Consider the following 55,796-nt stretch of genomic DNA (forward strand, 5'->3'; position numbering starts at 1 on the left):
TCGATGACGGTTCGCGCGATGCAACCCGCGCGATCGCGCTGCATTATGCCGCCAGTGATTCCCGCATCCGCGTGATCGCGCGCGAAAATCGGGGGCTTGTCGCCAGCCTCAACGAACTGTTGGCCGCCGCCCGCGCGCCCTTGATCGCGCGGATGGATGCAGACGACGTATCCCTGCCCGAACGGTTCGCGCGCCAGGTCGCCTTCATGACCACCTATCCCGCAATCGGCGTGCTGGGCTGCTGGACACACGATATCGACGAAAACGATGCGCCCTACCCGCTCAATGCCATCGACCATCCGGTCGACCATCGCGGGTTCCTGTTTGCAATCGACGCCGGCCTGCCGTTGCTATGCCACCCGGCGGTCATGTTCCGGCGTGATCTTGTGCGCTCGGTCGGCGGATACCATCCCGCGTTCAGCCATTCGGAAGATCTTGACCTGTGGTTGCGCCTGGCCACGATCACGCAAGTCGCCAATCTGCCCGAACGCCTGTTGCGCTATCGCCATTACAACCAGCAGGTGTCGAGCCGCCACGCCACCGAACAACAGACCAATGCCGCGATCTCGCGCATTGCCTATGCCGAGCGTGCCGCCGGACGCCCGGATCCAACTGTCGCGCTGACCAGGATGCCCCCGCTAAAGGACATCGACGCGCTATTCGGCCGGCCCGGTGTGGCCCGCGCGGTGCGCGCGCTGGTCGCGCCGGGCCTGCTGTATTCGCGTGCCGGCCTCGGAGATAACGGCTTTGCCATCTTGTGCCAGTTCATCCGCGAAGGCGGAAACTGCCGCGGCCTGTGGCGGACGGTCGTCCGGCTGGTGTTGTTCGGCTACCCGTTGCGCGCGGCAAAGCTCGCGCTGGTGCTGGCCGTCCATCGCCCTGTGGCGGCACCATGAGCGACATACCGAGCCAACACCCTGGCCGCGAGGCTGCGGTCATGTCCGTGCGCGGTGCGGCCGTATGGGCGATGGCGGGCCAATACCTGGCCTTTGCGATACAGTTCGTCGCCTCGGTCGTCATCTCGCGCCTGTTCCTCAGCCCCGGCGAAGTCGGGCTGTTTTCGATCGCTTTGGCCACCGCGATGATCGTCGCGGTGCTGCAGGATTTCGGCCTGTCGCGCTATATTTCCGGGCTGACCGTGCTCGATCGCGACGAGATCGCGCGCTGCGGCTCGGTCGCGGTGCTGTTTTCCATCCTGATCGCCACCATCGTCGCGGCAACCGCGCTGCCGATGGCGGCGACCTATCATCAGCCGCAACTGGTTACGATCCTGCTGATCATCGCGGGCAGCTATCTGTTTGTGCCGATGTCGGTCGTGCCGATGGCGCTGATGGCGCGCGCAATGCAGTTTCGCGGGCTGTTTGCGGTCAATGTCTGCGCCGCGCTGGCGCAAGGCGGCGTTGCCGTTGCGCTCGCCGCATCCGGCTATTCCTCGTTTGCACTGGCCTGGGCCGCGGTCGCCGCCGCCGCCACCCGCGGGGTGGTCGCGCAGATCATGCGCCCCGCCTGGCCGCGCCGGATGCGGTTCGACGGTATCGGCGCCGTAGTCCACTTCGGTGCGCGCGCCAGTGTGCTGTACCTGACCGGCGCGCTGGGAACGCGCACGCCCGACCTGATCGTGGGCAAGGCGCTGGGGATCACAGCCGTCGGCCTATACAGCCGCGCGGTCAGCCTGTCGGACCAGTTCCGCATGCTGATTTCGGGCGCGATCGGCAGCGTGTTCTACCCCGCCTTTGCGCGCATCCGCGATCGCGGCGAGCCGCTGGGTCCTGCGTATCTGCGCGTGTGTGCCGGCTATTCGGGCGTCGTCTGGCCGGGCATGGCGGGGCTCGCCCTGGCGTCGGAGCCGATCATCCGCCTGTTGTATGGCCCCGCCTGGCTGCGCACCGCACCGCTGCTGGCGATGATCGCACTGACCGAGATCATGCTGGTCGCGCTGCCGCTGGTCAGCGATCTGCCGATCCTGGCGGGCAAGCTCAACAATCTGCTCGCGCGCAATCTGATCGATACGGTGATGTCGATCGTGCTGCTGGCGATCGGGTGCCGCTGGGGCGTCGAGGGCGCTGCGGGATCGCGGCTGGTCTATGCCGTGTTCTGGTTCGCACTGTATTTCCGCTTCATGCACCGCATCGTGCGGTTCGATCTGGGCGGGCTGATGATGATCTATCTGCGCAGTGGGCTGGCCAGCCTGGCCGCGATGCTCCCGCTGGCGCTGACATACACGTTCTGGGCCCCGCCCACCGCGATCACACTGGTGCAACTCGCGCTGGCATCGGGCGCGGGCGTCGTGAGCTGGCTGGTATCGCTGGCGCTGCTGCGCCATCCGGTGCTGGGCGAAATCCTGGGGCTGATGGCAGGCGTGCCGGTCATGCAACGCTGCGTACCCGTGCGGTTTCGCGCGGCATGATCGCGCTGTCGTCTATTGCCCTTGATCCGGCCAGCGGCTTGCGCCGCGAAAGCCCACGCCCGCCCGAATTGCGCAATGCAGCCTACGACGCAGGGTTCGACTGGGACACGCTGTTCTACGATTGCTACCGCGCCGGCCGGTATGTCGTGTTGCAGGGGCCGCCGTTCCTCAACCTGCTGCCTGCGCTACAGGCCAGTGCGCCGCTGAAACCGCGCTGGTTTGGCGGCCCGCGCTATGTCGTGCGAAACAAGCGCGGCGAGATCTGGTGCCGCCACGACGGCGACATGCTGACGCTTTCCGGGCCGGTCGGCACATACCAACTGACGATCCAGCCCGACCAGGCATCGCTGTTCGCAGGCCGCCGCGTGATCCACACCCTGTCAAAGGACAACACCCCGCGCTGGATTCGCGACTGGCTGCAATTTTACCAGGCCGAACACGGCGCCGATGCAGCGCTGGTCTACGACAACGGATCGCGCCTGTATTCCGCCGCCGATTTGCAAACCGAATTGCGTGCCGCATTTCCCGCCATGGTCATCCATGTCGTACCCTGGCCGTTCCGCTATGGCCCGCAAGGCGGACTGGCCGGCGCCGTAAACGGTGTGGAGGCACCGTGGGATTCGGATTTCTGCCAGACCGGTTCGATGGCGCACGCGCGCCTGCGGTTCCTGCGCGATGCGAAATCCGTGCTGAATGTCGATATCGACGAACTGGTGCTGTCCGATAAAGGCCGCTCGATCTTCGAAGCGACCGAAGCCACGCGCCACGGCTTCATCAAATTTCCCGGCCAATGGATCAGCGGCGCCAGCCCCGATCCGATTGACCACGAACCCTGCCGCCACGCCGATTTCACGCACCGCGCCTTGGCCGAAACACGCGAATGCCCGCCAAAATGGTGCGTGGTGCCCGCGCGCCACGATCCTTTCGGCACCACCTGGTCGGTGCACAACCTGTTCGGATCGCGCCACAACCGCGTGATCGACAGCGAATTCAGCTATCGCCACATGACCGCCATTTCCAACAGCTGGAAAGAAAACCGGGGCATCGCTGGCCAGTTCGATCCGGCGGGTTACCGCGAAGATCGGGCGCTGGTCGCGGCCTTTGCGCGCGCGGGACTTGCATCACACAACTAGTGGTCATGCCCCCGGCAAAGGCGTACACTATCGCCGGGAGATACAACGATGATCATGCACGCCGCCACTGCGCTGCTTGCCGCCACGGCGTTGCTTGTCGCAATTCCGCCGGCCCATGCGATCGAGCCCGACGCGATTGCGCCGCTCGTCATCCCTGCGCCCGATCCTGCGCCCCATTTCGCGGCGGGCATCGCGCCAAGCCCGCAAAAGCCCCCCCTCGCCGGCGATGACGTCTTGCGGATAAGCCGCGACGCCAATGATCGCATGACGGTGCCGGTCGAAGTCGCCAATGCCGCCGGGTTGCACAGCCCGTTCGCGTTCCTGATCGACACCGGGGCGGAACGCACGGTGGTCGCACGTTCGGTCGCCACACAGCTGGGGCTGGTGGCCAATAACCGTGCGCGGCTCGTCGGGGTCGCGGGCTTTCGCGATGTCGATCTCGTCGCGGTATCGTCGCTGACGCTGGGCCAGCGCAATCTGTATGACCTGGCTTCGCCTGTGCTGGAGGAAAAGGATATCGGCGCCGACGGCATCATCGGGCTCGACGGGCTGCAGGGGCAACGGGTTCTGCTCGATTTCGACCATAACCGGATGCTGCTTGGCGATGCCAAGGCGCTGGGCGGCGATCGCGGGTTCGACATCGTCGTGCGCGCGCGGCGCAAGAGCGGGCAGCTGATCCTGACCGATGCGTTGATCGACGGCGTGCACACCGCGATCGTGATCGACACCGGGTCCGACACTTCGATCGGCAATGTCGCGCTGGCCACCGCGCTCGCCCGGCGGCAGGCGCATCAGACGATGCAACTGGTTTCGGTGACCGGGCAGGAGGCCACCGCCGACGTGGGCGTGGCGCGCACGCTGGAACTGGGCGGCATGACGTTGAACAACACAGTCATCGCATTTACCGACGCCCCGCCGTTCGACCGGCTGGGGCTGCGGCGACGGCCGGCGTTGTTGCTGGGCATGGCGCAACTGCGGCTGTTTCACCGCGTGGCGATCGATTTTGCCGGGCGGCGCATCTTGTTTGCGATACCGGCCACGCCCAAGACCTGAGGGCAAACGCACTGGAATTTGGCGGCGAAATCCCTATGTCAGGGGTCATGCCTCCCGATAATCCCCACACTGCCCCGACCGGGCCCCAGCCCCGCCATGATGGCTGGCGCACATTGCAACGGTTTCTGCCGTACCTGTGGCCGCGCGACAATCCGGCGCTGCGCTGGCGGATCGTGATCGCCAGCGTGCTGGTGGCGCTGTCGACCGGGGTGCAGATGGCCCTGCCGCTCGCTCTGAAATGGGCAGTCGATGCGATGAACATTTCCGCGAACGGGACCGCGCGCCAGCATGCGGTCACGTTCGTGCTGCTGACCGTCATCGCGTATTCGCTCGGCCGGTTTGTCGGCGTGGTGTTCGACAATATCCGCAATTTCGTCTTCGAACGCGTGGGCCAGGATGCCACGCGCAAGCTAGCCGAACACGTTTTCGCGCGGCTGCACCGGCTGTCGATGCGGTTCCACCTCGCCCGGCGGACCGGCGAAGTGACCAAAGTGATCGAGCGCGGCACAAAAAGCATCGACACGATGCTGTACTTCATGCTGTTCAACATCGCGCCGACCGTGCTCAACCTGGTCGGTGTTGCAGTGATCTTCTGGATCACGTTCGGCTGGGGCCTGGTCGCGGCTACCGCGCTGGCCGTCATCGCGTATATCTGGATCACGCGCACGATCACCGAATGGCGCACGCATCTGCGCGAAAAAATGAACCGCCTCGATGGCCAGGCGCTGTCGCGCGCGGTCGATTCGCTGCTCAATTACGAAACGGTCAAATATTTCGGGGCAGAGGCGCGCGAAGAGGCGCGCTATGCGCAGGCCACCGGCGCCTACGCCGATGCCGCCGTTGCCAGCGAAAACAGCCTGGCACTGCTGAATATCGCGCAGGCGTTCGTCATCAATCTGCTGATGGCAGGCGCACTGGCCTATACCGTGATCGGCTGGTGGCAGGGCCGCTACACCGCGGGCGAGCTGGTGTTCGTGCAGGGCTATCTCACTCAGCTGTTCCGCCCGCTCGACATGCTCGGCATGGTCTATCGCACGATCCGCCAGGGCCTGACCGACATGGCCGAAATGTTTCGCCTGATCGATACCGAGGTCGAAGTGGCCGATGTCCCGGGCGCACCGGCGCTGGTGGTGCGGCGCGCAAGCGTGGCGTTCGACAATGTCGTGTTCGGCTATGAGCCCGATCGCACGATCCTGCACGGGCTGTCGTTCGACGTGGCAGCGGGCAGCCGCGTCGCGATCGTCGGGCCATCGGGCGCGGGCAAGTCGACGATCGGCCGGCTGATGTTCCGGTTCTACGATCCGCAATCGGGCCGGATCCTGATCGACGGTCACGACATTTCGCAAGTCACGCAGGCCAGCTTGCGCGCGGCCCTGGGCATCGTGCCGCAGGACAGCGTGCTGTTCAACGACACGATCGGTTATAACGTCGCTTATGGCCGCGAAGGCGCCAGCGATGCCGAAGTCGCCGCAGCCGTCAGGGGCGCGGCGATCGGCGATTTCATCGCACGCCTGCCGCAGGGGCTAAACACCGAAGTCGGCGAACGTGGGCTGAAACTTTCAGGCGGCGAAAAACAGCGCGTTGCGATTGCGCGTACCCTGGTGAAAAACCCGCCGATCCTGCTGTTCGACGAAGCGACCAGCGCGCTCGATACGCGCACCGAACAGGACATTCTTGGCACCTTGCGCGCGGTCGCCACCAACCGCACGACGATCTCGATCGCGCACCGCCTGTCGACCATCGTCGATTCCGATACCATCCTGGTGATCGACCAGGGCCGGCTGGCCGAACAGGGCAGTCATAACGAACTGCTGCGCCACGACGGGCTCTACGCCGAAATGTGGATGCGCCAGGCGGCAGAAAACACCGAAGACGAACTGGTCGAAGCAGCGCAATAAGCTGACACCCCCCTCCCCTTCAGGGGAGGGGCCGGGGGTGGGGCCTCTCGGCTACAATCCCCGCTCGCATGGATCCATCAGCGTCGGCGAGTGGGGAGGGCCCCACCCCAGCCCCTCCCCTGAAGGGGAGGGGCTTAAGTTAAAGGATGTATTTCGACAGGTCGGTATTCGCCGCCAAAGTCGCCAGCCGCGCAGCCACATACGCCTCATCCACCACGATCGTCGTATCTGCACGGTCCTCGGCCTCGAAGCTGACCTCTTCCAGCAGCTTTTCCATCACTGTCTGCAACCGGCGCGCGCCGATGTTCTCGATGCTGTCGTTGACCTGTTTGGCGGTGCGCGCCACCGCGCGGATCGCGCCCGGAGTAAAATCCAGCGTGACCTTTTCGGTGGCAAGCAGGGCGCAATACTGTTCGACCAGATTGGCACGCGTTTCCGACAAGATCCGCACGAAATCGTCTTCGGACAGCGCCTGCAGTTCGACGCGGATCGGCAGGCGGCCCTGCAATTCGGGCAGCATGTCGCTCGGCTTCGACAGATGGAACGCGCCCGAGGCGATGAACAGCACATGGTCGGTCTTCATCGGCCCATATTTCGTCGCCACCGTCGTGCCTTCGATCAGGGGTAGCAGATCGCGCTGCACACCCTCGCGGCTGACCGATCCGCCACGCATGTCGCTGACCGCGATCTTGTCGATTTCATCGATGAACACGATGCCGTTGGTCTCGGCATTGGCGAGCGCAACGCGCGCAACGTCGTCCTGGTCCATGCGCTTTTCGGCTTCTTCGTCGATCAGCTTGTCCCAGGCATCGCCGACGCGCAATTTGCGGCGCTTGGTCGCCTGCTTGCCGAACGCCTTGCCCATCATGTCCGACAGGTTGATCATGCCGACGCCGCCGGCCATGCCCGGTATTTCCATCGGCATCGCCGGCGAATCCTCGACCTCGATCTCCACTTCGACATCGGCCATCGCGCCCTGTTCGATGCGCTGGCGAAAGCTTTCGCGCGTGGCCTCGCTCGCGCCTTCGCCGACCAGGGCTTTCAGCAGGCGGTCCATCGCCGCCTTGCCGGCCGCCTCGCGCACAGCCTCGCGGCGGCGCGCTTTTTCCAGGCGGATCGCTTCTTCGGCAAGATCGCGCGCGATCTGTTCGACATCGCGGCCGACATAGCCGACTTCGGTGAACTTGGTCGCCTCGACCTTCACGAACGGCGCATCGACCAGCTTTGCCAGCCGCCGGCTGATCTCGGTCTTGCCACAACCCGTGGGCCCGATCATCAGGATGTTCTTGGGGCTGACTTCATCGCGCAGCGCGGGCGCCAGCCGCTGGCGCCGCCAGCGGTTGCGCAAGGCGACCGCGACCGCGCGTTTGGCGTCCTGCTGCCCGACGATATGATCATCGAGCGCGCGGACAATGGCTTTGGGGGTCAGACTATCGAGCATCAGACGGTTTCCAGCGTAACGCGGTCATTGGTAAAGACGCAGATGTCGGCGGCCACGCGCATCGCGCGCCGCGCGATCGTTTCGGCATCGGCTTCGTAATCGGCAATCGCGCGGCCCGCTGCGAGCGCGTAATTGCCGCCCGAACCAATGGCGGCGATCGTTGCGTCATTGATCGCCTCTGGCTCCAGCACATCGCCATTGCCGGTCAGGACCAGCAGTGTTTCGGCATCGGCCACGATCATCAGCGCCTCGAGATTGCGCAGGTATTTGTCGGTGCGCCAGTCCTTGGCCAATTCGACCGCGGCGCGCAGCAGTTGCCCGCGATGCGCCTCCAGCTTGCGCTCCAGCCGTTCGAACAGCGTGAACGCATCGGCGGTCGCGCCGGCAAACCCGGCAATGACCGGCGCAATGCCGTCAGAAGCTGGCGTGCCGAGCCGGCGCACCTTGCGCGCATTGGGCTTCATCACGGTGTTGCCCATGGAAACCTGGCCGTCACCGGCGATAACCGTGCGCCCGTTCTTGCGCACGCCGATGATGGTTGTTCCGTGCCACTGTATCAGGCCGTGGCTCGCCGCATGATCGTTCATGCGACAGATATTGGGGGGCGCGGCCGGCCATTCAATAGGCCGGGCCGCCCCCCTGCTCCGTGATCAGCTGCCGTTAGGGCCAGTGCCGCCGGGTCGGCCGCCGCCACCACCGCCGCCGCCCTGGCCGCCAGGACCACTGGTGCCGCCGCCAGGCAAGGCGCCCACAGTGCCGATATTGCCGAACAGGTCTTCAAAGAAACTGCGTTCGCGGCCCAGGGTCGGTGTCGTGTGCCGGTCGGGACGGATCAACAGCGCGTGCTCGACGCCATCATGCGTCACGTTCTGCACTGTGCCTGCGGTATCGAACGTCACATCCATGATCGATCCGGCGCGGATACGCGGGCGGGCAAACGGATGCTGCGTCGTGTCGAGCGAAATATAATACCACGACTGCTGACCGAACTGGCTTTTCAGCGTGGGCTCGCCCAGCGATTTCTGCACCGACAGCCGGTTGTCGACGCCGGGCAATATCGAATCGGTCAATGCCGCATCGACCAGATACCCGCGATGGTCCTTGATCGTGCTGCAACCGCTCGCGGCGAGAACCAGCGCAGCCAGGCCAGCCGCTTTCACGACCGGGCGCATTTGACTGCAAAAGCCCCGATCCTTCGTCCGTTCGATCCGCATTGCAACCTTTCGCACCTGATACCCATTGGTCTGACGCATACGCCATCCCAGTTAACTGCCCGGCGAGGCGTTTGCCTTCGCGCCATAGGCCTCTATAGCGCAGGCCATAGAGCATGATCATAAAAAGTGGGAACCGGTTTTTACGATAAATCATGCGACAACGAAAACTGCATGATCGTAAAGTGGGAACCGGATTTTGCGATAAATCATGCGCCCCTGAAATGGAATCAATCCCGATGTCGCTTTTGGCCAAATGGTTGCGCCCCCGTTCCGATCCGCGCGATGCGCTGCGTCCGCTGTGGCATCGTACCGTCGAAATCGCGCGCGAGCGAGAATGGTACGCCGATTGCGGGATCGCCGACAGCGTCGCAGGCCGGTTCGACGCGATTACACTGATCCTGGCGATCGTGCTGATCCGAATGGAGCGCGAACCCGACCTGATCGAGCCCTCGGTCCGTCTGACCGAACTGTTCGTCGATGATATGGACGGGCAATTGCGCCAGGGCGGCGTCGGCGATCTGATGGTGGGCAAGCATATCGGCAAATTGATGAGCACGCTGGGCGGCCGCCTGGGCGCCTATCGCACCGCGCTGGAAGAAGGCGAGGACTCAATGGCTGCCGCCGTCACGCGCAATGTCACGATGACCGGGAACGGCGATCCGGCAAGGCTGGCACGCCGCGCGCGCGCCTTTGCCGCAGGTCTGGCGCTGGTTCCCGGCTATCGCGTGCTGGCGGCGGAGATCGGCAAGTGAGCGCGCATCCGGCCATGGAGTTTTCGCGGATCATCGACATTCGCCATTTGCCGCCAACAGCGGTAGAGATCACCCCCGACGAGAGCGAACGCCGGCGGCTGGCCGCGCGGTTCACCCTGTCCGCGATCGAACGCATGGTCGCCACGGTCGAAATGATTGCCGATGGCACCACGATCAATGTCAAGGGCCGCATCCGCGCCGCGATCATCCAGGCCTGCGCGATTTCGGGCGAGGATTTCCCGGTAAGGATCGACGAGCCGGTCGACCTGCGGTTCGTTCATTCCCAGGCGGCGCAAGCTGCAGGTGACGACGAGATCGAACTGACCGCCGATGATTGCGACGAAATCGAATACGAAGGCCTGACATTCGATCTGGGCGAAGCTCTGGCGCAGACACTGGCGCTGGCGATCGATCCGTTCGCCGAAGGGCCCGATGCCGATCGTGCGCGCGCCGAACACAAGCTTGGCGGCGAAGCATCGGGCGGAGCGTTCGACGCGCTGGCTGCGCTCAGACCCGGGTCCGACAACGATGGCGACTGACGCAATCGACAGCATCGCCCTCGATCCCGAAGCGGCGCAAGGCGATCGTATCCCGCGCCATGGCAATCTGACCAGCGGGCCGATCATGACCACGCTGGTGCGGTTTTCCGCGCCGACGCTGATGGCCAATGTGCTGCAATCGATGAACGGCACGATCAATGCGATCTGGGTCGGGCGGATGATCGGCGGCAGCGCGCTGGCTGCGACCGCCAATGCCAATGTCGTGATGTTTCTGGTGTTTGCCGCCACGTTCGGATTTGGCATGGCCGCGACGGTCAAGGTGGGGCAGGCGTTTGGCGCAGGCAATATCGATGCCGCGCGCCGCACGTTCGGGACTGCGCTGGGTTTCTGTTTCGGCCTGTCGCTGATCGTGGCGGTGGTCGGCTGGTTCGGCGCGCCGTGGCTGCTCCACGCCATGTCCACCCCGCCGCAGGTGCTGGGCTTTGCCCTCGCGTACTTGCGCGTCGTGTTCATCGCGATGCCCGCGCAGATGATCACGGTCATGCTGTCGATGGGCCTGCGCGGCGCGGGCAATTCGGCCATGCCGTTGCGGATGATGATTATCGCGGTTGTGCTCGATGTTGCGCTCAATCCCCTGTTTATCGGCGGGTTCGGGCCAGTCCCGGCCCTCGGGATTGCCGGTTCGGCGCTGGCTACCACGATCGCATCGACCATCACGATGGTGGTGTTCGTGACGGTGCTGTATGCCCGCGACCTGCCCTTGCGGCTCAAGGGCCAGGAGCTGACCTATCTGATCCCCGAGCTTGGCGAACTGCGTTATATCGTGATCAAGGGCCTGCCGATGGGCGCACAGATGCTGCTGGTCTCGATGGCGTCGATCGTGATGATCGGGCTGGTCAATCGCGAAGGCGCGATCGCCAGCGCGGCCTATGGCGCAGCGCTGCAGACGTGGACGTATCTGCAAATGCCCGCGATGGCGATTTCGGCCGCAGTCAGCGCAATGGCCGCGCAGACGATCGGCGCGCGGATGTTCGACCGGATCGACGCGATCACCCGCGCCGGAGTCGTGCTCAACCTGGCAATCGGCGGCGCGATGACCATGCTGCTGCTGCTGTTCGACCGCCCGGTGCTCGAACTGTTCCTGGGCGCACACAGCCCGGCAGTCGCCCTGGCGCGGCATATCCAATTCCTGGCCAGCTGGGGCTATGTGCTGTTCGGCGTGACGATCGTGCTGTTCGGCACGATGCGCGCCGCCGGCACCGTCGTGCCCCCGCTGTTCGTTTTGGGTATCTCGATGTTTCCAGGGCGGCTGGGCTTTTACCAGCTCGCCCATCCCGCGCTCGGCATGGATGCGCTCTGGCTCAGCTTTCCGGTTGGATCGATCATCGCCGTCGCGCTGGCCTATGCGTCATACCGCCTGATCCCGTGGCGCAAGCGCATCGAAGCCGAGATTGCCGCGCGCAAATTCTAATCCTCCCCGGAACGGGGAGGGGGACCGCCCGCAGGGTGGTGGAGGGGCGGCGCCTCATTACGCTGACGCCGTGAATACGCGAAATGGTGTTGGCGCGACCTGATGAGGGTAGCGCCATGAGGCACCGCCCCTCCACCACTGCTTCGCGTGGTCCCCCTCCCCGTTCCGGGGAGGATGGTGGCCCTACCGGCTCTGCGCGCGCCAGCGTTGCGTCGTGCGTGCGATCATCTGTTCCTCGCCGCCCGATTTCGCCCACTGTTCGGCAAACGACGGATCGGCCGACGCCGGGCGCAGGGCCGCGTCGAGATCGTCGAACGCCACGCGCATCGGGATCGAGACGCCTTCGCCGCAGATCACGCATTCGCGGTTGCGCAGCGCCGGGATCGCATCCATGAAACCGCGCGCGCCTTCGGGCATGGCGGCGCGGACATGCGCCTGGTCGCGTTCGTTGTTCAGCCGCATGGCGATGATCGTGCCGCATTGCGACAGCACACCTTCGGCCAGATCCGACGGGCGCTGCGTGATCAGGCCCAGGCTGACGCCATATTTGCGCCCTTCCTTGGCGATGCGCGACAGCACTTTTGCCACCGAACTGCCATCGGAATTGCGTTCGTTGGGCACGTAGCGATGCGCCTCTTCGCACACGAGCAGGATCGGCCGCGTTTCTTCATCGCGCGCCCACACGGCAAAATCGAACACCAGCCGCGACAGCACCGCGACCACGGTCTGGGTAATTTCGGACGGCACACCCGACACGTCGATGATCGAGATCGGCTTGCCTTCCGAGGGCAGGCGAAACACCTGGGCAATGAAATCGGTCATGCAATCGCCGACCAGCAACCCTGAAAACATGAACTGGTACCGCGCATCGCCGCGGATTTCCTCGATCTTCGAGCGGATGCGCTGATAGGGGATCGATCCGGTGCCCTTGTCGAGCTTGCCCATTTCGTTGAGCAGGGTGTTGAGCAGATCGGACAGCAGATAGGGGATCGGCGAATCGACCGTGATCTTGCCGATTGCGGCGGCCAGCCGGTTCTTGGCGCGCGATTGCACCAGGCAGCGCGCCAGGATATCGGCATCGACCACGCGGTCCGACCCGCTCGAGGTCAGGAACACTTCGCAATGTTCCTCGAAATTCATCAGCCAGTACGGCATCTGCAGGTTCGACACGTCGAGCAGATGGCCCTTGTCGCGGAATGCCGAGATATATTCGCCGTGCGGATCGATCATCACGATATGGCCCTGCGGCGCCAGTTCGCAGATCCGGTGCAGGATCAGCGAGGCCGACGTCGATTTGCCGGTGCCGGTCGAACCCAGCAGCGCAAAATGCTTGCCCAGGAAGCTGTCGATATAGATGCCGGCGCGGATGTCGCGCGTCGGATGGACCGTGCCGATGCCGATATTGGGCCGGCCGTCGCTGGCATAGATCTGCTTGAGGTCGGCACGGGTCGAGACGAACACCAGCGCGCCCGGCATCGGGAAGCGTGTCACGCCGCGGCGAAAGCCGAAGATGTTGCCGGTCAGCTTTTCGGTATCGCCCTCGCCCATGAAATCGACTTCGGCAACGATCCCGCCATGCTCTTCGGCACGCAGCGCCTGGCGCAGATTGCGCACGACTGCGAGCAACCACACATTGCCCACGCGAATCTTGATCTGGCTGCTGACCTGGCCCGACATTGCGATCGACGGATCGGCATCGACCAGGCATTCCTGCAACCGGTCGGGATCGAACACCACGACGCACGTGCCGCCAGAGACATCGCGCACGACCCCGATCGGGCGGCTGATGTTTTCGCTCTGGTCGGCCGTCGCAGCCGCGGTTGCGGCGAACCCGGCGTGCCTGCTCATATCCGACATCAAATTCGTTCCCCGGATGACATTCGCGCCACCTTCGTCCGGGTTAACCGCGAGTGGTTAAAAGCGCGCTAACACCCCCGGAATTTCATGGGGAATCAAAGATCGCCCGATACGATCACTGCAAGCGACATAATCATCTGGTGCACCGTGCAGGCGCTGCTAGACTACGGTGGTAACGATCAACAAGGACAAGACCATGCCCGGAGACAATGCCAGCAAAGCGCTGATCGACAGCCTGAACGGGCTGCTTGCCGACTACTTCGCGCTCTATATCAAAACCAAGAATTTCCACTGGCATGTCGCGGGCCCCCAATTCCACGATCTGCATCTGCTGTTCGATACCCAGGCGACCGAACTGTTCGCGCTGACCGATGTGGTCGCCGAACGCGTGCGCAAAAACGGCGGCCTGACGCTGACATCTGTCGGCGCAGTCGGCGCCAAGAGCGCGATTGCCGACGACGATCGCACCGGGGTCGATGCGATGGCGATGGTCCGCGTGCTGCGCGAAGACAATATCACGCTGGTCGAACGCATCCGCGCAGCCAAGGCGGCGGCGGGCGAAGCCGGCGACAACGCGACCGACGGCATGTCCGACGACTGGACCGACCAGGCGCAGCAGCGCGTGTGGTTCCTGACCCAGATCCTGGGTGGCTAACCAGCACGGCCTGGCAGAGCGCGCATTTGCCGTTCTGCCAGGCTGGCTCCATCGCGGACTGCTGCGCGCACTGCAACCGCTGCGGCTGCGCCTGTGGGGCCTGGTGCGGCGCGAGGTCGAGGGCGTGATGGTCCTGGGCTTTACCCCCGACGGCCGGCTGCTGCTGGTGCGCCATTCCTATCATCTGCCCGACCAATGGCTCGTCCCCGGCGGCGGCCGCGCGCCGGGCGAAAACGCAATCGCCACCGCCACGCGCGAAATGGCCGAAGAAGCCGGCTGCAAGCTGACAGATACCGTCCTGCTGGGACAAATTGTACGCAAGATGCCGCACGGCTGGACCAACCGCATCGAAATCGTGACCGGCACGATCACCGGCACGCCGGTCGCCGATGGCCGCGAAATCATCGAGGTCATGCTCGCACCGCCCGGCGCCCTGCCGCCCGCAACCAACGCCGCCGTGCGCGAATATCTCGCGCTAAAACGGTAGCGAGCCCTGATCGCCGGGCCCCGCTTCAGCCGATGTGACCCCCACCCCTTCAAGTGCCGACAATGTCAGCCCCATCAGCCGCACCGGCTGTTGCAACGGCAGCAGCGCATCGAGCAAGGCAAACCCCATCTCGGCAAATTCCTGCCGCCCCGATACCGCCTGTGACAGCGACTTCGCCCGGGTCAGCGTCTGGAAATCGGCGCCGCGGAGTTTCAGCGTGACCGTGCGCCCGCGCGCGCCCGATTTTTCGATCCGGGCCCAGACGATCTCGACGATATTCCCGAGCGCCTCGCGCAGCGCGGGGCCCGATCCGATATCCTGGTCGAACGTGCGCTCCGCGCCCACCGATTTGCGCGGCCGATCCGCCTCCACCCGGCGCAGATCGATACCGCGCGCGGCGCGATACAGATAATCGGCCTGCGCGCCGAAATGCCGGCGCAGCACATCGAGCGGGATCGCGCGCAGATCGGCGCCGGTCGTCACGCCGATCGCGGCCATGCGCTCGGCGCCGCGCGGGCCCACGCCGTGAAACCGCGCCACCGGCAATCGCGCGACAAACGCCGCGCCATCACCGGGCCGAATCACGCACAGGCCGTCGGGCTTGTTCTGGTCCGACGCCAGCTTGGCCAGAAACTTGTTGTACGACACGCCCGCGCTCGCGGTCAGGCCGGTCTCGGCGCGAATCCTCTGCCTGATCAATTCGGCGATGCGCGTCGCCGACCCGATCCCGCGCTGATCGGCCGTAACATCGAGATACGCCTCGTCGAGCGACAGCGGCTCGATCTGGGCGGTGTAATCGGCAAAGATCGCGTGGATCGCCCGGCTGGCGGCGCGATAGGCATCGAAGCGCGGCGGCACGAACACCAGGTCGGGGCACAGCCGTGCCGCGCGGGTCGATGGCATCGCCGAGCGCACGCCGAAGGTGCGCGCCTCGTAACTTGCCGCCGCGACCACGCCGCGCGCCGCCGATCCGCCGACCGCGACCGGCCGGCCGCGCAAGGATGGATCGTCACGCTGTTCGACGCTGGCATAGAACGCGTCCATGTCGATATGGATGATCTTGCGAAAGCCCGCATCCTGACCCTCGTCGGGCCCAGAATCGCCGGACGCTTGTGCGGGCTGCTCCATCCCTTCACCCTAGCGCATTACAAACCGGGAGATAAGACGTGTAATCGGCGCGCGGCCACGCCTATAGGCGGCGCCATGGCCACCTCCTCCTCCACGATCGAAACGCCCCCGCCCCGGACCGGCCGCCCGATCGGCGGTACGGAATTCGTGGCGATGATGGCCGCCACGATGGCGCTGCAGGCGCTGGCGATCGACGCGATGCTGCCCGCGCTGGGATTGATCGCACACGATCTGGGCGTATCGAACCCCAACCACCGGCAGTTGGTGGTCGGGGTGTTCCTGGTCGCGGCGGGCATCGGATCACTGCTGCCCGGGCCGCTGTCGGATCGCTATGGCCGGCGCCGGGTGCTGCTGGTCAGCATTGGCACCTATATCGTGATGTCGCTGGGGTGCGCGCTGGCACCGGGATTCAACACCCTGATCGCGATGCGCATCCTGCAGGCGCTGTCCAGCGCTGCGCTGGCCGTGCTGCCGTCCGCGATCGTGCGCGATCGCCATTCGGGCGACGCGATGGCCCGCATGTCATCGACGATCGCGATGGTGTTCATGATCGCGCCGATGGTTGCGCCCAGCATTGGCCAGGCCGTCCTGCTGTTTGCCGGATGGCGCATGATCTTTGCCGCTCTGGCCGCGTTGACCGCGCTGGTCGGCGGCTGGATCGCGTGGCGCCTGCCCGAAACGATGGCGGTGCACCACCGCCAGGCGATCGTGCCGCACCAGATTGCGCGCAACATGATCGCCGCCGCGATCCTGCGCCAGTCATCCGGCTATCTGCTCGGCGGAGCGCTGATCTTCGGCGCGATGCTTGGCTACATCAACAGCTCGGAACAGTTGCTTGCCGAACATTTCGGCGCAGGCAGGATGTTTCCGCTGTTGTTCGGCGTGGTCGCCATCATGCTGGCGGCGGGCAATTTTCTCAACGCCCGCGTCGTCACGCTGATGGGCGCGCGCCGTGTATCGCACATCGCGCTGCTGGCGTTCGTGGCGCTCAGTATCCTGCAAGTGGTCCAGGCGCGATCGCCGCACGAAACGCTGTGGCAATTCATGCCGGTCATGGCGCTCAATGTCTGCATGCTGGGGTTCATCGGCGCCAATTTCGCCTCGATCGCGATGCGCCCGTTCGCCCACATCGCCGGCGCGGCCAGTTCGGTCCAGGCGTTCGTGCGGATGCTGGTCGGCGCCAGCCTGGGCATCGTGATCGGCCAGGCCTATGACGGCACCGCGCTGCCGCTGGCGATGTCGTTCCTGGCTTGCGGCGTCGCCGCGCTGGGCGTGGTGCTGTACAGCGAACGCGGGCGTCTGTTTGCCGGGCGCGACACCGGCGAAGACGATGCGTCCGCGCTGATCGACATGCATTGAAAATGGCCGGGATTTACCGAAAGTTCACCACACCTGGCCGGACGTAGTTAGCTTTCCTTAAAGTGTTGCACCGTATAGATATCGCATGGCCACGCCGTTTTTCCGGATTTTGCTCGCGCTGATTGCGATTGTCGCCCCCGCGGCGATATCGCAGGTGGCCCGTGCAGAACCCGCCCAGGCCGTCAGGGTATGCCACGCGGGCGCCGCGCTCACCGAAACGTATGCGCAAATCGCGCAAGACACCGCGCGGTGGACCTGCGGCCCGACCAACTGGTCGATCCTGCCGCCGCGTTCGATCCTGCGGTTCGAATTGCCGGGAACGGGCACCCCGCCGACCCTGTTGATCACGCGGCTGACCCGGTTTTCCGCAATGCGCCTTACGGTGATCGGTCGCGATGGCCGCAGCGTCTCGCGCGATGTCACGCAATCCGGCATGGTGCCGGGCACCGCCGACTGGGTGATGAGCACACAGCTGCCGCAAGCCCCGGCGCCGGCACGCACCGTCATTGTGCAGATCGATAACCCGCGCCATGTCGGCATGCTGTCCGATGCACGGCTCGGCCCGGCCAGCGCGGGCCAGGGTGGCACATTGACTGACGAGCTCGCCTTGGCGGCGCTGTGCGGCATGCTGGCGATGCCGCTGCTGTTCAATTTCATGTTCTACCGCGTCTTGCGCCGGCCGTTTCTGCTGTGGCACGCCGCGACCGCGCTGTTCATGGCGGCAACGACACTGGTCACCAGCGGCGTGATCAACCGGTTCGCCGCGCTGTCGCTGACCACGCTGTGCGTGCTGTCGGTCTACACCTGGGCCTCCGGCATGGTCACTGCGGCATTTTTCTCCGCCGACCTGATCGAGGAAGGCATGATCGACGTGCATCACCGGCGCCTGTTGCGGTTGACCGGGGTGTGGATCCCGCTGTGGTCGACATTCTATCTGTTTGCCGATGGCCCGCTGCGCGCCTGGGCTACGCCGCTGTATTTCATGTCGTTCTTGCCGGTGTTCGGCGTATTTGCGTGGGTCATGACGGTCGCGCGGCTGCGCGGCAGCCGTGCGATCAATTTCCAGATCGCGGCGTGGGCGCCGATGCTGATCACCGGGCTGATCCGTGTCGCAACCGGGATGGGCGCCACCGCCGCGCCGCTGGAACTGCAGTTCGAACAGCATCTGTCGATCGCGCTGGAGGTCATCATCACATCGCTGGGCGTGGCCGACCGCTTTCTGCTGCTCAAGCGCGAACGCGACGAGGCCAAGGCCGAAGCGCACCGGCATCGGCAGGAAGCGGACCACGATCCGCTGACCGGGCTGCTCAATCGCCGCGGGCTGGAACAGCGGTTTGCGATGCTTCTGGCCAGCGGGTTCAGCGCGATGGCGATCATCGACCTCGATCTGTTCAAGATGGTCAACGACACCCACGGCCACGCCACCGGCGACGATGTGCTGCGCGCGGTCGCGCACGTGCTGGCGGCCGATGACCAGACTCTGGCGGTGCGCTGGGGCGGCGAGGAGTTCCTGCTGCTGCTGGCCGGCACCGATATCGCCGCACGCGCAGAACGGCGGCGCCTGGCGATCCCGGTACGGGTGGCGACCGATGTGCCCAGCCTGAACCGGCTGGTCACCGCCAGCATGGGCCTGGTCGAACGGATTCCGCGCGATGGTTCCGACTTGTCGTTCAGCGACCTGTACAATCACTGCGACCGGCTGCTGTACGAAGCGAAATTGCGCGGCCGCAACCGCACGCGATACGGGTTGGCCGGCCAACTGGCCCTGAAGCCCGCGATCACCGCCAAGGCCTAGCTCCCCTCCCCTTCAGGGCTACCGAATTCACACAAGCGATTGAAGCTTAAAGGGAGGGACTTCAAGCCACCGCGCGCTTTACCCCGGCCAGCATCACCGCCGCGCTGTCGGGCGCGCCGAAATGATAGCCCTGCATGCGGATAATCCCCAGCGCGCGCGCTGCCTTGGCCTGCGCCTCGGTCTCGATCCCCTTGATCGTGCAACCCAGCCCCAGTTGCCACGTCAGCGCCACGATCGCGCCGGCCACCGCGCGCGCGCCGGGGTCACCCGGCAGCGCCTCCGCCAGCGCACCGTGCAACTTGATCAGGTCGAGCGGCAGATCGCGCAATTGCGACAGGCTGGACCAGCCCGCGCCAAAATCGTCGAGGGCAATGCGAAACCCGTGTTCGCGCAAAGCCTCCAGCTGGCGCGTGGCGCGGCGCGGATCGTCGATCAGCGCGCGCTCGGTCACTTCCAGGATCAGATCGCTTGGCCGCCCGCCCGCATCGGCCGTGATCGCCGCCAGCACTTCGGCCACGCCATCGCGCACCACATCGCGCGGGCTCAGGTTGATCGACAGCGCAATGCCGTTTTCGGCGGGGCGACATTCCATCAGCGCGCGGGTCAGCACCAGCCGGGTGACTTCGCTCATCCGCCCGGTGGCATGCGCCATCGCCATGAATTTCGCCGGCGCCTGCCACGTCCGCCCGTCGGGAGACCAGCGCGCAAAGGCTTCGGCGCCGACGATGCGGCCGTTACGCGTGTCGATCACCGGCTGATACACCAGCCGCAGCCGGTCTTCGAGCACGCTGTCGTGAAACTGCCGCGTCATGACCGCGCGCTGGCGATGCGCGGCCTCGTCATTGGTGCCGAACATCACGACCGCGCCATCGCCCTGCTGCTTGGCCTTGTACAGCGCGGCATCGGCGCGTTCCAGGGAATCACTGGTCAGGGCGCTGGTCAGGGCACTTGTCAGGGCGCTGGTATCACCGATGCCCGCGACCTGTCCGATCGCGCCATCGGCGCGGTACAGCCCGATCGAGCACAGCACGCGCAATTGCGTCCCGTTGAACGGGATCGGCTGGCTGACCGCATCGGACAGCGCCCGGCTGGCCGCGCACACTTGTGCAGGACTGAACGCGCCATCGAACAGGATAGCGAATTCGTCGCCGCCCAGCCGCCCGTGCGCGTGCACCCCCGGCTGCATCCCGATCCGCGCGGCGACCGCGCGCAGCACGGCATCGCCGGCGGCATGGCCATACGTATCGTTGACATGCTTGAACCCGTCGAGATCGGCCAGCGCCAGCCACGAACAGGCATCGGCGCCCGCGACCAGATCATCGCGCAACACTTCAAGGATCGCCCCGCGATTCAGCACGCCGGTCAGATCATCGATCGTCGCGCGATGATAATTCGCACGCGATTCGCGTGCGGTATGCGCCAGCCGCCGCGCAAGTCGCTGCCCGTTCAGTTCGCGCCGCACGAATTCACGATGATTGGTCAGGATCGCGATCAGCATCGTTGCGGTCAGCACCGATTGCACCAGCGCCAGCAGGATCGCATCGGCATTATGCGACGCCAGAAACACCGCCGTCGCCGGCACGGAAAACGACAGCGCCACATTGAACGCCGTGCGCGGCGCCTGTGCCAGCGCGACGACCGCGGCAAACGCCGTCACCGCCAGCACATAATGCACCAGCATCGCCTGTTCGATCGAGCCGTACATCGACAGCAGCACCGTCCAGGTCATGAACGCGAGCGAAAACACACCGCCGACGAAGCTCATCCGCCGCAGCGCGGCGCGTTTGCCATCCAGCGACAGCGCCGCCATCCGCCGGGGCCGCCAGGCGCGCCCGCGCACACCCGCCACCGCCGCGAGCACCACGCCGATCGCCTGTACCGCGACCGGCGCGACGCCATGAAAGCTGACATCGAGCAGCCCTACGTCGAACAGGATCACGAGGTACAGCATCGGCACACGCCGCGCGATGCTGGTCACATACGCTTCGACAAACAGCGGCGAAGACCGTTCGCGCATGGCGCGGCGCTGCTGCCGCCAAAGGCGGACGGCCGCAGTCGCATACGGCGCAGCACGGTCTTTGTAAAAACCCATCGCGCTCGAATACGCGGGCGCGGGTTAAGGCGCAGTCAACGCGGTATAAGCAGCGACTGAAATCGTCCTATTCGGCTGCATCCTGCAATGCAGCGACCAGCGCGCGGACCTTTTTCTGGCGCCATTGCGGCACCGGTGCGACCAGCCAATACCCGCGCCGCCCGGTCTCCGGCTCGCCCAGCGCGCGCACGTGGCCGTTGGCCACCGCCGCCTCGCCCAACAGGCGCGGCACGCGCGCGCGGCCCAGCCCGGCGGCGGCCGCGCTGATCGCAGTGCCCGCATCGCCGACCGATATGTCCATGTCGCGCGGGCTTTCGCCCGCCGCATCCGTATCACCGGGCCAGGAAATCCACGGCGCGGTATCGGGCACACCGGGCCCTGCGACGACCAGCGTGCCAAGCGGACCCAATGCGATCCCCTCCAGATCGCCCGGCCCTTCGCACCAGCGCACCGCCAGATCGAGATTGGCCTCGGCAAAATCGGTTTCGCCATCGCTGCCGATCAGCGCGAAGCGCAGTTGCGGATTATCGCGGCGGAATGCAGCGAGCCGCGACGACAGCCATGCGGCAAAGAAATCGCGCGGGCACGCAATCGTATAGACATGGCTCGACTGCCCCGCCTGTATCGCCTGCACGCCCTCTTCAAACCGCAGGAACCCTTCGCGGATGGCATCGAGCCCGGCCGCAGCCTCGTCGGTCAGTTCCAGGCCCTTGGAGGTGCGGCGAAACAGAATAACGCCGAGCAGATCCTCGAGCGCGCGAATCTGCTGCCCCACCGCCGCCGGCGTCACCGCCAGTTCGTCGGCCGCGCGCGTAAACGACAAGTGGCGCGCCGCCGCATCGAGCACGCGCAGGCCGTTGAGGGGAAGGTGGGTCCGCTTCATCCGCGCCTCCTTCACGTCAGCAGGGCGAACTTGTCAAATGTTTAGCGCGTCAGTCGGGGCTGCCGTGCGCCACCGGGATCAGCGCACCGCTGATCGCGCGCGCCGCGGGCGACGCCAGATACGTGATCACATCGGCGATCGCGCGCGGCGTGACCCAGGTGCTGGTGTCGGCATCGGGCATGTCGGCGCGGTTGGCCGGCGTATCGATCGTGCTCGGCAACACCGCATTGACGGTGATTGCACTGCCTGCCAGTTCCGCCGCCAGCGCTTCGGTAAACCGGTGGACCCCCGCCTTCGACGCGGCATAGGCGCCCATCCCGGCCGCCGCCTGCAGCGCGGCACCCGCACCGATGTTGATCACCCGGCCAGCCTTTGCCGATTTCAGCGCCGGCAACGCCGCCCGGGTTATCGTCACCGCAGTAATCACGTTCATCGCATGCATCTTGTGCCAGGCAGCCGGGCTGCCGTCGGCGACCGTCTCCCAGGTGAACCCACCCGCGATATTGACCAGCACGTCGATGCCGCCGGTCTGCTTGGTGATCGTGCCGATCAGTGTGTCGACCGCAGCCGCATCGGTCAGGTCCACGCCGCCCATGTCGACCCCGCCGGCCATGACATCGGGCGCGGTCGGGGCAAAATCGACGCGGACGACATGGTCGCCCTGCGCGGCAAACGCATGCGCAACCACCCGGCCCAGAGCGCCGAACCCGCCGGTGACAATGATCGTCCGCTCGCCCATGCCACATCTCCTGAAAATCCGGGCCCTGTTCAACGCATCGGCGCATGCAAGTCAACACCGCATGGCCATCTGCGCAACGCCGGGCTGTGCATGGGTCGCGAACATGCTAGATCGCAACCACCACACGCGAGGAGATATCGAGGATGACCGCCACCGGACGCTGGAAAATCACCCTGTCGACACCGATGGGCCCGCAGGAAATGACCGCCACATTCGACGCGGACAGCGCTGCGATGACCGGCACGATCGAAAGTTCGCTGGGTTCGGAAGCCATTACCGGCACCGCCAGCGGCGACACACTGGCCTGGACCATGAAAGTGACCAAGCCGATGCCGCTCGACCTGAGCTTCGACGTGAATGTCGAAGGCGACGCGATGACCGGCACCTGCAAGCTGGGCATGTTCGGCAATGCCGGCGTTGTCGGCGTGCGGATCTGAATTGGCCAGGCCCCGCTCACCCGGGCGGGGCCTCGGATCAAGCCGCCGGCGCGGACGCCGCCAACGGAAAGAACGGGATCGCGACATCGAAATACGATCCGTCGCCGCGGCGCATCGTGTAATGCCCCTGCATGCTGCCATGCGGCGTGCCCAGCGGACAGCCCGAGACATAATCGTGGCTCTGCCCCGGCGCCAGGAACGGCTGTTCGCCGACCACGCCTTCGCCATCGACCGCATTGACCACACCGCGCCCGTCGGTGATCCGCCAGTGCCGCGTCAGCAGCTGGATTTCCTCATCGCCATCGTTTTCAATGCGGATGTGATAGACCCAGAACCACTTGCCTGCATCGACGCGCGACTGCTCGGGCAAAAAATTGACTGCGACCCGCACGGTCACGCCATCCGTCATCGCGGCATGTTGAAAAAGCTGCTTCATCGCCAAACGCTAACGCACATCCGGCCGCGATCCAACGGTCTTTTGGGCCAGCCCATGCAAAATTTGTCGCGCGGGCCCTGTTTCCAGCCCTCGCCAAGGCGGATAGGATCGCCCCATGCTGATCCGCGTCGATGCCCTGCTCTGCGCATCGCGCGCCCATGGCGAACATGGCGCGGTGATCCGCGCGCTGACCGCGGACCACGGCCTGGTCGCGGCCTATGTACCCGGTGCACGCGGGCGCGTGCTGCGCCCGGTGCTGATCCCGGGCAACACACTGTCGATCGAAATCCACGCGCGCGGCAATGCGCAATTGCCCTCGGCGCGCGTCGAACTTGTCGTCAGCCGCGCGCCCTGGCTGAGCGAGCCGCTGCCCGCTGCCGGCATCGGCTGGACCACGACGCTGGCCGCCGCCTCGCTGCCGGATGGCCACCCGTACCCTGCGATCCATGCGGCGCTCGGCGCGGTGCTCGATGCGATCTGCCATGCGCCCTCGGCGCGTGGCTGGGCGCGCGTGCTGGCGGGGTACGAGGCGGTGCTGCTGCGCGAGGTCGGCTATGGCACCGCGCCGATGCCGCCTGGGGAAGAGACCTTTGCCGAACTGCTGTCCCGGCTCGACCGCCAGGGCACCGCGATCGGCGCACGCCTGCTCAACAGCCGCGCGCAGCACCAGATCATGGCCGCACGCACGCAACTGATCGAACGATTGCGGCGGATTGGCTGATTGACCCGAACCCGCCCCGGAGGCAAAGGAACCGCTTTGGCGACACAGCCGCGTGATGATTTCGAGGGTGCGATGAAAATTGCGGTAATGCCGGGCGACGGGATCGGTCCCGAAGTGACACGTGAAGCGGTGCGCGTGATCGACGCGTTGGACCTGGGCATCACGATGACCCACGCCGACGTTGGCGGCATGGCCTACCACGCGCACGGCCACCCGCTGCCCCCCGCAACGCTCGACATCGCCAGCGCAGCCGACGCGATCCTGTTCGGCGCCGTCGGTGATCCGGCCTGCGACGCGCTCGATCGCCACTTGCGCCCCGAACAGGCGATCCTGGGCCTGCGCAAGGCGCTGACGCTGTTTGCCAACCTGCGCCCCGCGCGCGTGTTTGCCGGCCTCGAAAGCCATTCCGCGCTGCGCCCCGAAATCTCGCGGCTGATCGACCTGGTCATCGTGCGCGAGCTCAACGGCGATGTGTATTTCGGCGAAAAAGGCTTTCGCACCAACGCGGCGGGTGAACGCGAAGGGTATGACGTGATGTCGTACGCCACATCCGAAGTCGAACGCATCGCCCATGTCGCGTTCCGCGCGGCGCAGGGCCGCAACAAGCGGCTGTGTTCGGTGGACAAGGCCAATGTGCTGGAAACATCGCAATTGTGGCGCGACACCGTGATCGCGGTCGCTGCGCAGTATCCCGATGTCGCACTGGAACACATGTATGTCGACAACGCCGCGATGCAGCTGGTGCGCAATCCCGGCCATTTCGACGTCGTGCTGACCGGCAATCTGTTCGGCGATATCCTGTCCGACCAGGCGAGCATGTGCGTCGGCTCGATCGGCCTGCTGGCCTCTGCGTCGCTGGGAGAGCGTCAGACGGAATTCGGCACCTTCGGCCTCTACGAACCGATCCACGGCTCGGCACCGGACATTGCCGGCAAAGGCTATGCCAACCCGCTGGCGACGATCCTGTCGGCCGCGATGCTGCTGCGCCATTCGCTGGGCCAGGTGGCCGCTGCCGACCGGATCGAAGCCGCCGTGGCCGCCACGCTGCACGATGGTGTCCTGGGGCGGGATCTGGGCGGCACCGCCGGCACTGCGGAAATTGGTGACGCCGTCGTCACAAGGTTGTAAGCGCGCCAACAATGCTACAACTTGCTGTCATCCTGCCCACCTATAACGAGCGCAACAATGTCGCGCGCATGGTCGAACGTATCGACGCCGCATTGCACGGCTTTGTGTGGGAAGCGATCTTCGTCGATGACAACAGCCCCGATGGCACTGCCGACGTGGTGCGCGCCATCGCACGGGGCGATTCGCGCATCCGCGTGATCGAACGCATCGGCCGGCGGGGTCTGGCATCCGCCGCGATCGAGGGGATGTGCGCCAGCTCGGCGCCGATCGTCGCGGTGATGGACGCCGATGGCCAGCATGATCCCGTCCTGCTGCCGCAGATGTTCGGCGCGGTGACCAGCGGCGACTGGGACGTCGCCTATGCCTCGCGCTTTGCCGAAGGCGCCAGCACCGAAGCGTGGGGCCGGCCCGACCGCGTCAAGGCCTCAGGGTTCGCCAACGCGATCGCGCGCCGGGTGACCGGTGTCGACCTGACCGATCCGATGAGCGGGTTCTTCATGCTGCGCGGCGAAACGCTGCGCGCGGACGCCCACCGCCTGTCGGGTGTCGGGTTCAAGATCCTGCTCGATATTCTCGCCACGGTCGACCGGCCGTTGCGGGTCAAGGAATTCCCGCTCAATTTTGCCGCACGCATGGACGGCGAATCCAAACTGGACAGAACTGTCGTGTTCGAATTCCTCATCGGCCTTTACGACAAGTGGCTCGGCCGCATCATCCCGACGCGCTTTGCGCTGTTCGGCACAGTCGGCGCGCTTGGCGTGCTCGTGCAATTCGCCATGCTGTTCCTGATGCTCAGCGTGATCCTGCGTGAACGCTTCGTCTATGGCCACTGGGTCGTCGGCGAAACCACGTTCACGATCGCCAATACGATCGCCGCGGTCGTCGCGATGACGTTCAACTTCGTGCTCAACAACGAACTGACGTACGCCGACAAGCGCCTGCGCGGGATGGTCCCGCTGATCAAAGGCTGGGCCAAGTTCGCACTGACCTGCTCGGTCGGCATCCTGGCCAATATCGCCAGCGCCGACGCGCTGAAAAACGCCCATGTCAACGATGTGGTCGCAGTCCTCGTCGGCATCGTCATCGCGTCGGTGTGGAACTTCGCGCTGTCGAGCAAGTTCGTCTGGGGCAAATACGGCTGATTGCAACGCGAATTACGGTCCGATCAAGGGGGCCAGCCGGCCCCCTTTTTCATGCCGCGGTATTATGACTTGCCCCAGCCTGCCCCACGATGCATCCTGATGTCATCAAGGGGTGGGCAACATGGCAGACACAGGCAGAAACGTAACCGTTGGCGGCATGATCGGCACGGGCTTTGACCTTCTGCAACGGCAGGCAGCCTGGTTTGGCGCGCTTGCGCTGGTCAGCCTCGCCTTGCGGCTCCTTCAATTGTTCGAGCGCACCGCGGTAATCGGTGGCTCGATCGGCTCTGGCCTGCTGTCGATCGTCGTTGCGGTCGCTTCGTTTATTGCATCCTTGCTGATCACGCGCGAAATCATGGCGCGCGAAGGGCTGATGGCGGCGGGCACCCCGTTGCGCATCGGTACGTATATCGGGGTCACGATCGTGGTTAGCCTGGCGATTGGCCTTGGTTTCCTGCTGCTGGTCGTTCCCGGCTTTCTCATCCTCTTGCGGTGGTTTCTGGCACCCTATTTCGTGCTGGCGCGCGGCACAGGTTTCAAGCAATCACTCGCGGCCAGCAGCGATGCCACCAAAGCCCATCGCGGGACAATTTTCGGATTCTTCGTTGTGCTGGGCGTGGCGTACTTTGTCATTTTCGGCGGCGTGGCGGTGGCAACCGGCGGATTTCAAGCATTTACCGATCCGTCAGCCGGGTTTCCGATCGTCGTCCTCGTGGTCCAGGCTGCGCTCAGCGCGGTCGTGGGGGCGCAAATGCTCGGCATCTTTGCAACGCTCGCCGATCGGGCAAATGTCTACGGCGATGTGTTCGGCTGATCGCCGCAAACTTGTCTGGAATAACAGCGGATCACCGCCAGCTGTTTATCCACATATAATCGACGTAGCTTTTCTTGCCCGGAAGTGGCCCCGCCGAAATGATCGGATAAAACCCGATGAACACCATTGCCGTCAGCAGCACGGCGAAGCGCCCCGGCCAGCGCAGCCCGGCGTCCCACCAGGTGCCAAGCATCAGCGCGAACGCCGCCATCAGAAAGCTGCCCGCCAGTTCGTAATGATAATAGAATTGCACCGGCTTGCCATTGATCGCCCAGAAAATCAGGCTGAGCACATAAAACGTAATCAGCAGCGCGGGCAGCGCTTCGCTCCCGGTTTTCCGCCAGGGCCACGCCTTCCACCCGCACCAGCCCAGCGCGGGCAGCGCGGCGAGCATCGAGAACGGATTGCCCAGCATCAGGATGCCGCGCTGCACGCCTTCGGTTTTGCCATACAGGAACCAGATCGGCCGCAGATTAAAAATCCACTGCCACCATCGGCTCATGTAGCGGTGCGGTTTGACGACGCTGTCCTGCAATTTCAGCATGTAGCGCTGCCAGGAGAAAATCCCGGTGAGCGTCATCGGCTGAACCTTGTAGAAAAACGCCGGCGCGAATGTCGCAAGATAGACGGCGATCGGCCACACCCCGAGCCATAGTGCCGCCTCGGCCAGCGACACCCCGCGCACCGGGCCCGCGCGCGTGGTAAACAACCATTGCCGCAGGCCGGCCAGCACATTGCCCACCACAATCTTTCGGGGCCTGCGCCAGTGCAGCAGGTCGAGCGCCGCCGCCCGGTGCCAGGCAAACAGCACGCCGGGCAGCACCAGCAACGGCGCCCCGTTCCATTTGCCGCCCAGCGAGAGCCCGAAAAACAGCCCCGCGAGAATGACATGGACGCGCCCGCCACGCCGGTCGGCCCAACACCCGCGCGCCGACAGCGCCCATTGCCACATCCCCAGCGCCATCGTCGCGCACATCGCCATGTCGAGCATTCCAATGCGCGACAGGATGAACCAGATGAAGTCGGTCGCCAGCAGAAACCCGAACAGCAACGACACGATGCGCGATCCCGACGCCCACCACAGCGCGCGCGTCGCCGCAAACAGCCCGATCGTGCCCAGCACCAGATTGGGAAAACGCCACCCGAACGCATGATCGCCAAACAGGCGGATGCCGATCGCGATTAGTTCCTTGCCCAGCAGCGGGTGTTCGGGATTGAGTCGCCGGGTCAGGTCGATCAACCGCCGCGCGGCGGGAATATAATGGATCTCGTCGAACATCATTTTTGACGGAATGCCCAGCCGGCACAGGCCCAGCAGGAAGAACACGAGCGCAATCGCCACCGTCGCCCGGACGGGATCGCGCTGGTCGAAAAACCGGCTGATCGCTCTTTCAGGCGCAGAAATAAAAGACGGCGTAGGCATCGTGGCCCCGCGCATACGCGAAAGCGGCCGCCAAGCCACTTCAAATGTGCGCGCACACGTCGTAAGGGCGGGCGATGAAACGCACCGCCGGTCAGGACCGCTCGATCACGCGCCAATGGCGCCCCGCAACCCAGGCCGTGCGCGGTGGCACCTGGCGGTCGGAAATGGGCGAAACGAGCGAGGCGCTCTTCCTCACGTCGGGCTATGCCTATGACGATGCCGCAACGGTCGCCGCGCGCTTTGCCGGCGAGGCCGAGGGCATGACCTATTCGCGCCTGCAGAACCCGACGGTGCAGATGCTCGAAGAACGCATCGCGCTCCTGGAAGGCGCACAGGCCTGCCGCACCCAGGCCAGCGGCATGGCCGCGATGACCACCGCATTGCTGTGCCAGCTATCCGCCGGCGATCACATCGTCGCGGCCAAGGCGGCCTTCGGATCGTGCCGCTGGCTGGTCGACAACCTGCTGCCGCGCTTCGGCATCGCCGGCACGACGATCCACGCCGGCGATACCGCTGCGTGGGAAGCCGCAATCCGGCCCGAGACCAAAGTGTTCTTCTTCGAAAGCCCGGCCAATCCGACGATGGATGTGGTCGATATCGAATTCATCTGCACGCTGGCGCGCAAGCACGGCATCACCACCGTGATCGACAACGCATTTGCGACCAGCGCGCTGCAGAAACCGATGGAATTCGGCGCCGACGTCATCGCCTATTCGGCCACGAAAATGATGGATGGCCAGGGCCGCGTGCTCGCCGGCGCGGTGTGCGGCACCAGCGAATTCATCGACGAGACGCTGCTGCCGTTTCAGCGCAACACCGGGCCCAACCTGTCGCCATTCAACGCCTGGGTCGTGCTCAAGGGCCTGGAAACGCTCGACTTGCGCATCTTCCGCCAGAGCGAAAACGCGCTGAAAGTCGCAGAATTTCTCGAAACCCGCGTGCCGCGCGTGCTTTACCCGTACCTGCCGAGCCATCCCGCGTATGCGCTGGCAAAAAAACAGATGAAGGCCGGCGGATCGATCCTGTCGATCGAACTCGACGGCGGCCGAGCCGAGGCGCACGGGTTGCTCGACGCGCTGGAGCTGGTCGATATCTCGAACAACATCGGCGATTCGCGCTCGCTGATGTGCCATCCCGCGTCATCGACCCACCACGGCGTCGGCCCCGATACCCGCGCCGAAATGGGCGTCGGCGAAAACATGCTGCGTCTCAACGTCGGCCTGGAAGACCCGCAGGACGTCATCGACGACCTCGATCAGGCGCTGACAAAAATCGGCCTGTAAAAAAATTCCTCCCCGGCACGGGGAGGGGGACCACGCGAAGCAGTGGTGGAGGGGCGTTGCCTCATGAGGCACCGCCTTGAAAGCGCATGATATCAACCGCCCTGCCCAGGGCGAGGCCCCTCCACCACGCTGCGCGCGGTCCCTCTCCCCGGAACGGGGAGGATCCAAAGAGCAACATTGCCCGCCAGCACCAGCGCCGCGATCACCATCAGCACCCCGCGCCGCCGATCCCCCGAGCGCCAGTTCACCACTCCGCCGTAAACCAGTGCAACAATCGCCAGCACCGCAACCGACATCACCACGTCAAACATCAGGCCGCCCGCAAGGCCCGCAACCGCGCCGCACCGCTGTCGCCCATGATCCGCACCACATCGCGCCCCGAATAAAACCCCTCGAACGCCGGCGTAGCCGCGTCGATCAAGACCCAGGCCTGCTTGCTGCGCATAAACAGATGCGCCCGCGGCGGACACAGCGCCGGATCATCGAGTGTGCCGGCGCGAACGAATGTCGCCTTATCGCCCAGCCCGCCATAATGGCTCCACAACGCAGTATGGCAGTCAGGACAGCGCATGACCGTCTGCCCTGCGCCGCTCGCCGAGGCGAGATGATCGACCAGCGGCGCCATGCCCTCGGCGACAAAACGCGTGCTTTCGATCGCCGCGTTGACCGCAAACGCGCTGCCACCTTCGCGCTGGCAATCGGTGCAATGGCAGCAATGCACGGTGTAAGGCGCATCGGTCAGCCGATAGCGGATTGCGCCGCAGGCACAGCCGCCGGTCGCAAAATCCGCCATGCGCCTACTGCTGCTGCTGCGCGGCCTGCGCATGACGCGGATGCACCGCGCCGGCGTTGGCATGCAGGCTCGGCATTTCTTCGCGCGGCGGCAATTCGCGGCGCACGTCGCGTTCCACTTTGTCGTTCATCGCGTCAATTTCCCCACCCTCGAATCACCCGTGCGCAATTCATCATTCGCGGCGCATCCGCGCAACCGTTCAATCGCACCAATCCCCCACTTTGCACTACGCAGCAGGCCCGAAGAGGCAGCATTTTCGCAACGAGGAGCATTGCAGTCATGCGCGCGCGCTTGTAGGCGCAGAAGTGATGACTGACACGACGACTTCCGGCACCGCGATTGCCGCGCCCGACACCAAGCTCGACGTCCGTGCGACGTTCGGGATCGACATCGACCTGGCCGTGCCCGCGTTCAGCGTGGCCGACGAACGCGTGCCCGATCTCGATACGAACTACGTGTTCGATCCGGACACCACGCTCGCGATCCTCGCCGGCTTTGCCTACAACCGCCGCGTGATGGTCCAGGGCTATCACGGGACGGGCAAGTCGACGCATATCGAACAGATCGCCGCGCGGCTCAACTGGCCTTGCGTGCGCATCAACCTCGACGCGCATATCAGCCGGATCGATCTGATCGGCCGCGATGCCATCGTGCTGCGCGACGGCCTGCAAGTCACCGAATTTCGCGAAGGCCTGCTGCCCTGGGCGCTGCAGACCCCGACTGCGCTGGTGTTCGACGAATACGACGCGGGCCGCCCCGACGTGATGTTCGTGATCCAGCGGGTGCTGGAAAGCGAGGGCAAGCTGACGCTGCTCGACCAGAACCGCGTGATCCGCCCCAACCCGTGGTTCCGCCTGTTCGCCACCGCCAACACCGTCGGCCTTGGCGATACCTCGGGCCTGTATCACGGCACGCAGGCGATCAACCAGGGCCAGATGGACCGCTGGAACCTCGTCGTCGCGCTCAATTATCTGCCCGCCGCGACCGAAATCGACGTCGTGACCAAGAAAGTTACAGGGCTGGATCCCAAGACCGCGGCCGAAATGGTGCGCGTGGCGGACCTGACCCGCAAAGGCTTCATCAGCGGCGATATCTCGACGGTGATGAGCCCGCGCACGGTGATCAGCTGGGCGCAGAACACCGCGATCTTCAACGATGTCGGCTTTGCCTTCCGCCTGACATTCCTGAACAAATGCGACGAGACCGAGCGCGTGCTGGTGGCCGAATACTACCAGCGCGTCTTCGGCAAGGACCTGCCCGAAAGCATCGCGCACAAGGCGTAGGAATACGCATTAAGCCAAACATACTCGTCATCCCGGACTTGATCCGGGATCCAGCTTCCTTGCGCGCAACAGCAAAGAAGAAGCGGGACCCCGGATCAAGTCCGGGGCGACGATTGGGGAACGTGGCGCGCAAAGGCCTGGCGGTACCGGGGATCAAGACACCCTTTCAGGTACCGCCACCATTCACGCGTGCGGCGTGATCAGGTATTTCGCCCCGGTCGCGCGCGAATTGTACGCCGTCGCGGCTTCGCGCGTCAGCGCCTCGTCGAGCGAAACCCGCGCCTTGTAGCTGCTGGCAAACGTCGTGGTCAGCTCTTCGCGCACGCGCTGGCGCAGCTTTTCGGCCGCTTCGGCGCCGATTTCCTGCAGGAACGGAAACAGCAGGAACCCGCTGAACGAAAACGCGAAACCGAACGTGCGATTGATGACCGTCGGCGACGTGTCGAGCATCCCGTAAGTGTAGATCTTCTTGAACGTGTCCGAGCCATAACGGCTGAACGCCGCATTCTTGCTTGCCACCTGTTCCATCGCGCCCAGAATCTGGCCTGCCAGCTTGCCGCCGCCGATCGCATCGAACCCGAGCGTCGCGCCGGTCGCATCGAGCGCGGCAAGCAGATCGGCCTGGAACGTCTCGGCAGAGCTGTCGATCACATGGTCTGCGCCTATACCTTTCAACAGGTCGACTTGCGCGGCCGAGCGCACGATATTGACCAGCGGAATACCATCGGCCTTGCAGATTTTGACCAGCATCTGGCCCAGGTTCGACGCCGCAGCCGTGTGCACCAGCGCCTTGTAGCCCTCGCGCCGCATCGCTTCGACAAAACTCAGCGCGGTCAGCGGGTTGACGAACGCGGCCGCACCCTGTTCGGCGGTCGCGCCTTCGGGCAGGACAAAGCATGTGCGCGCATCGACCAGTCGGTATTGCGCATACATCGCACCGGGGATCACCGCGACGACTTTGCCCAGCAGCGCCTGCGCCGCATCCGAACTGCCCGCCGCAACCACGGTCCCGGCGCCTTCGTTGCCCACCGGCAGCGCCTGGCCCAGTCGGCCCTGCATAGCACGCACGGCGCCTGCGGGCATCGACGCGATGATCTTGCCCGGCGTATATTCGGCATTGGCGAGATCGGCGGGGCCGAACAGCAGGCCCAGATCCGATGGATTGATCGGCGCAGCCTCGATCCGCACCATCACCTGGTTTTCGCCGGGCTCGGGCAGCGTTTCGGTGCGCAATTCGACCGTCAGCCGGCCGCCTGCGTCGCCATCGGAATCAAGTGTCGAAACGATGTGCCTGTTCATCACCATGATCATGCTCTCCGGGATATTTTGCGCTTATGAAGTACAATCCCTCGGGTGGCGCATTAAGTCCCAATTTGCAACGGTCTTTGGCAGCAAGCGCCTCGGCCAGGTCGCCCTGCGACCAGTGTCCGCGCCCGACCAGCGACAGGCACCCGACCATCGATCGCACCTGGTGATGGAGGAAACTGCGCGCCTGCGCCGCGATCAGCACGCGATCCCCCTCGCGCCAGACATCGAGCCGGTCGAGCGTTTTCACAGGGCTTTTCGACTGGCAATGCACCGAGCGGAACGTGGTGAAATCGTGACACCCCACCAGCATTTGTGCGGCTTCATGCATTACATCGGCATCGACCGGCCGGATAATGTGCCATGCCCGTCCCCTATCGACCGTCAATGGCGCGCGCCGGTTGATGATGCGGTATTCATACGCGCGCTCCACGCAGGAAAACCGCGCATGCCAGTCATCGGCCACGACAACACACGCCAGCACCGCCACCGGCTGCGGTCGCAACAGCGCGTTCAGCGCGCCGCACAGCCGATCGGGATCAAACGCGCGCCCCAGGTCGAAATGCGCCCGCATCGCCTTGGCATGCACCCCGGTATCGGTGCGCCCCGCCGCATGGACGCCAACGGTCTCGCCGGTGACAGCCAGCACCGCCGCCTCGAGCGCCTGTTGCACCGAGGGTCCGTTCGGCTGGCGCTGATACCCGACGAACGGCGTGCCATCCCACTCCAGCGTCAGGGCAAAGCGCGGCATATCAGCCGATCCGCGCGCCGGCCGCGATAGGATACCCGCGCAACAGCGATGCAGTATCCATCGCCGGACGCCCGGCGCGCTGCACAAGCCGGGGCGATACCGCACCGGTACCACACGCAATCGTCAGCGCGTCATCGAGAACCGTCCCGGGCTCCCCCGCCCCTTCGACAACATTGGCGCGCAACACACGAAACCGTTCGTCACCTATTTCGAAAAAGGCCCCAGGCGCCGGCGCAAATGCACGCACCTGCCGCTCCACATCGGGCGCGCCTTGCGCAAAATCGAGCCGGCTTTCCGCCTTGTCGATCTTCGCCGCATAGGTGACCCCGACCTGTGGCTGCACCACCGGCGGATGCGCGCGAAGATCGGCCAGCACCGCTACCATCGCCTGCGCGCCGATGGCCGCCAGTTCGGTCGTCAGTTCGCCCGCCGTCTTGTCCAGGGTCGGCGTGCGCACGACTTTCAGCATCGGCCCGGTATCGAGCCCGCGCTCCATCGCCATGATCGTCACGCCGGTTTCATCGTCGCCCGCCAGGATCGCGCGCTGCACCGGCGCCGCCCCGCGCCAGCGCGGCAGGATCGACCCATGCACATTCAGGCACCCGTGCACCGGCAGCGCCAGCACCGACGGCGGCAGGATCAGGCCATAGGCCGCAACCACCGCCACATCGGCCTGGTGCCCCGCAAACGCCACCTGCTCGTCCGCCCCGCGCAAGCTGGCTGGTGTGTACACGGGCACGCCGGCACGTTCCGCCGCCGCCTGCACCGGCGAGGGCAGCAATGTCTTGCCCCGCCCCGCCGGACGCGGCGGCTGGCTATAGACCGCCACCACCTCGTGCCCGGCCGCGAGCAACGCCGTCAGCGTGGGCACGGCAAAATCCGGGGTCCCCATGAACACAACGCGCATGCGCGACCGCAATCCTTCTTTTTGACTTTTGTTTTGATCCTACGCCCCTATCTCTGCGCGGATGGCATCGCAAGAGATCGAACACCTGGCCAATGCGCTGGCCCGCTTGCCCGGGCTGGGCCCGCGGTCGGCGCGGCGCGCGGTGCTGTGGCTGATCAAGCGGCGCGAAACCGCGCTGACCGGGCTGATCGAGGCACTGACCGTGGTGCGCGACCGGCTGATCGAATGCCCGATCTGCGGCAATGTCGATACCATCAGCCCGTGCGGCGTGTGTGCCGATCCGCGACGCGATCCGCGCGCGCTGTGTGTCGTCGAAGATGTCGCGGACTTGTGGGCGCTCGACCGGGCGCGGCTGTTTACTGGGCGCTATCATGTGCTCGGCGGACGGTTGTCGGCGCTCGACGGAGTGCGGCCCGAAGACCTGAACATCGCGCGGCTGATCGACCGGGTCGCGGCCGGCGGCATCGACGAAGTGGTGCTGGCGATGAACGCCACGCTCGAAGGACAGACGACCGCGCATTACCTCGCCGAGCGGCTGGAGGAATATCCGCTGCGCCTGACCCAGCTCGCCCACGGGTTGCCGGTCGGCGGCGAGCTCGATTACCTCGACGAGGGCACACTGGCACAGGCCTTGCGTGCGCGGCGGCCGCTTTCCCAATAAGCCGCCGCAATGAGCCTCTTGCGGGTTACGCAAAGGCTTATTATCTGCGACCCATGGCTATTCGCGAAATCCTTGAAGTCCCCGACGCCCGCCTGAAGGTGGTCTCGGCCCCGGTCGAAAAATTCGACGCCGATCTGCGCACGCTCGTCGCCGACATGTTCGAAACGATGTACGACGCGCCGGGCATCGGCCTGGCCGCGATCCAGGTCGGTGTGGCGCAGCGCGTGCTGGTGATCGATCTGCAACCTGAAGACCCCGATGCCGCGCCCGAGGAATGCCACGCGCACGGCGGACACAGCCATTCGCATCAGCCGACCAAACGCGAACCGATGGTGTTCATCAACCCGGTGCTGACGCCGGTAACCGAAGACGAAACCGTCTACAACGAGGGCTGCCTGTCGGTCCCCGAAATCTATGCCGACGTGACCCGCCCATCTGCGATCCATGCGCGATGGCAGGATCTGGACGGCAATGCGCACGAGGCCGATATCGACGGGTTCCTCGCGATCTGCCTGCAGCACGAGATGGATCACCTCGAAGGCATCCTGTTCATCGACCACCTGTCGCGGCTGAAACGTTCGATGGTGCTCAAGAAGCTGGAAAAGATCCGCCGCGCCGCCTGATCGGCTTGCCAGCGAGGCACACACGCTTTAGGTTCACGGTTCGTTCCGTAATCGAGGTGTGGCCCGCGTGGATTTTCTGATTATCGCCGTGGTTGTCGTCATCGCGCTGGTCGCGGGGCTCGGTGCAGGCTGGGTGCTTGGCGCGCGGCCGGTTGCGGAATGGCGCGCCCGCGCCGATGCGCATGAAGCGACCGTCAAGCGGATGACTGTCGATCTTGCCGTGATGAGCGATCGCGCGCGGCTCGACACGACGCTGAGCGAACAACTGGCCGATCTTCGCCGCGAACGCGATGCGCTGGCGACGCGTGCGGCCACCGCCGAAGCCCATTCCGCCAATGCCGACCGCCAGCGCGCCGAACTGGCTGAAGCCCGCAACCGCAGCGAATTGCAAAGCGCCGAACTCGCGCGGATGAAAGCCGATGCGGTACATTTCGATGAACAAAAGCGCCTGCTGATCGATGCCAAGGCCGAATTGAACAAGGAATTCGAGAACGCGGGCAACAAAGTGCTCGAAAAGGCGCAGGAATCGTTCCTGCTGCGCGCCAGCGCGCGATTCGAGGAAAGCGAAAAGGCGCAAGGCGAGCGGTTGAAGACATTGCTTGCGCCGGTCGACCAGCGACTCAAGGCCTATGAAGAGCAAGTCGGCAAGCTCGAAAAGGATCGCGTCGATGCGTTCGGTAATCTGACCGGATTGATCCAGTCGATGCGCGACGGGCAGGAACAGGTGCGCGCCGCCGCTGCGCAATTGGGCAATTCATTGCGCAACGGGCCCAAGACACGCGGCCGCTGGGGCGAACTGCAATTGCGCAATGTGCTCGAACAATGCGGCCTGGCCGAACACACCGATTTCGTCACCGAACAATCTGTCGAAACCGACGAGGGCCGTCTGCGCCCGGACGCGATCGTGCGCATTCCCGGCAACAAGCTGCTGGTGATCGACGCCAAGGTTTCGCTCAACGCGTACCAGGACGCATTTGAGGCCCCGACCGACGAAGGCCGCATCGTGGCGCTGCGCCTGCATGTCCAATCGATGCGCAACCATATCCAGACTTTGGGCAGCAAATCGTACCAGAGCCAGTTCGAGGATGCGCCCGATTACGTGCTGATGTTCGTGCCCGGCGAACACTTCATCGCCGCCGCGATGGAGCATGACCCCAAGCTGTGGGATTTTGCCTTCGAACGCCGCGTGCTGCTCGCCAGCCCGACCAACCTTGTCGCCATTGCCCGCACCGTCGCGCAAGTCTGGCGCCAGGATGGCCTCGCGCGCGAAGCGCGCGAGATCGGCCGGATGGGCGGCGAATTGTACGACCGGCTGGCCGTCGCCGCCGACCATCTCAAGCGTGTCGGCAGCGGTCTGGAAAGCGCAGTCGGCAATTACAACAAGTTCGTCGGCAGTTTCGAACGCAATGTGCTGTCCGCCGGACGTCGCCTGCGCGAAAAGCACATCGAAATCGGCAAGCGCGAAATCGACGATGTCGCGCTCATCGAAAGCGCCCCGCGCTATGGCGCGACCGACGCGATTGCAGAACCGGCCGACGAGGCAGGCCCCATCTGACTTTTCCGCACCCATCGGATATCGAACGCCCGCACAGATAGTACCTCCCCCACCCCAGACGTCATCCCGGGCTCGACCCGGGATTGTGCTTCTTTTTTCCAACATTGCGCTCGAAGAAGCCTTGTCCCGGATCAAGTCCGGGACGACGAATGAGAGGGCAACGGCGATGGCACCGGCGGCGCGCATAACGATGCTGGTCGGGGACGACGATCGGGGGGTATCTGCGGGGGCAGCATTGGCGCGCACCGAAACACCGGCTCCCCGAACGCAACATTGCCAAAAATTGGGGTGAGCCCGCGCCTTGAACGCGCCATATCGAACGCCCATACCCCGAACTGAACCCTGACAAGGCGCCATGACCACCGAGCCCCCCCGCCAGTCCCAATCGACCTTGCGCCTGATGGTCGGCGCGACCGGTGTCGTGTTCGGCGATATCGGTACCTCGCCGCTCTATGCGTTTCGTGAAAGCTTTACCGGGCATCATCGCCTGCCGATCGACACCGCGCATGTGCTGGGCGTGCTGTCGATGCTGGTGTGGGCGCTGATCCTTGTGGTCACGGTCAAATACGTGTTCGTGACGATGCATGCCGACAACAACGGCGAGGGTGGCAGTTTTGCATTGCTCTCGTTCGTCCGCAGCAAGGCACCGCAATCGCGCGTGCTGCCGTGGGTCGGCGGGGCGGCGCTGGTGGCGACGGCGCTGTTCTATGGCGATGCGCTGATCACGCCGGCGATCTCGATCCTGTCCTCGGTCGAGGGTCTGGAACTGCTCGATCCCGGGTTCAAAGCGTTCGTCATTCCAGTCACGCTGGTGATCATCACCCTGCTGTTTGCAATCCAGCGATTCGGCACGGCCGTCGTGGGCAACCTGTTCGGCCCGGTCATGGTGGTGTGGTTCCTGACAATCGCGGTGCTCGGTACGATCCAGATCATCGCGCATCCGCTGGTGATCGCCGCGCTAAGCCCGAGTTACGCGGTCGCCTTCATCGTCGCCGCGCCGGTCCAGGCGTTCTTTACGCTGGGCGCCGTCGTGCTCGCGGTCACGGGCGCAGAGGCGCTCTATGCCGACATGGGCCATTTTGGCCGCATACCGATTTCGCGCGCCTGGCTGGTCTTCGCGTTGCCCGCGCTGATCCTGTGCTATGCCGGGCAAAGCGCGCTGGTCCTCGGCAATCCGCACGCGATCCGGTCTTCGTTCTACCTGATGGCGCCGTCGTGGCTGCTGGTGCCACTGCTGATCCTGGCGGCAGCGGCGACGGTCATCGCCAGCCAGTCGATCATTTCGGGCGCATTTTCGATCACGCATCAGGCGGTCCAGCTCGGCTACCTGCCCCGGCTCGAAATCCGCCACACGTCCAAGGAATCGAGCGGCCAGGTCTATGTCCCCGCCGTCAACGGATTGCTGCTCGTCGTGGTCATCGCGCTCGTGCTGGGCTTCCGCAGTTCTGATGCGCTCGCGTCTGCCTACGGGCTGGCGGTAACGACAACGATGCTGCTGACCACGCTGATCATCGGCTTCGTCATGTTCAGGATCTGGCACTGGCCGCTGTGGTGGGCGGTGCCGCTGTATGGCGTGCTGTTGCTGCTCGACCTGGGGCTGTGGGCGGCATCGGCCACGAAATTTGCTGACGGCGGGTGGTTGCCGCTGTCGATCGCGATGCTGCTGATCCTCGTGTTCGACACCTGGCGGCGCGGCCGCGCACTGCTGGTCGATCGGATCGCCGCCAACGGTGTCGACCTGCCGGCGTTCCTCAAAACGATCGAAGGCGTCTACCGCGTTCCGGCCACCGCGATCTATCTCACCACCAATCGCGATGTCATGCCCCCCGCACTTGTCCGCAACCTGGAGGCCAATCACGTCGTCCACGAGCATGTCGTGCTGCTGACGGTGGAAACCGCGCTGACCCCGACAGTCGAGAACGAGACCCGCGCGCAAGTCGAGGACCTGTGCGAAGGGTTCGTACGGGTCCATGTAACCTACGGCTTTGCCGAGCACCCCGACCTGCCGGCCGCGCTGGAACTCGCGCTGGCCGATCACCCCGATTTTGACCCGTCAAAGGCCGATTATTTCCTCAGCCGCCAGGTGCTGATCCCCAGCAAGCAGAACCTGATGGCGCAATGGCGCGAACGCATGTTTGCCCTGATGGTGCGCACCTCGGCCACGCCGATGCGGTTTTTCCGCCTGCCGATCGGGCGTGTGGTCGAACTGGGTAGCCAGGTGGAGCTATAAGCCCCTCCCCTTCAGGGGAGGGGTTGGGGTGGGGCCGCGCCCCACTCGCCAACGCGGATGGAATTATCGCGACATGGGGTTGAAGCCGAGAGGCCCTACCCCCGGCCTATCCCCTGGAGGGGTAAAGTCAGTCGAACGTGGCGAGCACTTCGTAGGCCAGCACGGCAGCGGCCACCGCCGCGTTCAGGCTGTCGGCGCGGCCCTTCATCGGCATCGTTACGCGCAAGTCGCAGGCCATTTCGTAGTCTTCGGGCAGCCCGCGCGATTCGTTGCCGACCATCACGAAGCACGGGGCGGCATAGCCTGCGCCGCGATACGGCACCGCCTCGCGCAGCGATGCCGCGACCAGTTGCCCCGGCCCAGCGCGCAGCCACGCAATAAAATCTTCCCAACGCGCCTGCGCCAACCGCTGCGTAAAGATCGCGCCCATGCTCGCGCGCACTGCTTCGACCGAAAACGGATCAACGCAATCGTCGATCAGGATCACCCCGCCCGCACCCACCGCGTCCGCCGTGCGCAGCATCGTGCCCAGGTTGCCCGGATCGCGCATCGCCTGCGCCACCAGCCAGATCGGCGCCGCGCTGCGTTCGATCGCGGCCAGCGCAGTGTCCCATTCGGCAAACACCCCGCACACCGCCTGCGGATTGTCCTTGCCCGTCACTTTGGCCAGGATGTCGATCGGCACTTCGACCACGTCGCCGCCCGCGCCTGCCACTGCGGCTTCCAGATCATCGAGCAAGGGATGCGGATCGCGCCCGGTCGCCATCAACAGGATTTCAGGCAGCCGCCCGGTCTCGCGCGCGTCGGTCAGCAGGCGCAAGCCCTCGGCCAGAAACCGCGCTTCGCGGCGGCGATGTTTCTTGTCGCGCAACGACCGCACGAATTTGATCGTGGGGTTTGAATAGCCGGTGATGAGCTTGCGGGTCATGGCGGACAGGCGCGGAAATCAATCCTCGCCGAAACCATCCTTGATCAGTCCGGCGAGCTTTCCCAGAATCGCGTCGGCCTGCGCCGGATCGCCGGTCACCGCCAGATCGACGCTGTCGCCTTTGGCCGCGCCCAGCATCATCAGCCCCAGGATCGATCCGCCATTGGCATCGGTGCCGTCCTTGCCCACGGTCACATCGAACCCGGCGGGCAATTCGGCCACGGCATTGACGAATTTCGCACTCGCCCGCGCGTGCAATCCGCGCTGGTTGACGATCGTCACCCGTTCACGCGCAACATAAGCTTCGGTCGTCATCAATCAGGCATCCTGGCCCAGAAATTCGGAAGCAATCGTGATGTAGTTGCGCCCGGCATCGCGCGCAGCGGCGGTCGCCTCGCGCACGCCCATGCACGCGCGCGCCTTGGCCAGCCGGATCAGCATCGGCAGATTGATGCCCGCGATCACTTCGACCTTGCCCGCCTGCATCAGCGATATCGCCAGGTTTGACGGCGTACCGCCAAACAGGTCGGTCAGCACGATCACGCCTTCGCCGCTGTCGACGCGCTTGATCGCATCGGCAATTTCGCGGCGGCGCTTTTCCATGTCGTCGCTGGGTCCGATGCACACGCCGATGATATCGGCCTGGCGCCCCACGACGTGTTCCATGGCGTTGATGAATTCGTCGGCGAGCGCGCCGTGGGTAACGAGAATAAGACCGATCATGACCTGACTTGGCTCCAGGCGGTGACACGCGCACCGCAATATCCCGCGACATCGCACAATTGCGATTGTGTGAGCTTCAGGATCGATCCTTCCCCGGCCGCCATTTTTGTTATCATTGCCAACAACATTTTCGCATCACGTGCAAGATAGCCCGTCATCGCGCAAGTCCCGCTCCGCTGCGTTCCACCAGATCGGCTGCGCGCGCACCAAGGTTGCGATGCAGCAATGTGGGTGAAAAACCCGCCTCGCGCAAGGCCAATGCGATCTGTTCCGCCATGAACACCGACCGGTGTTTCCCTCCGGTACAGCCAAATGCAATATTCACATAGGCCTTGCCCTGTTCGGCATAGCGCGGCAGCAGCAGAAGCAGCAGGTCGCGGATACGCGCAAACGCTTCGGCAAACGCGGGATCGCCACGGATATAGTCGCCCACCGCAGCATCGCGCCCGGTCAGCGGGCGCAGGGCATCGACCCAGTGCGGGTTTGCCAGAAAGCGCATGTCGAACACCAGGTCCGACAGCGGCGGCGTGCCCCGTGAAAATCCAAAGCTGCTGACCGTGATCACCGGCCGCGACGAAGTATCCTGGCGGAAATGGTTGCGGATCGCCTGTTGCAGGTCGTTGGTGGTGAAATCGGTCGTGGTCAGAACCACATCGGCCCAGCGGCGCAACGGCTCCAGCAATTCGCGCTCGGCCACGATCCCGGCTTCGGCCGGGCGGTCTTCGCTCATCGGGTGCGGGCGGCGGGTTTCGTTGTAGCGGCGCTGCAATTCGGCACTGCCGCAATCGAGAAACAGCGTGGTGATCGACAGATCCTGCCGTTCGGCCAGACCCTTTACCCGGTCGATGATCGTGCGCGGATCGAACCCGCGCGTGCGCGTGTCGAACCCGATCGCCAGCGGCGTATCGGCATTCCCCGCGCCCGTTTCGAGCAGCCGGTCGAGCAACCGCAGCGGAAAATTGTCGACCGCTTCCCAGCCCAGATCTTCCAGCGCGCGCATCGCGGTGGTCTTGCCCGCGCCCAACAGGCCGGTGACCAGCAGGATGCGTTGGGGATGCGGCGAATCGGCGGTCATGGCAAACGTGTGCGCCCGGGCCCGCCACTTGGGAAGCCCTCGTTAAGCGCCATAGCGCGCCAAAGCCATTTCGGCGCGCACCGCCAGCACCGGGCTGTCGGGATAAAGCCGCACCATCGGCAGGACCATTCCTGCGCGCACGACACTGTCGGCCGCCTCGATATGGCGCGGCGCGGCCGGATCGAGCATGAGCACCAGCGCGACCGGCACGGCGTCTGCCACCGGCATGCCGAACAGCCCCAGATTGCGCACTTCGATCAGCCCGGACACGCGCGGATGCGGACTGGCCAGCATCCGATCGCCATCGGCTGCAAGCATCACCGCGTCATCGCCGACCAGCACCGCGCCCCGGTCGATCAGCGCCAGCGCCAGGCTCGATTTGCCCGTGCCCGGCGCGCCTTCGATCATCACCGCGCGCCCGCCGATCGCGATGACCGTCGCCTGGTGCGCGATCATTCCTCGTCCTCTTCGCTCAGCGGCGGCAGCGCCAGCATCAGGCAGGCGCCCGGCCGGCCGTCGGGCTTGTCCTCGATCGTTAGCGTGCCCTCGTGCGCTTCGGCAATCGTGCGCGCGATCGCCAGCCCAAGGCCACTGTGCCCGCCGAACGCTTCGGCCGCAGGACGGTCGGAATGAAACCGGTCGAACACTTTTTCGCGCTCGGCCAGCGCGATTCCGGGCCCGTCATCGCTGATCGACAGCACGACACGGCCGCCGCTCGCGCTTACCCGCACTTCGACTTCGCCGCCGGCGGGCGAAAACGACACGGCGTTGTCGAGCAGGTTTTCGAGCACGCGCTCAAGCTGCAAGCCATCACCTGCCACCCGCGTATCGCCCTCGCCCCGGCGAAAGCGGATCGGGCAACCGGCGGTACCGGGCCGGGCGCCCCGGGCACCCACCACATGCGCCGCCAGCAGCGCCAGATCGATCGGCGCAAAGGTCGCGCGGCTGAGCGCGGCGTCGATCCGGCTCGCCTCGGCAATTTCGCTGATCAGGCGGTCGAGCCGTTGCACATCGTGCGCCGCAATCGCCGACAGCTGCCGGCGCAGCGCCGGATCCTCGACTTTATCCATCGCCTCGACCGCGCTGGCGAGCGAGGCCAGCGGGTTTTTCAATTCATGCGCGACATCCGCGGCAAAGCTTTCGACCGCGTCGATCTGTTGGCGCAGCGCATGCGTCATGTCGGAAAACGCGCGCGCCAGCAGGCCGATCTCGTCGCCCCGGTCGGGCAGGCGCGGCACGACCACCGCGCGATCACGCCCCAGCCGCACGCGTACCGCTGCGCGCACCAACGCGCGCAACGGCTGCACGATCGTGCGCGCCAGAAACAGCGACAATTGCACCGACAGCAGCAGCGCCAGACCGACGATGATCCCCAGCGTCTGGCGCGCATCGCGCACCGCCTGCGTCACATCGAGCGCGTTGCGCATCGACAGCAGCATTTCGCCATTTTCGCCCACCGGCGTTGCCGCGGTGATCACCGGGGTCCGGTCCGGCGCGTAGCGCAGATAGACTTCGGTGCGCCCCGACTTGCGCGCGCGCGCAATCTCCGGCCAGTTCGCGACGCCCGATTTGGGCGGCTCGCGGTATTGTTCGACCACCGGCGCGCCGACAATGGCATCCACGCCGCGATCGAGCGTGCGCGCCGCGGTCTGGTACCAGGGCTCGGTCGCCGGATCGACGAACGCGAACGCCGGCGGCGCCAGACGAAAGCTGTCTTCCTCCATCGCGCCGGCAGCGTTGTACAACCGCAATTGCAACCCTTGCGTCGTGCCGACTTGCGCCATCACCCGGCGGCGTTGCGGCGGGCCCGAATGGCCAAGGGCAGCGGCGGCAATTTCCACTTCGGCACGCGCCAGCCGGAACCGTTCGTTCAGCAACTGCGTCCGGTACGAATCGAGATAGAAAAACCCGCCGGCCAGCAACGCCAGCGCCAATACGTTGACCGCCAGGATGCGGGTGGTCAGCGATACGCCGCGCGTGCGCCACAGGCGGCGCCGGGTCGGGCGCACGGCCAGATGCCGTGACGGGCGCACTTTGTGCGTGGGCAGATCAGGGCTCCGCAAAGCTGTACCCGGCGCCATACAGCGTATCGATCGCGCCGAACTGCTGGTCGACCAGCTTGAACTTGCGGCGCAAACGCTTGATATGGCTGTCGATCGTGCGATCATCGACAAACACGTCGTCGTGATAGGCCGCATCCATCAGCGAACTGCGCGATCGCACCACACCCGGCCGCATCGCCAGTGCCTCCAGGATCAGAAACTCGGTCACGGTCAGCGACACCGGCTGCCCGGTCCATTCGACATGATGCCGCGCCGGGTCCATCATCAGCCGCCCGCGCCGGATCACGTCGGGCAGCGGCTCGGCCGGTTCGTCGGTCGGCCGAGCCGCCGCGCGCCGCGCCACGTCGCCCCGGCGCAAAATCGCGCGGATCCTCGCGATCAGCAGCCGCTGGCTGAACGGCTTGGCGATATAGTCGTCGGCGCCCATCGCCAGGCCCGTCGCCTCGTCGGCCTCGTCATCCTTGCTGGTCAGGAAAATCACCGGCAGTTCGCTGGTTTCGCGCAACCGGTTCAACAAGTCGAAGCCATCCATGCGCGGCATTTTGATATCGCACACCACCAGGTCGGGCGGGTTGTCGAGCAGCGCCGGCAGCGCGGCGGCGCCGTCGTAATAGACCCGCGTGGCAAACCCTTCGGCCTGCAGCGCGATCGACACTGTCGTCAGGATATTGCGATCGTCATCGACCAGCGCGATGACCTGGGCTCTTTCGACCCGTTCGGGACCGTCTGGCGCGGTGCGGGAAGTGTCGGGGCCGCTGGCGTCAGGCTTGTTCGTCATGATCGCTTCACAGGTCTGGTGGGCCATCGGATTAAACGGTAACGCCGCGCCTGGCAACCGGCGCGCCAGTGCATCCATGACGGATGATCGCAAAGGCAGGATTCCGGCGCATGCACATCGCCGGATGCGAGAAACTCCATCCGATACGAAGCCAGCCGCATTTGCGCGTAACGTCACATTGCCGTCTGCGTAGTCAGGCTTGCGCAGTGGCGCGCTGCATCGGGGATCTGGTCCATGCTGCTTTCCGTCAATCCGGGCAATCTCGATGCGCTGCTCGGGGTGACATTTGCTCCCTCCGGTTTCGCCAACCTGACCGCGACTCTGGTCGACGGGACAGTCACCAACACGCCAACGTCACCCAGCGAAATCATCACTTACAACGGCACCACCGCGACGGTTGGCAGCGCGTTTTTCCAGGCAATGACGACGCTGTCCGTCGCGTCGGTAGACGACACCGGCAATGCCCTGACCGTCGACGCCTTTGTCGGTGGCAACCTGGTCGGCATGATGAATTTCTCGGTCGTGGGCTTCAGCGCACAGGGGATCGCGCTTGCCGCAATGCCGCTCGACGCGCTCATTTCGCAAGCCGGCAATCTTTCCGGCCTGTCCGGTTCGCTGTTCGAACTGGGATTTAATGCCGCGGGCGGTCAGGGCTCATCGGTGGATTTTACCGCCACTGGAACATACAATTTCCTTGCGAACGCCAGCGTCCATTACGCCACCGTGGCCAGTCCCGTGCTGCAGGGCGACACCGGGCCGCAGATGCTGATCGGCCTGTCGGGCAACGACACGATCACGGCCGGGCCGGGTGAAACGCTGATCTATGGCGGACCCGGCGCCAATCTGCTGATCGGCGGCTCGGGCACGGATACGATCATCGGCACCACCGGCAATGATACCATGATCGGCGGGTCGGGCATGACCGTGCTCCAGGCGGGCGCCGGCACATCGGTGCTGTATGCCGAAGCGGGGCAAGCGGTGCTGATCGCCGGCGCCGGCACAGACACCTTCATTTTTACCCCCGGCCACACCGGCGGAGCGACCGCTGCGACCGCCGATGCTATCCAGAATTTTCAGGCCGCGCTTGGCGATACGGTCAATCTGACGGCGTTTGCCGCCACGCTGCCGGCGGGCATCGGACACCTGACTTTCATCGGCACCGCCGCGTTCGACGGACATGCCGGCGAAGTGCGCTATGACGTCACGGCCAGCGGGGTCACGGTATCGGGTGATATCGATGGCAATCGCACTGCCGACTTCGTCATCACGATGACCGGCCTGGCCAGCCTGAACGCGCATGCGTTCATCCTGTAACGTGGCGGAACAACGCGCCTTGCGCACGGTTGTAATAGATTGTCGTGGCCCCAATACCCCCACAATCATAATCGTGCGTTCACCTCGCCCGGTCTAGATCGAGATACCGGGCGACAGCGTGAAACGGGTATCGGCATGGCCATCCGCCATCTCCGACATCGGTTTAGACAGGACGGGGCCCGACCGGAAAGAGGATAAATCATGTTCCATACCGCTCAATTCCGCCCGCGCACCGCTTTGGCGGCGGCCACGGCGATGTCGATGGTGCTGGGCTCGGTCAGCGTAAGCGCGCAGCAGTATGACCAGCAGGGCTATAACCAGCAGGGGGGGCCACCTCCTGGCTATCAGCCGCAGCAGCAGAGCTATGACCGGCAGCAGGACTACAACCAGCAGCGGGGTTATGATCAGCAGCAGCAGGGTTACGACCAGCAGCAGGGCGGTCAAGGCCAGGGCTATAATGGTCAGCAGCAGGATGGCCCGCCGCCCGGATACGATGGCAATGGTCCGCCCCCGGGCTATGACGGCCCGCCGCCTCCACCCGAACCGGGTGCGCCCTCGGGCTATGCTGCCGGGCAGATGCCGCCACCGCCGCCGGGATATGCCCCGCCTGCCGATTATTCGCAGCAGCAGGCAATCGATGCGCGCTATGCTTACGACGCGCAGCGCTGGGCACAGGCCAATTGCGTCAAGTCGCATGGCGATGTCGCCGCCGGTGCCGTCATTGGCGGTGTGTTCGGCGCGATCCTGGGCGGTGCCGCAGGGGGCCGCCATAGCGGTGGCTCGGCTGCATTCGGCGCGGTTGTGGGTGCCGGCACCGGCGCTGCCATTGCGTCGTCAGGCAATAACGCGACCAGCCCCGGATGCCCTCCCGGCTATCACCTGAGAAACGGCGCAGTCGCCTACCCTTATGCCTATCAGGGGTATGACTATGCGGCGCCAGGCTGGTATCAGCCTTGGGTCTTCGCCGGCGGCGCGTGGATCTATCGCCCATATCCATACCACACGTATTACTACCGGACCTATCGCGGCGGGTTTTACGGCCATCGCGGGTATTACCATGGTGGCCCAGGCTATCGCGGCGGATACCGTCACCCCTGATCGGGATTCAGTCTGAAAAAGGCCCTGCGGCATCACTGCCGCAGGGCCTTTTTCTATTTTGGCACGCGATCCCCTCCCCTGCGGGGCGGGGGCGCAAGCAAACACTCAATCACACGGGTCGCAAGGGTCCGCCAGTTCGATGTTGATGCTTGGCTGGGTCTGGCGCACGCGGCTCATCGGCGGGACCGAGCGCGTAAGCCACACGTTGCCGCCGATCACCGAGCCCTTGCCGATCGTAATCCGCCCCAGCACCGTGGCGCCGGCGTAGATCGTCACATCATCCTCGAGGATCGGATGGCGCGGTTCGTTGACGAGGCGTCCGTCCGCGTCGGTCGAAAAGCTGCGCGCGCCCAAAGTTACCGCCTGGTACAGCCGCACGCCTTTGCCGATGATCGCGGTCTGACCGATCACGACGCCGGTGCCATGATCGATAAAGAAACTTTCGCCGATCTGCGCGCCGGGGTGGATATCGATCCCGGTGCGCGAATGCGCGATTTCGGCGATGATCCGCGCCACCAGCGGCGCGCCGAGCCGATACAATTCGTGCGCAACCCGGTGATGGATCAACGCGACGACGCACGGATAGCACAACAGCACTTCATCGACGCTGCGTGCGGCCGGATCGCCATCGAAGGCCGCCTTCAGATCGGTATCGAGCAGACGGCGGATCGCAGGCAGGCGCCGGGTCAATTCCTCGGCAATCGCGGTAACCGCGTGTTCGATCGCATCGGCACCACGCGCAGAGCGCACATAATGCAGTTCCATGCGGATCTGCGCCGCCAGCAGCGGAATCGCCGATTCGAGGCTGGCGCGTACGAAGCAGTCCTCGGTGCCCTGGCGCAGATCGGGCGGGCCCAGCCGCTGCGGAAACAGCGCGGACGACAGCACATCGATCACCCGGCCCAGCGCATGACGCGAGGGAAAGCCCCGTTCGCCGAACGACCCGTCACGGCCGTGTTCTTCCCGCCACGAATCGCGCACATCGCGCAATTGCGAAACGATCGGCGCGATATCGAAAGGCGGCTCGTCCGGCGCGACTTGCGGATCACCCATGCGTCAAATTCCTCTTGCGACCCGCGTTTGCGAACGTCGGATGCCAATCCATAACAGTCAGTACAGATTTAAGGAACAGGGATTAGAGCGTGCTGCGCAAGACAGCCGGAATTATTGCGCGGGCCGCACCACGATCGCCAACCCGCTGTCGGCAAACGCTGCCGGATCAAGCCCGTCGGCTACGGCGCAGTCGCCCGGCCGCACGATGTCGTCGCCAATCCGCACGGTTCCGGTGCGCGGCAGGATCAGGATCGGCCCGGCATACGTTGCGCACAACGCCGCATCGGGCACGCCATCGATGCGGTGGGCCTGAAAATAGCGGCCATTCGCCAATTCGATCGTGCCGTGATCGGGGATATGCTTGCGCAAGGCTGCGTCGTGCGGGGTACCGTTCGACACCGCGATCCCGGCATCGAGATGCAGCGGGCGCGGCCGGCCGTAGTCGTACAGGCGGTACGTGATATCGGAGTTCTGCTGGATTTCGATCAGGCTGACCCCTGCACCAATCGCATGCACGGTGTTGGCCGGAATATAGAAAAAATCGCCCGGCTGCACCTGGTGCCACACCAGCAGATCCTCGATGGCGCCATCCAGCGCGGCAGCCCGCATCGCATCCCGGTCGATCGCCTGCCGAAACCCGATGCCCAGCGCCGCGCCCGGCTCGGCCGCAATCACCAGCCAGCATTCTTCCTTGCCGGTGTCGGCCTCGCCAGCGGCCAGGGCCTGCGCATCGTCGGGATGAACCTGCACCGACAATTTTTCGCTGGTGAAGATGTATTTGACCAGCAGCGAGGGCAACTGCACCGGCCGCTCGAACCAGATTTCGCCGATGCGAGTGCCGGCTGGTGCAGTGAACGGTGCAGGCAGCACATCCATGCCCCAGGGCTTCTCGACTTCGCGGATCGGCAATACTGTCATCTTACTGGTTTACCGCGCCGTGCAATTTGCCGACCAATTGCGCGCCATCGGGCGTCGTGATCATGATGTTGTTGCCATCGACCACGATGATCAGGTTGTCCACCCCGACCACCGACACATGCGGCCCGTCACTGTCGACCAGCACATTGCGGCAGTTTTTCAGCTCCGCCTCGCCGCGTACGGCGTTGCCGTGCGGATCGCGCGGCAACGCCTCGTGCAGCGCCTGCCAGTTGCCGATGTCGGACCATTCCATCGCAACCGGCACCATCGCGGCGCGGCTGGTCTTTTCCATCACCGCATAATCGACAGATTCGCCCTGGATCGTTGCGAAAATCGCAGCGTCGGGATGAAACCGGTCCCCGTCCTCGTGTCCCTGGGTGACGGATGCACGCACGGCTTGCGCAATATCGGGTCGGTGGCGGGCCAGTTCGTCCATGAACGCGCCTGCGCGAAAGGCAAAGATGCCGCCATTCCAGGAAAACCCGCCATCGGCAAGAAACGCCTTGGCGCGCGCCAGATCGGGCTTTTCGACGAAGCGTTCAACCTGGTAGCCGCCGGTGGTGCCGATCGGATCGCCGCGTTTGAGATAGCCGAACCCGGTTTCGGGGGCGGTCGGCTCAATCCCGAATGAAACCAGCCAGTCGTCTGCCGCCATTGCGGCAGCGGTATGCGCGGCCGCGCGAAATGCCGCGACATCGCCGATGTAATGATCGCTGGGGCAGACCAGCATGATGGCATCGGCAGGCAAGCGCGCAGCCGCGAGCGCGATTGCTGCGGCCGTATTCTTCGCCTCCGGCTCGACGATGATCGAACCCGCGCTCGCACTTGGCAATTGCCCTTCGACCAGGCGCACATGCGCGGCGCCGGCCACGACCACCGGATCAGCAAACCCCGCATCCCTGCTGCAGCGCAAGGCGGTCGCAGCAAACAGCGTCGTTTCGCCGATCAGCGGCAGAAACGGCTTGGGCTTGGACTTGCGCGATCGCGGCCACAGTCGGGTGCCACTACCGCCGCACAGGATGACAGGAACGATAGTGCTCACGCCAGCAAATCTTTCTTCGCAACTGCAAAATGGGAACGGTTAAACCCGTGATCTGTTCCCTCGCTTATCGCACGCGATTGGGTGTGTCATGCCCAATCTGTGCCACAAATCAGGCCACGCCGGTTGCATCCGCCTGAACCGCGACGCTTGCTACAGCGTTCTGCCGCAGGCGGTCGCAGGCAGGCCGAATGCAGGATCGGTCAGGAATGTCCGATCATCGAGCGCGCGCAGAAATGCGATCAATCCAGGGGCCGATTGTGGCGGCAATGCAAGCTTGTGGCGCGCGATCGCCGTGTCGAGCGTCGTGGCGCTGCCATCGTGCCACCATGGCCCCGACATCGCGACATTGCGCAAGCTGGGCGTGCGAAACAGGCCGCGATCGGCCTCGCGCCCGCTCGTTTCCACCAGGCCCTGGTCGGGCGCGGCGCGGTCGATCGGCCCCATGCGGTGAAACCGCAGATCGGTAAATCGCGCGCCAGCATGACATTGCGCGCACGCGCGGCGAAATGTGCGCTCGCCACCGCGCGCATCGGGGCCGAGCGCATGCCGGTCATAGGCACTGCCATACGACACCAGCGTACGCTCGAAACTCGCAAGCGCGCGCGACACATTGGCAAAATCGATGCGCCCGCCCGATTCGGGGAACGCCTGGGCAAATATCGTGCGATAGCAATCATCGTGCGACAGCCGGGTAACGATCGCCGCCGCCGCGCCGGCCATGCCCATTTCGACCGGATGCGTGCCCATCACCGGCACACCAGCTTGCGCCTCCAGCGTGCGCTGCCCGGCGTCGGCCGATGTCAGCGGCGAAAACCATGCCACGTTGGCAAGCCCCGGCACATTGCGCCGCCCCGCCGCGCCGCCAACCCCGCCATGCGTGGCGTTGCCATCGGCAAAGCCGTGGCGCTGCTCGTGACAGGTCGCACATGCCATCGTGCCGTCACGCGACAGATCGGCGTCGTAGAACAACCGCCGGCCCAGCTCTACTTTGGCCGCACGCATCGGATTGTCGGCCGGTACGGGCGGCGGCGCAATGCCGGGCGGCAGATGCCATTCCCACGCCTGCCCCGCCCCCAGCAGGAACGCCGAAGCCGCAATCAGCAGGCCAAGTTTCACGCCAGATCCTCGCTCAGGGAATCCGCATCACCATGACTTCGCCATCGGGGCTGGCGTTGGCGGAAATCTCCAGCGTGTAGACCCCGGGCTCGAGCGCGAAATCGACCATTTTGCGCACTGTCGTACACGCCGGGCCATGACCATGGGCAAACGAATCCACCGCGGCATTGCTTTCGCCCACCAGGTCGATCCACGCCGGCGCATCGAGCGCGACGCGGTACGACCCTTTTGCCGCCACCGTCAGGCGCAACAGCCCGCCATAGCTGACCGATCCGCCCGGTTTGGCCGGGCGCAGCGGATACGTGACCGCAGGCGTCTGGGCAAAGCGGACCTTGACCGCCTGCCCCGGCAGCAGGTTCGCCATTTCCAGATCGTCGGCCGTCGCCGCAGCTTTGATCGCTTCGGGCGTTGCCCAATCGGCCATGCCCGCAGGCAGCGTGCCGGGCGCGGTACACGCCGGCACCGCGTCGGCAACGGCCATTTGCGGCGGCGTGGCCACAATAACGCTCGCCAAAATCATCCAGGCATTTGAAATCACGTCCATTCCCTCGCTTGTAAAGCTATGCATAGCCAAATATAGCAACCGCTCATTTTTCGCAACATGAGGGGGGCTCCTTTGCGCGCTGTTTTTGTACCATGTCTTTTGCTCGCCGCCAGCCTGCCCGCGACCGCTGTCGCGCAATCCGCACCACAGGTCATGCCGGCCGCCGATCCCGGCGACAATGCGTTCGCGCTTGGCCAGATCGTCGTCACCGCGCCGCAAGCGCCGCAACTGACCATCGGCAGTTCGACGCTGTCCGCCAAGGCGATCGCCGCGTTCGACCGCGTGACGCTCGACGATGCCGTCAATCTGATCCCGGGCGTCTATTCGGGCAGCACCGGCGGCACGCGCAACGAACGCCTGATCTATGTTCGCGGGTTCAACCGGTTCGAAGTGCCGCTGTCGATCGACGGCATCCGGGTCTATCTGCCCGCGGACAACCGGCTCGATTTCGGACGGTTCCTGACAAACGACATTGCCGAGGTCCAGGTCGCCAAAGGCTATGTCTCGGTGCTCGACGGCCCCGACGGCATGGGCGGCGCGATCAACCTGGTCACGCGCAAGCCCACCAAGGCGCTCGAGGCCGAGCTCGCCGGCACGCTCGATCTGGGCCACAATGTCGAATACGGCGGCTATAACCTGTCGGGCCGGATCGGCACGGCGCACGACACATGGTATCTCGCGGTCAGCGGCGCGCGCAATTACACCGACCACTGGGACCTGGCCGGCGGCTTCGTACCGACCGCCACGCAAGGCGCCGGGCACCGCAACCTCAGCCAGAGCGAGGACTGGCGCGTCAACGTCAAGGCCGGGTTCACCCCCAATGCGACCGACGAATACTCGATCAACTATACCAGGCAGGAAGGGTCGAAACTGGCCCCGCTGTCGGTCACCGATCCGCTTGCCGCGCAGAAATACTGGACCTGGCCCGGATGGAACATGGACAGCATCTACGCGCTGACCAGCACGCAGCTGAGCGATGGCGCCACGCTGAAGACGCGGGTCTATCGCAACACGTTCTACAACCTGCTGCGCTCGTTCGACACGGCGGCTGAAAATACGCAATCCAAAGGCTACGCATTCAACAGCCCCTATTGGGACAAGGCCTGGGGCGGATCGGCCGAGCTGATCCTGAAGCCTGCTGCCAACGACCGGCTGAGCCTTGCCGCGCATTACCGGCTCGACCTGCACCACGAACAGCAGACCAGCTTTCCCGGCGCGGCCGTCGCGCCAGAGCTGACCGACAAGGAAAACACCTTCAGCCTCGCCGCGGAAAACGCGCTGACCTTGCAGCCGGGCCTGACGCTGCTGCTGGGCGGCGGCTACGACTGGCGCAACCTGCTCGATGCCAATGCCTATGGCGCGCCGCCGGGCACCAATCCCAAGACGACCGCCAGCGTGCTGTACAACTGGCCGCTCAACGACACCGGCGCCTGGGCTGCGCAGGGCCAGCTGACCTGGAAAGCCGACCCCGACACCACGCTCCACGCCAACGTATCGTCGCGCGTGCGATTTCCGACGCTGTTCGAGCTCTACAGCCAGAAATTCGGCACCTCGATACCCAACCCGACGCTGCGCCCCGAACGCGCGACCAATTTCGAAGTGGGCGGCAGCCACAAATGGGGCGTGCTCAGCCTCGATGCCGCGGCGTTCTATTCGGCGCTCAGATCGGTGATCGTGTCGCAGCCGACGCTGGCCTATTCCTGCACCGCCAGCACGACGCCAGGGCCCTGTGCACCGACCAGCCTGACCCAGTCGATCAACGCGGGCAACGGCAAATACTACGGCGCCGAACTGTCGATCGAGGCGCAAGTCGTGCCGTCGCTTTCGCTTGGCGGCAATTACACCTGGGTCCACCAGATCATCCGCTATCCCGCCAGCGTGCTGGGTGATGTCTATGCCGCGCCCGCACCCGATCCGACCAATGTCCCCGACAGCAAGGCGTTCGTCTACGCCGACTGGGCGCCGCTGCCGCGGCTGCACCTGCGGCCCAGCGCGGACATCGAATCCAACCGCTGGACCGTCACCGATGTCGCACCGATCGTCTATTTCCGCACCGGCCATCACGTGAACGCGCAATTGAGCGCCGAATACGAGGTGACGCGCGGGCTTCGCGCCACGATCGGCGTGCGCAATCTGTTCGACCAGAACTACACGCTGGTTGCGGGCTATCCCGAACCTGGTCGCAGCTACTACGCGAGCTTGCGCTTTACCTACTGAGGCGAAATTGGCAGGGTTTTGCGGAATATCAAGCCCTGCCGGGTCGCTGTTGCCCTGCGCCTGCCGGACATTTGCGTCCGCGCCAGCGGCAATGGCAGGCGAACAGGGGGCCGGCAATGCGCGTGATGGTCACCGGTGGAGCGGGCTTCATCGGTTAGGCACTGGTGCACGATCTGGTGCGCGATGCGGTCACGATCCCCATTCCCATGCAAAAATGCATCAAGATGTACTACGCCACGATTATTCCTTGTGATCCGCCTCATACCCCGGATGCACGACCAGATACGGGATAGACCCGACCAGCAACGCCACCGCCAGCAGCCAGCTGGTCACGATCCTCACGGGCAGCACCCAGCCGCGCGCCACGCACACGATCGCCGGCACGACCGCCAGCCACACCGGCAGAACCGGCACCAGGTCATGCCAGTCGCCCTCCACCAGGATAACCTGCGCCGCCCAGAATCCGGTATTGGCCGCAAGTACCGGCGCCGCCCAGGGCGCGTGCCGCAGCACTTGCGGAAAATACACCAGCATCGCGGTGACGATCAGGCTGATCCAGCACCCGGCAAAC

55 protein-coding genes (2 of these 55 cut by a window edge) are annotated in these 55,796 nt (G+C 65.0%); 26 read left to right on the forward strand and 29 right to left on the reverse strand.

All coding sequences use genetic code 11. The features are described from left to right. The 5 genes in view from ACOOE2_RS16555 to ACOOE2_RS16575 are tightly spaced (at most 48 nt apart) and all read left to right on the forward strand, a layout consistent with a single transcriptional unit that may run on beyond the window. Positions 1–896, forward strand: partial view of a glycosyltransferase family 2 protein gene (locus tag ACOOE2_RS16555; RefSeq protein ID WP_420384082.1) — the 3' portion only. Its footprint begins 121 nt before the window's first position; only the last 896 of its 1,017 coding nucleotides appear in the window; the start codon falls outside the window, past its left edge; it ends in the stop codon at positions 894–896. Then, on the forward strand, positions 893–2,407 hold the full coding sequence (locus tag ACOOE2_RS16560; protein ID WP_420384083.1) for an oligosaccharide flippase family protein: 1,515 nt from the start codon (positions 893–895) through the stop codon (positions 2,405–2,407). The genes ACOOE2_RS16555 and ACOOE2_RS16560 overlap by 4 nt, the downstream gene beginning before the upstream one ends. Continuing rightward, the gene (locus ACOOE2_RS16565; protein WP_420384084.1) at positions 2,404–3,540 is read left to right on the forward strand and encodes a hypothetical protein; all 1,137 of its coding nucleotides are present in this window, start codon (positions 2,404–2,406) and stop codon (positions 3,538–3,540) included. Before ACOOE2_RS16560 ends, ACOOE2_RS16565 begins: the two co-directional genes overlap by 4 nt. A gap of 48 nt (positions 3,541–3,588) precedes the next feature. Then, on the forward strand, positions 3,589–4,593 hold the full coding sequence (locus ACOOE2_RS16570) for a retroviral-like aspartic protease family protein (protein WP_420384085.1): 1,005 nt from the start codon (positions 3,589–3,591) through the stop codon (positions 4,591–4,593). Between the two features lie 47 nt (positions 4,594–4,640). Then, positions 4,641–6,491, forward strand: coding sequence for an ABCB family ABC transporter ATP-binding protein/permease (locus ACOOE2_RS16575; RefSeq protein WP_420384086.1), 1,851 nt, complete (start codon positions 4,641–4,643; stop codon positions 6,489–6,491). A 139-nt stretch (positions 6,492–6,630) separates the two neighbouring features. On the opposite strand, the gene hslU is transcribed toward ACOOE2_RS16575, so the two are convergent. The 3 genes from hslU to ACOOE2_RS16590 form a co-directional block, all read right to left on the reverse strand. After that, positions 6,631–7,932: an ATP-dependent protease ATPase subunit HslU gene (hslU, locus tag ACOOE2_RS16580; protein ID WP_420384087.1), complete on the reverse strand. Its 1,302-nt coding sequence runs from the start codon at positions 7,930–7,932 to the stop codon at positions 6,631–6,633. Next, the gene (gene hslV, locus ACOOE2_RS16585) at positions 7,932–8,519 is read right to left on the reverse strand and encodes an ATP-dependent protease subunit HslV (RefSeq protein ID WP_420384088.1); all 588 of its coding nucleotides are present in this window, start codon (positions 8,517–8,519) and stop codon (positions 7,932–7,934) included. The genes hslU and hslV overlap by 1 nt, the downstream gene beginning before the upstream one ends. A 63-nt stretch (positions 8,520–8,582) precedes the next feature. Beyond that, positions 8,583–9,092 carry an outer membrane protein assembly factor BamE gene (locus ACOOE2_RS16590; protein WP_420384089.1) on the reverse strand — a complete coding sequence of 170 codons (510 nt, stop codon included), beginning with the start codon at positions 9,090–9,092 and terminating at the stop codon, positions 8,583–8,585. Positions 9,093–9,382: 290 nt separating this feature from the next. Here ACOOE2_RS16590 and ACOOE2_RS16595 point away from each other — a divergent pair, with 290 nt between their 5' ends. The 3 genes from ACOOE2_RS16595 to ACOOE2_RS16605 are packed head-to-tail and all read left to right on the forward strand — an operon-like array spanning position 9,383 to position 11,869. Then, positions 9,383–9,898 carry a ubiquinol-cytochrome C chaperone family protein gene (locus ACOOE2_RS16595; RefSeq protein ID WP_420384090.1) on the forward strand — a complete coding sequence of 172 codons (516 nt, stop codon included), beginning with the start codon at positions 9,383–9,385 and terminating at the stop codon, positions 9,896–9,898. Further along, positions 9,895–10,437: a YceD family protein gene (locus tag ACOOE2_RS16600; protein ID WP_420384091.1), complete on the forward strand. Its 543-nt coding sequence runs from the start codon at positions 9,895–9,897 to the stop codon at positions 10,435–10,437. The genes ACOOE2_RS16595 and ACOOE2_RS16600 overlap by 4 nt, the downstream gene beginning before the upstream one ends. Then, positions 10,427–11,869, forward strand: a complete 1,443-nt coding sequence (locus tag ACOOE2_RS16605) for an MATE family efflux transporter (RefSeq protein ID WP_420384092.1) — start codon at positions 10,427–10,429, stop codon at positions 11,867–11,869. Before ACOOE2_RS16600 ends, ACOOE2_RS16605 begins: the two co-directional genes overlap by 11 nt. Before the next feature lie 183 nt (positions 11,870–12,052). On the opposite strand, the gene ACOOE2_RS16610 is transcribed toward ACOOE2_RS16605, so the two are convergent. Then, the gene (locus ACOOE2_RS16610; protein ID WP_420384093.1) at positions 12,053–13,726 is read right to left on the reverse strand and encodes an ATP-binding protein; all 1,674 of its coding nucleotides are present in this window, start codon (positions 13,724–13,726) and stop codon (positions 12,053–12,055) included. 196 nt (positions 13,727–13,922) lie between these two features. Between ACOOE2_RS16610 and ACOOE2_RS16615 the strand changes: the two genes are divergently transcribed. Together ACOOE2_RS16615 and ACOOE2_RS16620 are read left to right on the forward strand one after the other, a co-directional pair. Continuing rightward, on the forward strand, positions 13,923–14,381 hold the full coding sequence (locus ACOOE2_RS16615) for a Dps family protein (RefSeq protein ID WP_420384094.1): 459 nt from the start codon (positions 13,923–13,925) through the stop codon (positions 14,379–14,381). Then, entirely contained in the window at positions 14,374–14,868 is a 495-nt protein-coding gene (locus tag ACOOE2_RS16620; protein ID WP_420384095.1) for an NUDIX domain-containing protein, read from the forward strand. Before ACOOE2_RS16615 ends, ACOOE2_RS16620 begins: the two co-directional genes overlap by 8 nt. Here the strand turns inward: ACOOE2_RS16620 and dinB are convergent. Next, positions 14,857–15,996, reverse strand: coding sequence for a DNA polymerase IV (dinB, locus tag ACOOE2_RS16625; RefSeq protein ID WP_420384096.1), 1,140 nt, complete (start codon positions 15,994–15,996; stop codon positions 14,857–14,859). The two genes, ACOOE2_RS16620 and dinB, sit on opposite strands and share 12 nt — an antisense overlap. Before the next feature lie 75 nt (positions 15,997–16,071). Here dinB and ACOOE2_RS16630 point away from each other — a divergent pair, with 75 nt between their 5' ends. Next, on the forward strand, positions 16,072–17,355 hold the full coding sequence (locus ACOOE2_RS16630; protein WP_420384097.1) for a multidrug effflux MFS transporter: 1,284 nt from the start codon (positions 16,072–16,074) through the stop codon (positions 17,353–17,355). Positions 17,356–17,440: 85 nt separating this feature from the next. Continuing rightward, complete coding sequence (locus tag ACOOE2_RS16635; protein ID WP_420384098.1) at positions 17,441–19,150, forward strand: diguanylate cyclase domain-containing protein; 1,710 nt, start codon at positions 17,441–17,443, stop codon at positions 19,148–19,150. A 61-nt stretch (positions 19,151–19,211) separates the two neighbouring features. On the opposite strand, the gene ACOOE2_RS16640 is transcribed toward ACOOE2_RS16635, so the two are convergent. The 3 genes from ACOOE2_RS16640 to ACOOE2_RS16650 all read right to left on the reverse strand — a co-directional run bounded on the left by ACOOE2_RS16640 (position 19,212) and on the right by ACOOE2_RS16650 (position 22,864). Then, entirely contained in the window at positions 19,212–21,242 is a 2,031-nt protein-coding gene (locus ACOOE2_RS16640) for a putative bifunctional diguanylate cyclase/phosphodiesterase (protein WP_420384099.1), read from the reverse strand. Positions 21,243–21,309: 67 nt separating this feature from the next. Next, positions 21,310–22,125 carry a LysR family transcriptional regulator gene (locus ACOOE2_RS16645; protein ID WP_420384100.1) on the reverse strand — a complete coding sequence of 272 codons (816 nt, stop codon included), beginning with the start codon at positions 22,123–22,125 and terminating at the stop codon, positions 21,310–21,312. A 49-nt stretch (positions 22,126–22,174) separates the two neighbouring features. Continuing rightward, complete coding sequence (locus tag ACOOE2_RS16650; protein WP_420384101.1) at positions 22,175–22,864, reverse strand: SDR family NAD(P)-dependent oxidoreductase; 690 nt, start codon at positions 22,862–22,864, stop codon at positions 22,175–22,177. Between the two features lie 143 nt (positions 22,865–23,007). Between ACOOE2_RS16650 and ACOOE2_RS16655 the strand changes: the two genes are divergently transcribed. Next, positions 23,008–23,301 carry a hypothetical protein gene (locus ACOOE2_RS16655; protein WP_420384102.1) on the forward strand — a complete coding sequence of 98 codons (294 nt, stop codon included), beginning with the start codon at positions 23,008–23,010 and terminating at the stop codon, positions 23,299–23,301. A 37-nt stretch (positions 23,302–23,338) separates the two neighbouring features. On the opposite strand, the gene apaG is transcribed toward ACOOE2_RS16655, so the two are convergent. After that, on the reverse strand, positions 23,339–23,737 hold the full coding sequence (apaG, locus tag ACOOE2_RS16660) for a Co2+/Mg2+ efflux protein ApaG (RefSeq protein WP_420384103.1): 399 nt from the start codon (positions 23,735–23,737) through the stop codon (positions 23,339–23,341). A 115-nt stretch (positions 23,738–23,852) separates the two neighbouring features. On the opposite strand from apaG, the gene recO reads away from it, so the two are divergent. The 4 genes from recO (at position 23,853) to ACOOE2_RS16680 (ending at position 27,542) form a co-directional block, all read left to right on the forward strand. After that, positions 23,853–24,458 (forward strand): DNA repair protein RecO, encoded by a 606-nt coding sequence (gene recO / locus ACOOE2_RS16665; protein WP_420384104.1) that lies wholly within the window; start codon positions 23,853–23,855, stop codon positions 24,456–24,458. A 72-nt stretch (positions 24,459–24,530) separates the two neighbouring features. Then, a complete protein-coding gene (gene leuB, locus ACOOE2_RS16670; RefSeq protein WP_420384630.1) occupies positions 24,531–25,586 on the forward strand; it encodes a 3-isopropylmalate dehydrogenase in 1,056 nt (351 codons plus the stop codon). Between the two features lie 11 nt (positions 25,587–25,597). Then, positions 25,598–26,728, forward strand: a complete 1,131-nt coding sequence (locus ACOOE2_RS16675) for a glycosyltransferase (protein WP_420384105.1) — start codon at positions 25,598–25,600, stop codon at positions 26,726–26,728. 121 nt (positions 26,729–26,849) lie between these two features. Continuing rightward, on the forward strand, positions 26,850–27,542 hold the full coding sequence (locus tag ACOOE2_RS16680) for a hypothetical protein (protein WP_420384106.1): 693 nt from the start codon (positions 26,850–26,852) through the stop codon (positions 27,540–27,542). A gap of 31 nt (positions 27,543–27,573) precedes the next feature. Here ACOOE2_RS16680 and ACOOE2_RS16685 read toward each other — a convergent pair whose 3' ends face one another. Next, positions 27,574–28,965 carry a phospholipid carrier-dependent glycosyltransferase gene (locus ACOOE2_RS16685; RefSeq protein ID WP_420384107.1) on the reverse strand — a complete coding sequence of 464 codons (1,392 nt, stop codon included), beginning with the start codon at positions 28,963–28,965 and terminating at the stop codon, positions 27,574–27,576. Between the two features lie 74 nt (positions 28,966–29,039). Here ACOOE2_RS16685 and ACOOE2_RS16690 point away from each other — a divergent pair, with 74 nt between their 5' ends. Then, positions 29,040–30,248: a trans-sulfuration enzyme family protein gene (locus ACOOE2_RS16690; RefSeq protein ID WP_420384108.1), complete on the forward strand. Its 1,209-nt coding sequence runs from the start codon at positions 29,040–29,042 to the stop codon at positions 30,246–30,248. A gap of 92 nt (positions 30,249–30,340) precedes the next feature. On the opposite strand, the gene ACOOE2_RS16695 is transcribed toward ACOOE2_RS16690, so the two are convergent. Genes ACOOE2_RS16695 through ACOOE2_RS16705 form a run of 3 tightly spaced genes read right to left on the reverse strand, consistent with a single transcriptional unit; the run spans position 30,341 to position 31,171 of the window. Next, the gene (locus ACOOE2_RS16695) at positions 30,341–30,559 is read right to left on the reverse strand and encodes a hypothetical protein (RefSeq protein WP_420384109.1); all 219 of its coding nucleotides are present in this window, start codon (positions 30,557–30,559) and stop codon (positions 30,341–30,343) included. Then, on the reverse strand, positions 30,559–31,041 hold the full coding sequence (locus tag ACOOE2_RS16700) for a GFA family protein (RefSeq protein ID WP_420384110.1): 483 nt from the start codon (positions 31,039–31,041) through the stop codon (positions 30,559–30,561). Before ACOOE2_RS16700 ends, ACOOE2_RS16695 begins: the two co-directional genes overlap by 1 nt. 4 nt (positions 31,042–31,045) lie before the next feature. Further along, positions 31,046–31,171 carry a hypothetical protein gene (locus ACOOE2_RS16705; protein ID WP_420384111.1) on the reverse strand — a complete coding sequence of 42 codons (126 nt, stop codon included), beginning with the start codon at positions 31,169–31,171 and terminating at the stop codon, positions 31,046–31,048. A 178-nt stretch (positions 31,172–31,349) separates the two neighbouring features. On the opposite strand from ACOOE2_RS16705, the gene cobS reads away from it, so the two are divergent. After that, complete coding sequence (gene cobS / locus ACOOE2_RS16710) at positions 31,350–32,324, forward strand: cobaltochelatase subunit CobS (RefSeq protein ID WP_420384112.1); 975 nt, start codon at positions 31,350–31,352, stop codon at positions 32,322–32,324. 183 nt (positions 32,325–32,507) lie between these two features. Here the strand turns inward: cobS and ACOOE2_RS16715 are convergent, their stop codons facing one another. From ACOOE2_RS16715 to fmt, 3 genes are read right to left on the reverse strand one after another with little or no spacing between them, the layout of a single operon-like run. Then, positions 32,508–33,623, reverse strand: coding sequence for a zinc-binding dehydrogenase (locus ACOOE2_RS16715; RefSeq protein WP_420384113.1), 1,116 nt, complete (start codon positions 33,621–33,623; stop codon positions 32,508–32,510). Then, positions 33,595–34,380, reverse strand: coding sequence for a tRNA pseudouridine(38-40) synthase TruA (gene truA / locus ACOOE2_RS16720; RefSeq protein ID WP_420384114.1), 786 nt, complete (start codon positions 34,378–34,380; stop codon positions 33,595–33,597). The genes ACOOE2_RS16715 and truA overlap by 29 nt, the downstream gene beginning before the upstream one ends. A 1-nt stretch (position 34,381) precedes the next feature. Further along, positions 34,382–35,287, reverse strand: coding sequence for a methionyl-tRNA formyltransferase (gene fmt, locus ACOOE2_RS16725; RefSeq protein ID WP_420384115.1), 906 nt, complete (start codon positions 35,285–35,287; stop codon positions 34,382–34,384). 61 nt (positions 35,288–35,348) lie between these two features. Between fmt and recR the strand changes: the two genes are divergently transcribed. The 4 genes from recR (at position 35,349) to ACOOE2_RS16745 (ending at position 40,356) form a co-directional block, all read left to right on the forward strand. After that, entirely contained in the window at positions 35,349–35,948 is a 600-nt protein-coding gene (gene recR, locus ACOOE2_RS16730) for a recombination mediator RecR (RefSeq protein ID WP_420384116.1), read from the forward strand. A gap of 53 nt (positions 35,949–36,001) precedes the next feature. Next, positions 36,002–36,571 carry a peptide deformylase gene (def, locus tag ACOOE2_RS16735; protein ID WP_420384117.1) on the forward strand — a complete coding sequence of 190 codons (570 nt, stop codon included), beginning with the start codon at positions 36,002–36,004 and terminating at the stop codon, positions 36,569–36,571. Between the two features lie 76 nt (positions 36,572–36,647). Further along, on the forward strand, positions 36,648–38,126 hold the full coding sequence (gene rmuC / locus ACOOE2_RS16740) for a DNA recombination protein RmuC (protein ID WP_420384631.1): 1,479 nt from the start codon (positions 36,648–36,650) through the stop codon (positions 38,124–38,126). A 355-nt stretch (positions 38,127–38,481) separates the two neighbouring features. Continuing rightward, positions 38,482–40,356 (forward strand): potassium transporter Kup, encoded by a 1,875-nt coding sequence (locus ACOOE2_RS16745; protein ID WP_420384118.1) that lies wholly within the window; start codon positions 38,482–38,484, stop codon positions 40,354–40,356. 127 nt (positions 40,357–40,483) lie between these two features. Here the strand turns inward: ACOOE2_RS16745 and ACOOE2_RS16750 are convergent, their stop codons facing one another. The 7 genes from ACOOE2_RS16750 to ACOOE2_RS16780 form a co-directional block, all read right to left on the reverse strand. After that, positions 40,484–41,284, reverse strand: a complete 801-nt coding sequence (locus ACOOE2_RS16750) for a TrmH family RNA methyltransferase (RefSeq protein WP_420384119.1) — start codon at positions 41,282–41,284, stop codon at positions 40,484–40,486. Between the two features lie 18 nt (positions 41,285–41,302). Beyond that, the gene (locus tag ACOOE2_RS16755; protein ID WP_420384120.1) at positions 41,303–41,599 is read right to left on the reverse strand and encodes an HPr family phosphocarrier protein; all 297 of its coding nucleotides are present in this window, start codon (positions 41,597–41,599) and stop codon (positions 41,303–41,305) included. Positions 41,600–41,602: 3 nt separating this feature from the next. Continuing rightward, on the reverse strand, positions 41,603–42,007 hold the full coding sequence (locus ACOOE2_RS16760) for a PTS sugar transporter subunit IIA (protein ID WP_420384121.1): 405 nt from the start codon (positions 42,005–42,007) through the stop codon (positions 41,603–41,605). A gap of 154 nt (positions 42,008–42,161) precedes the next feature. After that, the gene (gene rapZ, locus ACOOE2_RS16765; protein WP_420384122.1) at positions 42,162–43,082 is read right to left on the reverse strand and encodes an RNase adapter RapZ; all 921 of its coding nucleotides are present in this window, start codon (positions 43,080–43,082) and stop codon (positions 42,162–42,164) included. Positions 43,083–43,124: 42 nt separating this feature from the next. Next, positions 43,125–43,538: an HPr kinase/phosphorylase gene (locus tag ACOOE2_RS16770; RefSeq protein ID WP_420384123.1), complete on the reverse strand. Its 414-nt coding sequence runs from the start codon at positions 43,536–43,538 to the stop codon at positions 43,125–43,127. Further along, positions 43,535–45,163 carry an ATP-binding protein gene (locus ACOOE2_RS16775; RefSeq protein WP_420384124.1) on the reverse strand — a complete coding sequence of 543 codons (1,629 nt, stop codon included), beginning with the start codon at positions 45,161–45,163 and terminating at the stop codon, positions 43,535–43,537. The genes ACOOE2_RS16770 and ACOOE2_RS16775 overlap by 4 nt, the downstream gene beginning before the upstream one ends. Further along, the gene (locus tag ACOOE2_RS16780; protein ID WP_420384125.1) at positions 45,132–45,923 is read right to left on the reverse strand and encodes a response regulator transcription factor; all 792 of its coding nucleotides are present in this window, start codon (positions 45,921–45,923) and stop codon (positions 45,132–45,134) included. Before ACOOE2_RS16780 ends, ACOOE2_RS16775 begins: the two co-directional genes overlap by 32 nt. A gap of 234 nt (positions 45,924–46,157) precedes the next feature. Here ACOOE2_RS16780 and ACOOE2_RS16785 point away from each other — a divergent pair, with 234 nt between their 5' ends. Next, complete coding sequence (locus ACOOE2_RS16785; protein ID WP_420384126.1) at positions 46,158–47,237, forward strand: calcium-binding protein; 1,080 nt, start codon at positions 46,158–46,160, stop codon at positions 47,235–47,237. Between the two features lie 201 nt (positions 47,238–47,438). Continuing rightward, a complete protein-coding gene (locus ACOOE2_RS16790) occupies positions 47,439–48,335 on the forward strand; it encodes a hypothetical protein (protein ID WP_420384127.1) in 897 nt (298 codons plus the stop codon). 105 nt (positions 48,336–48,440) lie between these two features. Here the strand turns inward: ACOOE2_RS16790 and epsC are convergent, their stop codons facing one another. The 5 genes from epsC to ACOOE2_RS16815 all read right to left on the reverse strand — a co-directional run bounded on the left by epsC (position 48,441) and on the right by ACOOE2_RS16815 (position 53,008). After that, complete coding sequence (epsC, locus tag ACOOE2_RS16795) at positions 48,441–49,388, reverse strand: serine O-acetyltransferase EpsC (RefSeq protein WP_420384128.1); 948 nt, start codon at positions 49,386–49,388, stop codon at positions 48,441–48,443. Between the two features lie 111 nt (positions 49,389–49,499). Then, positions 49,500–50,306 carry a class I mannose-6-phosphate isomerase gene (locus tag ACOOE2_RS16800; protein WP_420384129.1) on the reverse strand — a complete coding sequence of 269 codons (807 nt, stop codon included), beginning with the start codon at positions 50,304–50,306 and terminating at the stop codon, positions 49,500–49,502. Between the two features lies 1 nt (position 50,307). Beyond that, positions 50,308–51,348 carry a mannose-1-phosphate guanylyltransferase gene (locus ACOOE2_RS16805; RefSeq protein ID WP_420384130.1) on the reverse strand — a complete coding sequence of 347 codons (1,041 nt, stop codon included), beginning with the start codon at positions 51,346–51,348 and terminating at the stop codon, positions 50,308–50,310. A 150-nt stretch (positions 51,349–51,498) separates the two neighbouring features. Beyond that, positions 51,499–52,464, reverse strand: coding sequence for a cytochrome-c peroxidase (locus ACOOE2_RS16810; RefSeq protein ID WP_420384131.1), 966 nt, complete (start codon positions 52,462–52,464; stop codon positions 51,499–51,501). A 13-nt stretch (positions 52,465–52,477) separates the two neighbouring features. Beyond that, positions 52,478–53,008, reverse strand: coding sequence for a hypothetical protein (locus tag ACOOE2_RS16815; RefSeq protein WP_420384132.1), 531 nt, complete (start codon positions 53,006–53,008; stop codon positions 52,478–52,480). Positions 53,009–53,107: 99 nt separating this feature from the next. Here ACOOE2_RS16815 and ACOOE2_RS16820 point away from each other — a divergent pair, with 99 nt between their 5' ends. Continuing rightward, positions 53,108–55,225 (forward strand): TonB-dependent receptor domain-containing protein, encoded by a 2,118-nt coding sequence (locus ACOOE2_RS16820; protein WP_420384133.1) that lies wholly within the window; start codon positions 53,108–53,110, stop codon positions 55,223–55,225. Between the two features lie 240 nt (positions 55,226–55,465). Here ACOOE2_RS16820 and ACOOE2_RS16825 read toward each other — a convergent pair whose 3' ends face one another. After that, positions 55,466–55,796: the 3' portion of a hypothetical protein gene (locus ACOOE2_RS16825; RefSeq protein WP_420384134.1), read on the reverse strand. It continues 158 nt past the right edge of the window; only the last 331 of its 489 coding nucleotides appear in the window; its start codon lies off the right edge, out of view — the gene reads right to left on this strand; its stop codon occupies positions 55,466–55,468.

Origin of the sequence: Novosphingobium sp. (assembly GCF_965214355.1) — a bacterium.
Taxonomy (GTDB): Bacteria; Pseudomonadota; Alphaproteobacteria; order Sphingomonadales; family Sphingomonadaceae; genus Novosphingobium.

What these genes read in the sequence shown, in the direction of transcription:
- ACOOE2_RS16635 (WP_420384098.1), top strand. Translation starts at nt 17,441, where the DNA reads ATGGCCACGCCGTTTTTCCGGATTTTGCTCGCGCTGATTGCGATTGTC.
- ACOOE2_RS16655 (WP_420384102.1), top strand. Translation starts at nt 23,008, where the DNA reads ATGACCGCCACCGGACGCTGGAAAATCACCCTGTCGACACCGATGGGC.
- ACOOE2_RS16615 (WP_420384094.1), top strand. Translation starts at nt 13,923, where the DNA reads ATGCCCGGAGACAATGCCAGCAAAGCGCTGATCGACAGCCTGAACGGG.
- leuB (WP_420384630.1), top strand. Translation starts at nt 24,531, where the DNA reads ATGAAAATTGCGGTAATGCCGGGCGACGGGATCGGTCCCGAAGTGACA.
- ACOOE2_RS16690 (WP_420384108.1), top strand. Translation starts at nt 29,040, where the DNA reads ATGAAACGCACCGCCGGTCAGGACCGCTCGATCACGCGCCAATGGCGC.
- ACOOE2_RS16705 (WP_420384111.1), bottom strand. Translation starts at nt 31,171, where the DNA reads ATGAACGACAAAGTGGAACGCGACGTGCGCCGCGAATTGCCGCCGCGC.
- ACOOE2_RS16815 (WP_420384132.1), bottom strand. Translation starts at nt 53,008, where the DNA reads ATGGACGTGATTTCAAATGCCTGGATGATTTTGGCGAGCGTTATTGTG.
- ACOOE2_RS16715 (WP_420384113.1), bottom strand. Translation starts at nt 33,623, where the DNA reads ATGAACAGGCACATCGTTTCGACACTTGATTCCGATGGCGACGCAGGC.
- ACOOE2_RS16760 (WP_420384121.1), bottom strand. Translation starts at nt 42,007, where the DNA reads ATGATCGGTCTTATTCTCGTTACCCACGGCGCGCTCGCCGACGAATTC.
- ACOOE2_RS16700 (WP_420384110.1), bottom strand. Translation starts at nt 31,041, where the DNA reads ATGGCGGATTTTGCGACCGGCGGCTGTGCCTGCGGCGCAATCCGCTAT.
- ACOOE2_RS16570 (WP_420384085.1), top strand. Translation starts at nt 3,589, where the DNA reads ATGATCATGCACGCCGCCACTGCGCTGCTTGCCGCCACGGCGTTGCTT.
- ACOOE2_RS16770 (WP_420384123.1), bottom strand. Translation starts at nt 43,538, where the DNA reads ATGATCGCGCACCAGGCGACGGTCATCGCGATCGGCGGGCGCGCGGTG.
- ACOOE2_RS16595 (WP_420384090.1), top strand. Translation starts at nt 9,383, where the DNA reads ATGTCGCTTTTGGCCAAATGGTTGCGCCCCCGTTCCGATCCGCGCGAT.
- def (WP_420384117.1), top strand. Translation starts at nt 36,002, where the DNA reads ATGGCTATTCGCGAAATCCTTGAAGTCCCCGACGCCCGCCTGAAGGTG.
- ACOOE2_RS16775 (WP_420384124.1), bottom strand. Translation starts at nt 45,163, where the DNA reads ATGGCGCCGGGTACAGCTTTGCGGAGCCCTGATCTGCCCACGCACAAA.
- apaG (WP_420384103.1), bottom strand. Translation starts at nt 23,737, where the DNA reads ATGAAGCAGCTTTTTCAACATGCCGCGATGACGGATGGCGTGACCGTG.
- ACOOE2_RS16675 (WP_420384105.1), top strand. Translation starts at nt 25,598, where the DNA reads ATGCTACAACTTGCTGTCATCCTGCCCACCTATAACGAGCGCAACAAT.
- fmt (WP_420384115.1), bottom strand. Translation starts at nt 35,287, where the DNA reads ATGCGCGTTGTGTTCATGGGGACCCCGGATTTTGCCGTGCCCACGCTG.
- ACOOE2_RS16605 (WP_420384092.1), top strand. Translation starts at nt 10,427, where the DNA reads ATGGCGACTGACGCAATCGACAGCATCGCCCTCGATCCCGAAGCGGCG.
- ACOOE2_RS16680 (WP_420384106.1), top strand. Translation starts at nt 26,850, where the DNA reads ATGGCAGACACAGGCAGAAACGTAACCGTTGGCGGCATGATCGGCACG.
- cobS (WP_420384112.1), top strand. Translation starts at nt 31,350, where the DNA reads ATGACTGACACGACGACTTCCGGCACCGCGATTGCCGCGCCCGACACC.
- ACOOE2_RS16785 (WP_420384126.1), top strand. Translation starts at nt 46,158, where the DNA reads ATGCTGCTTTCCGTCAATCCGGGCAATCTCGATGCGCTGCTCGGGGTG.
- truA (WP_420384114.1), bottom strand. Translation starts at nt 34,380, where the DNA reads ATGCCGCGCTTTGCCCTGACGCTGGAGTGGGATGGCACGCCGTTCGTC.
- ACOOE2_RS16610 (WP_420384093.1), bottom strand. Translation starts at nt 13,726, where the DNA reads ATGTCGGATATGAGCAGGCACGCCGGGTTCGCCGCAACCGCGGCTGCG.
- dinB (WP_420384096.1), bottom strand. Translation starts at nt 15,996, where the DNA reads ATGGAGCAGCCCGCACAAGCGTCCGGCGATTCTGGGCCCGACGAGGGT.
- ACOOE2_RS16630 (WP_420384097.1), top strand. Translation starts at nt 16,072, where the DNA reads ATGGCCACCTCCTCCTCCACGATCGAAACGCCCCCGCCCCGGACCGGC.
- rapZ (WP_420384122.1), bottom strand. Translation starts at nt 43,082, where the DNA reads ATGACCGCCGATTCGCCGCATCCCCAACGCATCCTGCTGGTCACCGGC.
- ACOOE2_RS16755 (WP_420384120.1), bottom strand. Translation starts at nt 41,599, where the DNA reads ATGACGACCGAAGCTTATGTTGCGCGTGAACGGGTGACGATCGTCAAC.
- ACOOE2_RS16685 (WP_420384107.1), bottom strand. Translation starts at nt 28,965, where the DNA reads ATGCCTACGCCGTCTTTTATTTCTGCGCCTGAAAGAGCGATCAGCCGG.
- recO (WP_420384104.1), top strand. Translation starts at nt 23,853, where the DNA reads ATGCTGATCCGCGTCGATGCCCTGCTCTGCGCATCGCGCGCCCATGGC.
- ACOOE2_RS16575 (WP_420384086.1), top strand. Translation starts at nt 4,641, where the DNA reads ATGCCTCCCGATAATCCCCACACTGCCCCGACCGGGCCCCAGCCCCGC.
- ACOOE2_RS16790 (WP_420384127.1), top strand. Translation starts at nt 47,439, where the DNA reads ATGTTCCATACCGCTCAATTCCGCCCGCGCACCGCTTTGGCGGCGGCC.
- ACOOE2_RS16640 (WP_420384099.1), bottom strand. Translation starts at nt 21,242, where the DNA reads ATGGGTTTTTACAAAGACCGTGCTGCGCCGTATGCGACTGCGGCCGTC.
- hslU (WP_420384087.1), bottom strand. Translation starts at nt 7,932, where the DNA reads ATGCTCGATAGTCTGACCCCCAAAGCCATTGTCCGCGCGCTCGATGAT.
- recR (WP_420384116.1), top strand. Translation starts at nt 35,349, where the DNA reads ATGGCATCGCAAGAGATCGAACACCTGGCCAATGCGCTGGCCCGCTTG.
- ACOOE2_RS16780 (WP_420384125.1), bottom strand. Translation starts at nt 45,923, where the DNA reads ATGACGAACAAGCCTGACGCCAGCGGCCCCGACACTTCCCGCACCGCG.
- ACOOE2_RS16750 (WP_420384119.1), bottom strand. Translation starts at nt 41,284, where the DNA reads ATGACCCGCAAGCTCATCACCGGCTATTCAAACCCCACGATCAAATTC.
- ACOOE2_RS16565 (WP_420384084.1), top strand. Translation starts at nt 2,404, where the DNA reads ATGATCGCGCTGTCGTCTATTGCCCTTGATCCGGCCAGCGGCTTGCGC.
- ACOOE2_RS16695 (WP_420384109.1), bottom strand. Translation starts at nt 30,559, where the DNA reads ATGTTTGACGTGGTGATGTCGGTTGCGGTGCTGGCGATTGTTGCACTG.
- ACOOE2_RS16800 (WP_420384129.1), bottom strand. Translation starts at nt 50,306, where the DNA reads ATGACAGTATTGCCGATCCGCGAAGTCGAGAAGCCCTGGGGCATGGAT.
- ACOOE2_RS16745 (WP_420384118.1), top strand. Translation starts at nt 38,482, where the DNA reads ATGACCACCGAGCCCCCCCGCCAGTCCCAATCGACCTTGCGCCTGATG.
- ACOOE2_RS16560 (WP_420384083.1), top strand. Translation starts at nt 893, where the DNA reads ATGAGCGACATACCGAGCCAACACCCTGGCCGCGAGGCTGCGGTCATG.
- epsC (WP_420384128.1), bottom strand. Translation starts at nt 49,388, where the DNA reads ATGGGTGATCCGCAAGTCGCGCCGGACGAGCCGCCTTTCGATATCGCG.
- ACOOE2_RS16645 (WP_420384100.1), bottom strand. Translation starts at nt 22,125, where the DNA reads ATGAAGCGGACCCACCTTCCCCTCAACGGCCTGCGCGTGCTCGATGCG.
- hslV (WP_420384088.1), bottom strand. Translation starts at nt 8,519, where the DNA reads ATGAACGATCATGCGGCGAGCCACGGCCTGATACAGTGGCACGGAACA.
- ACOOE2_RS16650 (WP_420384101.1), bottom strand. Translation starts at nt 22,864, where the DNA reads ATGGGCGAGCGGACGATCATTGTCACCGGCGGGTTCGGCGCTCTGGGC.